Origin of the sequence: Streptomyces sp. NPDC099050 (assembly GCF_044759865.1) — a bacterium.
Taxonomy (GTDB): domain Bacteria; phylum Actinomycetota; class Actinomycetes; order Streptomycetales; family Streptomycetaceae; genus Streptomyces.
Genome location: NZ_JBIWAE010000001.1, coordinates 224197 through 278182, shown reverse-complemented (window position 1 = coordinate 278182; position 53986 = coordinate 224197). Strand labels below are relative to the sequence as shown.

At 74.2% G+C, this 53986-nt stretch carries 55 protein-coding genes (2 of these 55 running past the window's edge); 31 read left to right on the top strand and 24 right to left on the bottom strand.

Going from position 1 to position 53986, the window contains the following annotated elements:
• From ACIQV3_RS01275 to ACIQV3_RS01260, 4 genes are all read left to right on the top strand, one after another.
• On the top strand, window positions 1-473 hold the 3' portion of the coding sequence (locus ACIQV3_RS01275) for an FtsX-like permease family protein (protein ID WP_403708513.1). Its footprint begins 2878 nt before the window's first position; 473 of the gene's 3351 nt are visible here — the last part of the coding sequence; its start codon lies beyond the left edge, outside the window; its stop codon occupies window positions 471-473.
• Entirely contained in the window at window positions 470-3271 is a 2802-nt protein-coding gene (locus ACIQV3_RS01270; protein WP_403708511.1) for a hypothetical protein, read from the top strand. The genes ACIQV3_RS01275 and ACIQV3_RS01270 overlap by 4 nt, the downstream gene beginning before the upstream one ends.
• Complete coding sequence (locus ACIQV3_RS01265; RefSeq protein ID WP_403708509.1) at window positions 3268-4278, top strand: ABC transporter ATP-binding protein; 1011 nt, start codon at window positions 3268-3270, stop codon at window positions 4276-4278. Before ACIQV3_RS01270 ends, ACIQV3_RS01265 begins: the two co-directional genes overlap by 4 nt.
• An 85-nt stretch (window positions 4279-4363) precedes the next feature.
• Window positions 4364-5857 carry a condensation domain-containing protein gene (locus ACIQV3_RS01260; protein WP_403708507.1) on the top strand — a complete coding sequence of 498 codons (1494 nt, stop codon included), beginning with the start codon at window positions 4364-4366 and terminating at the stop codon, window positions 5855-5857.
• Between the two features lie 81 nt (window positions 5858-5938).
• Here the strand turns inward: ACIQV3_RS01260 and ACIQV3_RS01255 are convergent, their stop codons facing one another.
• Together ACIQV3_RS01255 and ACIQV3_RS01250 are read right to left on the bottom strand one after the other, a co-directional pair.
• Window positions 5939-7168: an RNA polymerase sigma factor gene (locus tag ACIQV3_RS01255; protein ID WP_403708505.1), complete on the bottom strand. Its 1230-nt coding sequence runs from the start codon at window positions 7166-7168 to the stop codon at window positions 5939-5941.
• 104 nt (window positions 7169-7272) lie between these two features.
• On the bottom strand, window positions 7273-7632 hold the full coding sequence (locus ACIQV3_RS01250; protein WP_403708503.1) for a YciI family protein: 360 nt from the start codon (window positions 7630-7632) through the stop codon (window positions 7273-7275).
• 204 nt (window positions 7633-7836) lie between these two features.
• On the opposite strand from ACIQV3_RS01250, the gene ACIQV3_RS01245 reads away from it, so the two are divergent.
• Window positions 7837-8211: a hypothetical protein gene (locus tag ACIQV3_RS01245; protein ID WP_403708501.1), complete on the top strand. Its 375-nt coding sequence runs from the start codon at window positions 7837-7839 to the stop codon at window positions 8209-8211.
• A gap of 38 nt (window positions 8212-8249) precedes the next feature.
• Here ACIQV3_RS01245 and ACIQV3_RS01240 read toward each other — a convergent pair whose 3' ends face one another.
• On the bottom strand, window positions 8250-8519 hold the full coding sequence (locus ACIQV3_RS01240; RefSeq protein ID WP_266875700.1) for a hypothetical protein: 270 nt from the start codon (window positions 8517-8519) through the stop codon (window positions 8250-8252).
• Window positions 8520-8613: 94 nt separating this feature from the next.
• Between ACIQV3_RS01240 and ACIQV3_RS01235 the strand changes: the two genes are divergently transcribed.
• Window positions 8614-8952, top strand: coding sequence for a thioredoxin family protein (locus tag ACIQV3_RS01235; protein ID WP_403708499.1), 339 nt, complete (start codon window positions 8614-8616; stop codon window positions 8950-8952).
• Between the two features lie 92 nt (window positions 8953-9044).
• Here ACIQV3_RS01235 and ACIQV3_RS01230 read toward each other — a convergent pair whose 3' ends face one another.
• Together ACIQV3_RS01230 and ACIQV3_RS01225 are read right to left on the bottom strand one after the other, a co-directional pair.
• Window positions 9045-10091, bottom strand: coding sequence for a cation:proton antiporter (locus ACIQV3_RS01230; protein ID WP_403708497.1), 1047 nt, complete (start codon window positions 10089-10091; stop codon window positions 9045-9047).
• Between the two features lie 112 nt (window positions 10092-10203).
• Window positions 10204-11238 carry a BtrH N-terminal domain-containing protein gene (locus ACIQV3_RS01225; RefSeq protein ID WP_403708495.1) on the bottom strand — a complete coding sequence of 345 codons (1035 nt, stop codon included), beginning with the start codon at window positions 11236-11238 and terminating at the stop codon, window positions 10204-10206.
• A 113-nt stretch (window positions 11239-11351) separates the two neighbouring features.
• Here ACIQV3_RS01225 and ACIQV3_RS01220 point away from each other — a divergent pair, with 113 nt between their 5' ends.
• A complete protein-coding gene (locus ACIQV3_RS01220; protein WP_403708493.1) occupies window positions 11352-11705 on the top strand; it encodes a DUF1304 domain-containing protein in 354 nt (117 codons plus the stop codon).
• Window positions 11702-12343, top strand: coding sequence for a TetR/AcrR family transcriptional regulator (locus ACIQV3_RS01215; protein WP_403708491.1), 642 nt, complete (start codon window positions 11702-11704; stop codon window positions 12341-12343). Before ACIQV3_RS01220 ends, ACIQV3_RS01215 begins: the two co-directional genes overlap by 4 nt.
• A 13-nt stretch (window positions 12344-12356) precedes the next feature.
• Here ACIQV3_RS01215 and ACIQV3_RS01210 read toward each other — a convergent pair whose 3' ends face one another.
• Window positions 12357-12881, bottom strand: coding sequence for an AAA family ATPase (locus tag ACIQV3_RS01210; RefSeq protein ID WP_403709126.1), 525 nt, complete (start codon window positions 12879-12881; stop codon window positions 12357-12359).
• Window positions 12882-12977: 96 nt separating this feature from the next.
• Window positions 12978-13184 carry a cold-shock protein gene (locus ACIQV3_RS01205; protein ID WP_388495703.1) on the bottom strand — a complete coding sequence of 69 codons (207 nt, stop codon included), beginning with the start codon at window positions 13182-13184 and terminating at the stop codon, window positions 12978-12980.
• Window positions 13185-13407: 223 nt separating this feature from the next.
• Between ACIQV3_RS01205 and ACIQV3_RS01200 the strand changes: the two genes are divergently transcribed.
• Window positions 13408-14457, top strand: a complete 1050-nt coding sequence (locus tag ACIQV3_RS01200; RefSeq protein ID WP_403708488.1) for a 2-oxoglutarate and iron-dependent oxygenase domain-containing protein — start codon at window positions 13408-13410, stop codon at window positions 14455-14457.
• On the opposite strand, the gene ACIQV3_RS01195 is transcribed toward ACIQV3_RS01200, so the two are convergent.
• A complete protein-coding gene (locus ACIQV3_RS01195; RefSeq protein ID WP_403708486.1) occupies window positions 14375-14743 on the bottom strand; it encodes an HGxxPAAW family protein in 369 nt (122 codons plus the stop codon). The two genes, ACIQV3_RS01200 and ACIQV3_RS01195, sit on opposite strands and share 83 nt — an antisense overlap.
• A 120-nt stretch (window positions 14744-14863) precedes the next feature.
• Between ACIQV3_RS01195 and ACIQV3_RS01190 the strand changes: the two genes are divergently transcribed.
• Together ACIQV3_RS01190 and ACIQV3_RS01185 are read left to right on the top strand one after the other, a co-directional pair.
• The gene (locus tag ACIQV3_RS01190; protein ID WP_403708484.1) at window positions 14864-15358 is read left to right on the top strand and encodes a MarR family transcriptional regulator; all 495 of its coding nucleotides are present in this window, start codon (window positions 14864-14866) and stop codon (window positions 15356-15358) included.
• Window positions 15359-15452: 94 nt separating this feature from the next.
• A complete protein-coding gene (locus ACIQV3_RS01185) occupies window positions 15453-16955 on the top strand; it encodes a DEAD/DEAH box helicase (RefSeq protein WP_403708482.1) in 1503 nt (500 codons plus the stop codon).
• 102 nt (window positions 16956-17057) lie between these two features.
• Here ACIQV3_RS01185 and ACIQV3_RS01180 read toward each other — a convergent pair whose 3' ends face one another.
• The gene (locus tag ACIQV3_RS01180) at window positions 17058-17615 is read right to left on the bottom strand and encodes a hypothetical protein (RefSeq protein ID WP_403708480.1); all 558 of its coding nucleotides are present in this window, start codon (window positions 17613-17615) and stop codon (window positions 17058-17060) included.
• Between the two features lie 209 nt (window positions 17616-17824).
• Between ACIQV3_RS01180 and ACIQV3_RS01175 the strand changes: the two genes are divergently transcribed.
• On the top strand, window positions 17825-18814 hold the full coding sequence (locus ACIQV3_RS01175; protein WP_403708478.1) for a hypothetical protein: 990 nt from the start codon (window positions 17825-17827) through the stop codon (window positions 18812-18814).
• A gap of 67 nt (window positions 18815-18881) precedes the next feature.
• On the opposite strand, the gene ACIQV3_RS01170 is transcribed toward ACIQV3_RS01175, so the two are convergent.
• Entirely contained in the window at window positions 18882-19418 is a 537-nt protein-coding gene (locus ACIQV3_RS01170) for an SRPBCC family protein (protein WP_403708476.1), read from the bottom strand.
• A 54-nt stretch (window positions 19419-19472) separates the two neighbouring features.
• Window positions 19473-20510 (bottom strand): NUDIX domain-containing protein, encoded by a 1038-nt coding sequence (locus ACIQV3_RS01165; protein WP_403708474.1) that lies wholly within the window; start codon window positions 20508-20510, stop codon window positions 19473-19475.
• Between the two features lie 308 nt (window positions 20511-20818).
• On the opposite strand from ACIQV3_RS01165, the gene ACIQV3_RS01160 reads away from it, so the two are divergent.
• The 7 genes from ACIQV3_RS01160 (at window position 20819) to ACIQV3_RS01130 (ending at window position 32652) form a co-directional block, all read left to right on the top strand.
• Window positions 20819-22564 carry a VanW family protein gene (locus ACIQV3_RS01160; protein WP_403708472.1) on the top strand — a complete coding sequence of 582 codons (1746 nt, stop codon included), beginning with the start codon at window positions 20819-20821 and terminating at the stop codon, window positions 22562-22564.
• Between the two features lie 105 nt (window positions 22565-22669).
• Complete coding sequence (locus ACIQV3_RS01155; RefSeq protein WP_403708470.1) at window positions 22670-23179, top strand: hypothetical protein; 510 nt, start codon at window positions 22670-22672, stop codon at window positions 23177-23179.
• Between the two features lie 97 nt (window positions 23180-23276).
• Window positions 23277-23942, top strand: a complete 666-nt coding sequence (locus ACIQV3_RS01150) for an NAD(P)-dependent oxidoreductase (RefSeq protein ID WP_403708468.1) — start codon at window positions 23277-23279, stop codon at window positions 23940-23942.
• A 161-nt stretch (window positions 23943-24103) separates the two neighbouring features.
• Window positions 24104-26041 (top strand): RNA ligase family protein, encoded by a 1938-nt coding sequence (locus tag ACIQV3_RS01145; RefSeq protein WP_403708466.1) that lies wholly within the window; start codon window positions 24104-24106, stop codon window positions 26039-26041.
• Window positions 26041-28908, top strand: a complete 2868-nt coding sequence (locus ACIQV3_RS01140) for a poly(A) polymerase (protein ID WP_403708464.1) — start codon at window positions 26041-26043, stop codon at window positions 28906-28908. Before ACIQV3_RS01145 ends, ACIQV3_RS01140 begins: the two co-directional genes overlap by 1 nt.
• Before the next feature lie 345 nt (window positions 28909-29253).
• The gene (locus ACIQV3_RS01135) at window positions 29254-31455 is read left to right on the top strand and encodes a discoidin domain-containing protein (protein WP_403708462.1); all 2202 of its coding nucleotides are present in this window, start codon (window positions 29254-29256) and stop codon (window positions 31453-31455) included.
• A 123-nt stretch (window positions 31456-31578) separates the two neighbouring features.
• Window positions 31579-32652 (top strand): DUF1996 domain-containing protein, encoded by a 1074-nt coding sequence (locus ACIQV3_RS01130; protein WP_403708460.1) that lies wholly within the window; start codon window positions 31579-31581, stop codon window positions 32650-32652.
• A 180-nt stretch (window positions 32653-32832) separates the two neighbouring features.
• On the opposite strand, the gene ACIQV3_RS01125 is transcribed toward ACIQV3_RS01130, so the two are convergent.
• Complete coding sequence (locus ACIQV3_RS01125) at window positions 32833-33774, bottom strand: NADP-dependent oxidoreductase (protein WP_403708458.1); 942 nt, start codon at window positions 33772-33774, stop codon at window positions 32833-32835.
• Window positions 33775-34004: 230 nt separating this feature from the next.
• Here ACIQV3_RS01125 and ACIQV3_RS01120 point away from each other — a divergent pair, with 230 nt between their 5' ends.
• Window positions 34005-35357, top strand: coding sequence for an ROK family protein (locus ACIQV3_RS01120; RefSeq protein WP_403708456.1), 1353 nt, complete (start codon window positions 34005-34007; stop codon window positions 35355-35357).
• Between the two features lie 66 nt (window positions 35358-35423).
• Complete coding sequence (locus ACIQV3_RS01115; RefSeq protein ID WP_403708454.1) at window positions 35424-35939, top strand: putative immunity protein; 516 nt, start codon at window positions 35424-35426, stop codon at window positions 35937-35939.
• Between the two features lie 57 nt (window positions 35940-35996).
• Here ACIQV3_RS01115 and ACIQV3_RS01110 read toward each other — a convergent pair whose 3' ends face one another.
• From ACIQV3_RS01110 to ACIQV3_RS01095, 4 genes are all read right to left on the bottom strand, one after another.
• The gene (locus ACIQV3_RS01110) at window positions 35997-36164 is read right to left on the bottom strand and encodes a hypothetical protein (protein ID WP_403708452.1); all 168 of its coding nucleotides are present in this window, start codon (window positions 36162-36164) and stop codon (window positions 35997-35999) included.
• A gap of 162 nt (window positions 36165-36326) precedes the next feature.
• Entirely contained in the window at window positions 36327-37385 is a 1059-nt protein-coding gene (locus ACIQV3_RS01105; protein WP_403708450.1) for a LacI family DNA-binding transcriptional regulator, read from the bottom strand.
• Window positions 37386-37495: 110 nt separating this feature from the next.
• Complete coding sequence (locus ACIQV3_RS01100) at window positions 37496-38746, bottom strand: MFS transporter (protein ID WP_403708448.1); 1251 nt, start codon at window positions 38744-38746, stop codon at window positions 37496-37498.
• Between the two features lie 107 nt (window positions 38747-38853).
• Entirely contained in the window at window positions 38854-39507 is a 654-nt protein-coding gene (locus tag ACIQV3_RS01095) for an ArsR/SmtB family transcription factor (protein ID WP_403708446.1), read from the bottom strand.
• 230 nt (window positions 39508-39737) lie between these two features.
• Here ACIQV3_RS01095 and ACIQV3_RS01090 point away from each other — a divergent pair, with 230 nt between their 5' ends.
• A complete protein-coding gene (locus ACIQV3_RS01090) occupies window positions 39738-40481 on the top strand; it encodes an SDR family NAD(P)-dependent oxidoreductase (protein ID WP_403708444.1) in 744 nt (247 codons plus the stop codon).
• Between the two features lie 94 nt (window positions 40482-40575).
• Here ACIQV3_RS01090 and ACIQV3_RS01085 read toward each other — a convergent pair whose 3' ends face one another.
• The 3 genes from ACIQV3_RS01085 to ACIQV3_RS01075 form a co-directional block, all read right to left on the bottom strand.
• Entirely contained in the window at window positions 40576-41367 is a 792-nt protein-coding gene (locus ACIQV3_RS01085) for a peptidoglycan-binding protein (protein WP_403708442.1), read from the bottom strand.
• Window positions 41368-41525: 158 nt separating this feature from the next.
• Window positions 41526-41759, bottom strand: a complete 234-nt coding sequence (locus ACIQV3_RS01080; RefSeq protein WP_403708440.1) for a hypothetical protein — start codon at window positions 41757-41759, stop codon at window positions 41526-41528.
• Window positions 41760-42134: 375 nt separating this feature from the next.
• The gene (locus ACIQV3_RS01075) at window positions 42135-43493 is read right to left on the bottom strand and encodes an MFS transporter (protein WP_403708438.1); all 1359 of its coding nucleotides are present in this window, start codon (window positions 43491-43493) and stop codon (window positions 42135-42137) included.
• A 390-nt stretch (window positions 43494-43883) separates the two neighbouring features.
• On the opposite strand from ACIQV3_RS01075, the gene ACIQV3_RS01070 reads away from it, so the two are divergent.
• The 3 genes from ACIQV3_RS01070 (at window position 43884) to ACIQV3_RS01060 (ending at window position 46006) form a co-directional block, all read left to right on the top strand.
• Window positions 43884-44366, top strand: a complete 483-nt coding sequence (locus ACIQV3_RS01070) for a hypothetical protein (RefSeq protein WP_403708436.1) — start codon at window positions 43884-43886, stop codon at window positions 44364-44366.
• Between the two features lie 228 nt (window positions 44367-44594).
• On the top strand, window positions 44595-45431 hold the full coding sequence (locus tag ACIQV3_RS01065) for a MerR family transcriptional regulator (protein ID WP_403708435.1): 837 nt from the start codon (window positions 44595-44597) through the stop codon (window positions 45429-45431).
• Between the two features lie 29 nt (window positions 45432-45460).
• Window positions 45461-46006 (top strand): adenylate kinase, encoded by a 546-nt coding sequence (locus ACIQV3_RS01060; RefSeq protein WP_403708433.1) that lies wholly within the window; start codon window positions 45461-45463, stop codon window positions 46004-46006.
• Here the strand turns inward: ACIQV3_RS01060 and ACIQV3_RS01055 are convergent.
• Window positions 45973-46356 carry a hypothetical protein gene (locus ACIQV3_RS01055; protein ID WP_403708431.1) on the bottom strand — a complete coding sequence of 128 codons (384 nt, stop codon included), beginning with the start codon at window positions 46354-46356 and terminating at the stop codon, window positions 45973-45975. The two genes, ACIQV3_RS01060 and ACIQV3_RS01055, sit on opposite strands and share 34 nt — an antisense overlap.
• 153 nt (window positions 46357-46509) lie before the next feature.
• On the opposite strand from ACIQV3_RS01055, the gene ACIQV3_RS01050 reads away from it, so the two are divergent.
• Both ACIQV3_RS01050 and ACIQV3_RS01045 read left to right on the top strand, forming a co-directional pair.
• Window positions 46510-46980, top strand: coding sequence for a hypothetical protein (locus ACIQV3_RS01050; protein ID WP_403708429.1), 471 nt, complete (start codon window positions 46510-46512; stop codon window positions 46978-46980).
• Window positions 46981-47035: 55 nt separating this feature from the next.
• Window positions 47036-47419 (top strand): S26 family signal peptidase, encoded by a 384-nt coding sequence (locus ACIQV3_RS01045; RefSeq protein ID WP_403708427.1) that lies wholly within the window; start codon window positions 47036-47038, stop codon window positions 47417-47419.
• Between the two features lie 47 nt (window positions 47420-47466).
• On the opposite strand, the gene ACIQV3_RS01040 is transcribed toward ACIQV3_RS01045, so the two are convergent.
• Window positions 47467-48522, bottom strand: a complete 1056-nt coding sequence (locus ACIQV3_RS01040; RefSeq protein ID WP_403708425.1) for a helix-turn-helix transcriptional regulator — start codon at window positions 48520-48522, stop codon at window positions 47467-47469.
• Window positions 48523-48652: 130 nt separating this feature from the next.
• On the opposite strand from ACIQV3_RS01040, the gene ACIQV3_RS01035 reads away from it, so the two are divergent.
• A complete protein-coding gene (locus ACIQV3_RS01035) occupies window positions 48653-49147 on the top strand; it encodes a DUF3224 domain-containing protein (RefSeq protein WP_403708423.1) in 495 nt (164 codons plus the stop codon).
• On the opposite strand, the gene ACIQV3_RS01030 is transcribed toward ACIQV3_RS01035, so the two are convergent.
• Together ACIQV3_RS01030 and ACIQV3_RS01025 are read right to left on the bottom strand one after the other, a co-directional pair.
• Complete coding sequence (locus tag ACIQV3_RS01030) at window positions 49135-49389, bottom strand: hypothetical protein (RefSeq protein ID WP_403709174.1); 255 nt, start codon at window positions 49387-49389, stop codon at window positions 49135-49137. The genes ACIQV3_RS01035 and ACIQV3_RS01030 overlap by 13 nt on opposite strands.
• A 16-nt stretch (window positions 49390-49405) precedes the next feature.
• Window positions 49406-52135, bottom strand: coding sequence for a DNRLRE domain-containing protein (locus ACIQV3_RS01025; protein WP_403708421.1), 2730 nt, complete (start codon window positions 52133-52135; stop codon window positions 49406-49408).
• Window positions 52136-52434: 299 nt separating this feature from the next.
• Between ACIQV3_RS01025 and ACIQV3_RS01020 the strand changes: the two genes are divergently transcribed.
• From ACIQV3_RS01020 to ACIQV3_RS01010, 3 genes are all read left to right on the top strand, one after another.
• A complete protein-coding gene (locus ACIQV3_RS01020; protein WP_403708419.1) occupies window positions 52435-52617 on the top strand; it encodes a hypothetical protein in 183 nt (60 codons plus the stop codon).
• A gap of 130 nt (window positions 52618-52747) precedes the next feature.
• Window positions 52748-53206: a Crp/Fnr family transcriptional regulator gene (locus ACIQV3_RS01015; protein ID WP_403708417.1), complete on the top strand. Its 459-nt coding sequence runs from the start codon at window positions 52748-52750 to the stop codon at window positions 53204-53206.
• Between the two features lie 185 nt (window positions 53207-53391).
• Window positions 53392-53835: a subtilase-type protease inhibitor gene (locus ACIQV3_RS01010; protein ID WP_403708415.1), complete on the top strand. Its 444-nt coding sequence runs from the start codon at window positions 53392-53394 to the stop codon at window positions 53833-53835.
• 128 nt (window positions 53836-53963) lie between these two features.
• On the opposite strand, the gene ACIQV3_RS01005 is transcribed toward ACIQV3_RS01010, so the two are convergent.
• On the bottom strand, window positions 53964-53986 hold the end of the coding sequence (locus ACIQV3_RS01005; protein WP_403708413.1) for a GNAT family N-acetyltransferase. Its footprint extends 856 nt past the window's final position; only the last 23 of its 879 coding nucleotides appear in the window; its start codon lies off the right edge, out of view; it ends in the stop codon at window positions 53964-53966.

Genomic DNA, 53986 nt, shown 5'->3' with positions numbered 1-53986 from the left:
AGGAGGTGGCCGCGACCCTGCTGGACGATCCGCTCAGCGCGGGTCCGCAGGGGGCGCTGGCCGCGCTCGCGGCGGCCTGCGCGGTGCTCGCGGCGATCGGCTTCGCCGCCTCCGCCGCGGCCGCCGCCCGGGAGCGCTCCCGCGAGTTCTCGGTGCTGATGGCCCTGGGTGCCCGGCGGCGGGACCTGTCCCGGACGGCCACCGCCGAAAGCTGCCTGCTGGTCGGGCTCGGCACCGCGGTCGGGGTGGGTCTGGGCGTGGTCATCGTCCACCTCGTCGTGCCGCTGACCGTGCTGACCCCGGCGGCCGGCCGGCCGGAGCCCGCGGTGCTGGTGGACCTGCCCGCGGTGCGGATCCTGCTGCTCGCCGCCGCCATCGCCGCCGTACCGCTGCTGTCGGCGGTCTTCGGCGGGCGGCGCAATCAGAACCGCTCGAAGCCGGCCGACCGGCTGCGGCACGTGGAGGACATATGACCGGGCCGGCCGCGACCGACGCCGACCGGCGCGCCCCGGGCGGCGCCGACCCGCAGACACCTCAGCAGTCCGCCCCCCGCCCCGTGCCCCCGCCCGCGCCCTGGGTGCGGACGCGGCTGCGCGCGACCCCGCTGAGCGCCCTGCTCGGTGCGGCCCTGGCCTTCGTCGCCGTCCTGCTCGCCGCGGCCCTGCCGCGTGCCATGGACCGGGGCACCGACCAGGCGCTGCGCTCCTTCCTGGAGTCCCGCGGGCCGGCCCAGACCAGCCTGTACGTCAGCGCGCGCCCCCGCTACGGGGAGGAGAGCGCGCAGAACCTGGACGAGGTACTGGCCACGCTGCTCGCCCGTACCGCCCCGGGGTTCGGGGTCGCCCCCGAGGGCCCGGTCCACGGTTCCACCGCGGGTGCCCGTCCGCTGGCCAACCGCGGCCTGGCCGCCCCCGACGGGGTCCCGCCCCAGTTGGGCCTCCACCACCTGCGCACGGCCTCCGAGCACGTCCGCCTGGTGGAAGGACACTGGCCGGGCGCCCCCGCCCCCGCCCCCGGCAGTCCCGTACCCATCGCCCTGTCGCAGAGCGCCGCGAAAACCATAGGCATCCGGCTCGGCATGGTGCTGGAGACCACCACCGGCCAGGGCTTGACCACGATGAAGGCGGAGGTCGTCGGTCTCTACGCCGCCAACGACGACGCCGAGGGCTACTGGACCGACTTCACCTGCCTCCTCAAGGCCTGCCGCAACATGACCACGACCCAGCCTCCGCAGGCGTTCTGGCGCACCGAGGCACTCGTCGGCGCGGAGGCACTCGGCCGGCTCCCCGACTGGGGCGAGAGGCAAAGCGCAGACTTCTGGCGGATCCCCGTGGACACCAGGACGCTGCGGTCCGACCGGCTCCCGGCCACCGCCAAGGCGGTCGCCTCGTACCTCAGCGGCCCGACCGCGACGCGCCTCACCCGGGAGACCGGGCGGAGCGACCTGAGCTTCACGTCCCGTCTCCCCGAGCAGTTCGCGCTGGCCGAGGCCCGGCGCCAGGCGGCCGCGCCGCTCGGCGCGATGGGCCCGGCCGGGGTGGCCGGAGTGGCGTTCGTGGTGTTCTGCCTGGCGGCCGGGCTCACCGGGGACCGGCGGGAGGCGGAGCTGCGGCTGCTGCTGGCCCGCGGCGGTTCCCGCGCGGGCATCGTGCGCCGGCTGCTCGCGGAGAACGCGGTCACCGTCCTGCCGGCCGCCGCCCTCGCGGCCGTGCTCGCGTTGGTCCTGCTGCCGACCCCCCGCTCGGCGGGGACCGTGCTGGCCGCTTCGGCCGCCACGCTCCTGGCGCTGCTGGCCGTTCCCGTACGGGCCTTCGTGCTGCTGTCGCCGAAGCGCCCGCCGGGTCCTCGGCGGCGGCTGGTCGCCGAGCTGCTCGCCCTGGCTGCCACCGCGGCCGCGGTGTTCGAGGTCCGCTCGCGCGGGGTCGCTCCGGCCGGCGCCGGGGTGGATCCGCTGCTGATCGCCGCTCCGCTGCTGCTCGCCCTCTGTGGCGGCCTGCTGCTGGCCCGGCTCCAGCCCGCCCTGGTCGGGGCGTTGGCCCGGGCGGCCGGGCGGGGCCCGGGGCTGATCGGCTTCCTCGGGCTGGCGCGCGCCGCGCGGGGCACCGGGGGCCGGGCACGTCCGTCCGTACTGCCGCTGATCGCGATGCTGCTGGCCGTCACGACCGGGGGCTTCGGTGCCACGGTACTGACCGCGACGTCCGACGCCCGCTTCGCGGCGGCCCGTGCGGCCGTCGGCGGCGACGCGCAGCTGACGGCGCCGGGCGACACGCTCCCGGACGCCCTGACGTCGGCGGCGGCCGCGCTGCCCGGCGTACGGTCCTCCGTGAAGGTGTGGACGGAGGACAACGTGCACCTCTACGGCACCAAGGCGGGCGGCACTCAGATCTCCGTGGTCGTCGCGGACCCGGTGGAGTACGCGAAACTGTCGGCGGCGGCCGGGAGCGGCCGGTTCGATCCGGCGCTCCTGGCGACCGGCGCCGCCGGCACCTCGGGCGCGACCGTGCCCGCGCTGATCAGCCGGGACCTCTCCGGCGGCGACGCCTCCGGCTACCGGCTGCGGCTGGAGAACGGCGGGGAACTGACGCTCAGGACCGTCGGAGTGATCGACGGCACCCCCGCCCGGCCCGGCGCCAAGCACGCCACCGTGGTCCTGCCCGCGGCCCAAGTGCGGGCCGCCGTACCGCAGATGGGGCTGCCCAACGGCTGGTTCGCGCTCGGCACGGTCGACCGGCACCGGCTGGAGCAGGTGGTCCGCACCGTGGACCCGGCGGCCGGCGAGGAGCGCTACCGCGTCCGCACCAGCTCCGCCCTGGCCGCGGAACTGGGCTCCGATCCGCTCCAGCGCTCCGCCGTGCGGCTGTTCTGGGCCTCGCTGGCCGGAGCCGCGGGCTTCGCGCTGCTGGCGGTCCTGCTGACCCTGGTCCGGGCCGCCCCCGACCGGGCCGCGCTGCTCGCCCGGCTGCGCACGATGGGCCTGCGGCCCCGGCAGGGGGTCCTGCTGATCCTGGTGGAGTCGGTGCCCCTGGCCCTGGCCGCCGCGATCGGCGGCGCACTGCTCGCGGTGGGCGCCGTCGCGCTGCTGGGCCCGGCCGTGGACCTGTCCACGCTGGTCGGCGCCCGGGTGCCGGCCGGTCTGCCGGTCCTCGTCAGGCCCGTACTGACCCAGGCGCTGGGCCTGGCCGTCCTCGTCGCGGGGGCCGTGCTCGCGGAAGCGGCGATCTCCGGCAGGCGACAGATCACGACCGAGTTGAGAGCGGGAGACCAGCGGTGAACAGCGATCAGCCCACCTACGAGGAGCTGCGGCGGCAGGCCCTGGCCGCCGCCGAGCCCCGCCGGCACGCCGCGCACACGGCCATCGCCTGCGACCGCCTGGTCCGGATCTTCAGCACGGACGGGGTCGAGGTACAGGCCCTGCAAGGGCTGGAACTGACCGTGGCGCAGGGCGACCTGATGGCCCTGGTCGGCGCGTCCGGCAGCGGGAAGTCCACGCTCCTGAACATCCTCGCGGGGCTGGACGTGCCCACGGCCGGCACCGCCAGCGTCGGCGGCTACGACCTGCTGGAGATGTCGGCGCGCGACCGGCTGCGCTACCGGCGCGAGGCCGTCGGCTTCGTCTGGCAGCAGACGGCCCGCAACCTGCTGCCCTTCCTGACGACGGCGCAGAACATCGCCCTGCCGATGCAGTTGAAGGGCGGGCGGCGGGCGGCCGCCAAGCGCCACGCGGTCCGGACCGGCGAGCTCCTCGAAGCGCTGGAGATCGGCGAGCTGGCGGACCGCCGCCCCGCCGAGCTCTCCGGCGGCCAGCAGCAGCGCGTGGCGATCGCGGTGGCGATGGCGAACGATCCGGCGGTGCTGCTCGCCGACGAGCCGACGGGCGAACTGGACTCCGAGACGGGCGGGGCGATCTTCGAGGCCTTCCGCACCGTCAACCGGGAACTGGGCGCGACCGTGGTCATCGTGACCCACGACCCGCTCGTCGCGGGCGAGGTGCGGCGTACGGTGGCGATGCGCGACGGCCGCACCAGCAGCGAGGTGCTGCGCCGTACGGTCACCGACGAGCACGGGGCCGAGTCGGTGAGCGAGCGCGAGTACGTGATGCTCGACCGCACGGGGCGCGTACAGCTCCCGCAGAAGTTCCTGGAGGCCCTGGGCATGGAACACCGGGTGGCGGTGGACCTGGCCGCGGACCACATCGAACTCCGCCCGGACGACGCGACCGCCCCGCCGGCGGACGGCATCGGTGCCGGCCCCGGCACACCGGGGGCGGCCGCGGGCTGATCCGAACCTTCCGGCGCGCGTCACTTCCGTGGCCCGGGTGTCGTTAGGCGCTCGGGGTTGACTCGGGGGTCGAAGGGATGACGGAATGCGGCAGTTTCCTCTGGAGATGCACCACATGGCACCCGGCCGGGTCGTCGAGTGGCGGTTGCGGTCCACGGCCGGGGCGCAGTCCCCGGGCTCGGACGGCGCCGACGGCACGGCGGACAGAAGGGCCTCCTTCAACCAGGACAAGCACTTCACCGTCGCCGAGGAGAGCCGCGCGGCCGACGACCCGACCGCGTCCTGGATCGCCGTCACCTTCGAGGTCGCGGGCCCGCTGGACGAAGACGCCCTGACCGGGTCCCTGCTGGCGTTCGTACGCCGCCACGAGGTGCTGCGCTGCGAGTTCCGGCGCCTGGCCGGGGAGTTGGCGTGCGCTCCGATCCCGGCCGCCGAACTGGCTCTGGACACCGTCCGGGTCGCCGAGTTCGACCGCACCGAGGAACTGACCGGCTTCCTCGTGGAGCGGTTCAAGCGGAGCATCGACACGCTGTCCTGGCCACTGTTCACGATGGGCGCCGTCCTGCGCGAGGAATCGGCGACCGTCTACCTGGCCTTCGACCACATCGTCTGCGACGGCATGTCGATGCCGATCGTGGTCCAGGAGGTCGAGAGGGGTTACGAGGCCCTGCGCCGGGGCGAGTTGCCTGATCCGGCGCCCGCACCGAGCTATCTCGACTTCGCCGAGGAGCAGCGCGCGCGCTATCTGTCCATCGACGCGGACGACGAACGGCTGGGCTACTGGAAGAAGTTCATGGCGAGCGGCGGCGGCGAGTTCTTCCCGCGCTTCCCGCTCGAACTGGGCGTGGAGCCCGGCCGGATGTACTCGATCGTGAACGAGGCCTCACCGCTGCTGGACGCCGCGGAGGCGGAGGTCTTCGAGAAGGCCTGTCTGGAGGTGGGCGGCAAGCCGTTCATGGGCGTGCTCGCCGCCGTCGCGGTCTGTCTGCGCGAGGCGGGCGGTCCGGGGGTCTACCGGGGGTTCATGCCGGTGAGCGAGCGCGGCCGGGCCGGGTGGGGCCACTCGGTGGGCTGGTTCGTCAACACCATGCCCATCGAGTTCGACGCCTCGCCGGGCCGGGACTTCGAGCAGGTCATGTCCTCGGTGCGAGCCGGCTTCAACGAGATGATCGGCCACATCGACGTACCCTTCGTGCGCGCCTGGGAACTGCTCGCCCCCCGCGAGTTCGCCGCCCGTTCCTGGCCGTACCCGGTGAACTTCTTCTCGTACATCGACATGCGCAAGGTCCCGGGCGCCGAGCGCCACGAGGACTGGCGGCCCACCTCCCACGTGTGGTCGGCCCAGGCCAACGGCGCCTGCTCCTGGTTCCAGCGGGACGCGGAGGGGCTGCACATGAACTCGATCTACTCGGACACCCCCGCCGCCCGCCGCACCATGGACGGTTTCCTGGAGGCCCTGCGCGAGACGGTGCGGGAGATCGCCCGCCACGGATCGCTGCGCCGGCCCATCGCGCTGACCCCGCCGCGCCGGCCCCAGCGGACCCCGCTCGACGTGGCCGCGTTGGCCCGCCGAGGCTGATCCCGGACCGCGACCACAGACGGCGGGTCTCGACGGCACCTCCCGACAACGGCTCCCGACGGCGCCTCCCGACAGCAGGCCTCAGAGGCGGGCCGCGCGGGCGCGCAGCAGGGCCTGCTCCCGGGCGTTGCGGGTGAGCGAGGCCGCGCGTTCGAACTCCGCGCGGGCCTCCGCCGGGCGGCCGAGCCGCTCCAGCAGGTCTCCCCGTACGCTCGGCAGCAAATGGTAGGAGCGCAGGGCCGGTTCCGCCGTCAGGGCGTCGACCAGGGGGAGTGCCACCGCCGGGCCCTCGGCCATCGAGACGGCGACGGCACGGTTGAGCTCGATCACCGGTGACGGGATCAGCAGGACGAGCCGTCCGTACAGGGCTGCGATCGTGGGCCAGTCGGTGTCCTCGTAGCGGACGGCGTCGGCGTGACAGCCGGCGATGGCGGCCTGGAGGGAGTAGGGGCCGGTGCCCGCCCGGTGCAGGGCCTCGACCCCGCGCCGGATCAGCAGGCGGTTCCACTTGGACCGGTTCTGGTCGGCGAGCAGCACCGGCTCCCCGTCCGGGCCGGTGCGGGTGGCGATGCGCGAGGCCTGGAACTCCAGCAGCGCCGCCAGGCCGTGCACCTCGGGCTCCTTGGGCATCAGCCCGGCCAGGACCCGGGCGAGGCGCAGGGCGTCCTCGCACAGGGCGGGGCGGACGAGGTCGTCTCCGGCGGTCGCGGAATAGCCCTCGTTGAAGACGAGGTAGATGACCTCCAGCACGGAGGCGAGGCGCTCTTCGCGGTCCGCCCCGTACGGGACCTCGAAGGGCACCGCCGCCTTCGCGAGCGCCCGCTTCGCGCGGACGATCCGCTGGGCGACGGTCGGTTCGGGGCAGAGGAAGGCGCGGGCGATCTCCTGGGTCGTCAGGCCGCCCATCAGCCGCAGGGTCAGCGCGATCCGGGCCTCGGTGGCGAGGACCGGGTGGCAGGCGGTGAAGATCAGCCGCAGCAGGTCGTCGTCGATGGATTGGGGATCGGCGAGCGCGGCCTCCTCCTCCGGTGGCGGGACGTCCTCCAGGGTGCGGCCCACTTCGGCGAGCTTGCGCGCGTAGGTCTCCTTGCGGCGTACGAGGTCGATGGCCCGGTACTTGGCGGTGGCCATAAGCCAGGCCCCCGGTTTGTCGGGCACGCCGGAGACCGGCCACTGTTCCAGCGCCGCGACCAGCGCGTCCTGGGTGATCTCCTCGGCGATGCCGACGTCCCGCACGATCCGGGCGACGCCCGCGATGATCCGCGCGGACTCGATCCTGAACACCGCTTCGACCGCTCGGGTCGCACTCACTGCCGTCACGGCCACCCATCAGAGCAGCCGTGACGAGGCAGGGCAAACGGGCGCGGGATGCCGGGCGCGGGATGGCCGGCGCGGCGCCGGGCGGCGCCGCGCCGTCAGCTTCCGTCGAGCTGACGGAGCTCGGCGCCGACCGTCCAGTTCTCCGGGTGGATCTCCAGGAAGCGCTTGGTCCACTCCAGCGCCTCGTCCTTGTCCTTGCACTGCATGAGGGCGTACCCGCCGACGACCTCCTTGGTCTCGGTGAAGGGCCCGTCGGTGTAGCTGAGCTTGCCGCCGGACCAGGTGACCCGGGTCCCTTCGGAGGTGGGGAGCAGACCGGCGGTGTCGAGCATGACCCCGGCCTTGGTGATCTCCTCCATCAGGGCGCCCATGCGGTCGCTGAAGTCGGCCGGGAAGGGGGTGTCGGGGGTGAGGCTCTGCTCGTCGATGCGGATGAGCGAAAGGAAGCGCGGCATGGTGACTCCTCGGTGGTGGAGGACGGGGCCCTTCCCCGCTCTCACCCCTGCGTCGAACGGGAGACGCCGGGATCGACAGCTTCCCGGAAGAATCTTCGGGGACTTTCGGGACGCGCACGGCGGCCCGGATTCCGGTCTCCGCCCCCACCGGAGCTACCGGCGAGTAGGATCGCCGGGCCCAGGCCCCTCCGAGAGGATCCCCCGATGCCGCGCATGCCTTCCTCGCCGCTCCTGCTCGCCGGTCTGCTGGCCGGCGCGGCGGTGGCGCACGCCGTCGCCCCCAAGCAGTTCGACGCGATCGTGCCGCGCTCGCTGCCCGGCAGCCCGCGCCGGTGGACGTACGCGAGCGGCGCGGCCGAACTCGCGCTCGCGGCCGGGGTCGCCCACCCGCGCACGCGCAGGATCGCGGCACTGGCCACGGCGGCGTTCTTCGTCGGCGTGTTCCCCGCGAACGTCAAGATGGCCGTCGACGCCCGCCACCGCTCCCCCGCCCTGCGGGCCGTGGCCCTGGGCCGGCTGCCGCTCCAGGTCCCGCTGGTGCTGTGGGCCCGCAAAGTCGGCCGGAACGCGGCGGGCTGAGGCCACCGACCGCGGACCACCGAGCCACCGCTCCGGCGTCAGCGACTGTCGCCCGTCCAGTCCCAGTGACCGGGATCGGACGCGCGGCGGCGGTAGTGGGCCCGGCCCCCGGGCCCGTAGCGCCCTATCTCCGTCGGGAGCCGGGCCTCCTCGGCGAGCTGCGGACCGCTCCAGCCCGTGATGTCGAGCAGCAGCCCGTCGAGGGGGCCGCCGACGAGCTCTCCGTAGGCGTGCCCCGGGAGCGGGCCCGGGTCGGGGTCGTCGTGGTCGGCGCCGTAGACCCGGCGCCGGAGCATCCTGTCGTCCATACCGGTCAGCTTCACAGACGGCACTGACAACGGCCCCGAGCGGCGATGATGAGAGCCGTTCGGATCGCACGGCACACGAAGCGGAGCACCATCCATGGCACGTCGGGTACACCAGCCACTGGAGGACCAGGAGTTCGAGTTCATCCTCGGCATGACGGACGGGCCGGTGCTCGCCTACTTCTGCGGCAGCTGGCCCAAGGCGCTGGAGCCCTGCCGTGCGATGGACTCGGTCGTCGCCGCACTGGCGCAGGAGTACGGGACCCGGCTGACTGCGGTGCGCGTGGACATCACCCGCTGTCCCGCGCAGACCAAGCGGTACGAGGTGACGGGCGCCCCGACGGCCGTGCTCATCGCGGGCGGCGAGCCGGTGGCGACGCAGGCGGGGCCGGTGACGGCGCAGGAGCTCCGGACGTTCCTCGACGCGCACCTCTGAGGCTTCGGCCGCGGTGCTGCCGGGGCGCACGGACGTGGGCGGCGGCCCCGGCCCCGTCGATGGCCCACCGCGGGTTCGGTGCCGGCGGCGGTTCAGTGGCCGGCGGCGGCGCTGAGCCTCTGGAACATGGCCTCGTCCAGGTCCAGCCCCCGCTGTGCCTGGTTGATGGCCTGCGAGCTGTAGACCCCGGTCGAGCGGGCGGCCAGCACGGCGTCCCGCGAGGCCGCGATCACGCCGAGCCGCAGGTCCACGTACTGCTCACGGGCTCCGTCGATCGCCGGGACGCCGATCGCCTCGTCCTTCCGGTCCAGCCGGGCGTCCTCGCGGACCTTCGCGAGGAGCTCCGGCGCGTACGGACTCCCGTCGCCCCGTACGAGGCCGGGCTCCTCCAGTACGGCCCGGCCGGCCTCGGCGACCTCTTGCAGCAGCCGCCGGTACTCCTCCTGGAAGCGGACCGGGTCGTCGCCGGAGATCTTCACGGACCGGATGACGGCGGGCAGGGTCAGGCCCAGGCTGTCCTTGAGCAGCGCCCGGACCCGGACGTTGACGAGGCCCACGACGAGGCCGACGGCGGTGGCCAGGGCCACGGAGAAGAGGAAGTTCCCGGCGACCCCGGCGAGGGAGACCGTTCCGGCCATGGCCGCGATCGCGGAGCGCAGCAGCACCAGCGCGGAGGCGTCGTTGACGAGGCCTTCGCCCTCCAGCATGGTCAGCAGCCGCGACGGGAGGCCGAGTTGTTTGCCCATGGAGGTCGCGGCGACCGCGTCGGTGGGGCTGATGACGGCGCCGAGGGCGAAGGCGGCGGGCCAGCCGAGGCCGGGCATGAGCCAGTGGAAGAGCCAGCCCGCCCCGAGGGTGGTGACGGCCACGAGCAGCACCGCGAGACCGCTGATCGCCTTGATGTTGCGGCGGAAGTCCGACGCGGGCATGTTCACGGCCGCGGAATAGAGCAGCGGTGGCAGCACGCCCGCGAGCACCCATTCCGGTTCGACGGCGAGCGCCGGCACGCCCGGTACGAAGCTGAGGGCGAGGCCGACGACCACCAGGCTCAGCGGGGCGGCGAGGCCGAGCCGCTTCGAGAAGGCGGCGACGGCGACGATGCTACTGACGCCGACGATCGAGACGAGGGTCATTTCCATGCGCGGTACAGAGCCTCAGGGGTGTTCGGGGACGATTTGTCCACCGCACGCCCCGTGGTTTTACCGCATCAAAAATTGAGCGACTCAACTTTTGACGCGGCCCACGCCGCCGCTACTCGGCGGGCGCCGGCTGCGGCAGCAGAGCGACCGCCCGCCGCTCCAGCGCCAGGGCGCCGTCCACGAGCCCGGCGCAAGCGTCGAAGAGCTCCCGCCGTCCCGCGGAGTCCGCGTCGGGGTCCGCCGTGCGGGCCAGCTCCGCGAGCCGCGACCACTGCCGGCCGGAGTCGCGGAAGAGCGCGGCCGCCTCGCCGTGCCCGGCGAGGTCGAGGAAGTCCGCGTACAGCGGCCGGGTGGCGCCCGGGGCGGTCCACTCCTCCTCCAGGCACGCGTGCAGCCGCCCCGCGCCCACGGCGAAGGCCCCGGGGGTGGCGAAGCGGCGCTCCCAGCCCGTCTTGGTGCTGGTGTCGCGCAGCTGTGCGGCGAACTTCTCCATGCCGGAGAAGCCGAAGTTGACGTCGAAGTGGTTGCCGAGGACCGGTCCGGTGAGGCGGGAGACGGTGGCGGCGATCGCCGCGTCCAGGTCGGGTTCGCCGGCGGGCTTTCCGGTGGTCACCACCATCTGGTGGCGGCCCTTCTTGTGCCCGGACCAGGCCGCGCCGAACTCCTCGCGGCCGATCTCGTACGGGGCTCCGGCGCCGTCCAGACCCGCCGCCGGGTCGTCGACCCGGAAGGTGTCCCCGTCGTAGCCGACCACGGCCACCACGTACGGATCGGCGGCGGTCAGCTCGGCCATCGGAGCGGGGCCGTGCCAGGGCAGGGCGGACCGGTCGACGGTGCAGAACACCGGCGCCCCGGCGTCGAGCGCGGCCTCGACGCGGTGCCAGCGGGGCTTGGCGCTGCGCGTGGCCTCGTACGGGATGCGCAGGCGGCCGAGGGCGACCTGGACCCAGGGGTCGGGGTGGGCCTGGGCGACGATCGTCGGCATCGGCGGCCGGCCCGCGTACTCGAACACGAAGTACATGAAGCCGATACCGCCCGCCAGGCCCGCGACCAGGGCCTCTTCGTGCACGCTGCCGAGCGCGTGCCGGATCAGCGTGGCCTCGCGGTGGTGTCCGGGGGCGAAGTCTTCATATACGAGCGCAGTCATGCGGTCAGCGTAGCCGCGCCGCGGGCCGTCAGCCGCGACCCGACTTCCTGTACAGTTGTCCAGGAAGTCGGCGGGGCCGCCCTCCGCTCACCCCGACCCCCCGGGAGGTGGCCGTGCACACGGTCGCAACGATCCTCATCGGCCTCGTCGCCGCACTGCACGCGTACTTCCTGGTCCTGGAGATGTTCCTGTGGCAGCGGCCGCCCGGCCGCGCCCTCTCGGGCCTCGACGCCGACACGGCCCGCCTCACCGCCCCGCTCGCCGCGAACCAGGGCCTCTACAACGGGTTCCTCGCCGCCGGCCTGGTCTGGTCGCTCGTCACCGACTCGCTCGCCACGCAGATCTTCTTCCTCGTCTGCGTGATCGTCGCCGGGGCGTACGGGGCCGCGACCGCCAACCGCCGCATCCTCATCGCCCAGGCCCTGCCCGGCGCCCTCGCCCTGGGCGCGGCCCTGCTCGCCGGATGACCTCCCGTACGGACCCGCGCACCGCCCGCACCAAGGCCCGGCTGCGCGAGAGCCTCCTCGCGGAGTGCGCGGACGGGCCGCTCGGCGAGGTCAGCGTCTCGGCGGTGGTGCGCCGGGCCGGCGTCGGCCGGGCCACGTTCTACCTGCATTACGAGGACCTGACCGCGCTCGCGGTGGACGCGTGCGCCGACGTCGTGCACGCGGCCGTCGATGCCCTGCACGCCTGGCAGACGGATCCGTCGGCGCTCCCCCCGGCCCGTCCCCCGGCCGCGCTGGCCGCCTTCCTCGGCGGCGCCGCCGAGCGGGCACCGCTCTACCGCGCTCTGCTCCTGCCGGGCGGCGGCGGACCGCTCGGCGAACGCCTGTACCGGGAGCTGCGCGAGCGCAGCCGGGCCGAACGCGCCGCGGTGGGCGCCCCGCGCCCCGAACTGGTGGCTTCGGCCGTGGCCGCCACCTTCACCGCCGTGCTCGCGGACTGGCTGCACGGCGACCTGCGCGGCGACCCGCCCGCCGGCCTGACGGACCCGGCCGGCCCGGCCGACCTGGCGGACCCGGCCGGCCCGGCCGACCTGGCGGACCCGGCCGACCTGGCGGACCGGATCTGGTCGCTCCTCATCGCCCTGCACCGGGCGGGGTGAGCCCCGCCGCGGTTCAGTGCTGCCGCGCCGCCAGTCCGGTCTCGGCCATGACCCGGGTGACGGTGTCCTCCAGCGAGTGCTCCGCCTCGATGACGCTCTCCCAGTCGCCGGGCAGCAGGTCGAGCGGCCGGTACCACTCGCGCATTTCCGCCTCGCCGTAGTCGGCCGCCTGCGGTGTGCCCGCGTGCCGCCGCAGGGTCTCCTCGAACGGCACGTCGAGGTAGTAGAAGTGGGTCGGCCCGCGGTGGGCCCGGCGCAGGGCGTCGAGCATGGGGCCGTAGCGGTCCGCGTAGAGGATCCCCTCGACGATCACGTGGAAGCCGTGGTCCAGCGCGTAGCGCGCCACGCTGCCGATGAGTCCGATGTTCGCCGCGCCGGGCGCGTCCGGCTCGCGCAGGACGACGCGGCGCAGGTTGTCCTGGCCCACGAGCGCGAGGCCCCGGCCGTGGCGGTCTCGGATGCCCTCCGCCACGGAGGACTTGCCCGCGGCGGAGTTGCCGCGCAGCACGATCAGCCGGGTGTCCGGCGTGCCGGTCATCATCCGGCCCACGCTACCCGCCCGCCCGGAACGTGCGTGAGCCCCGCCGGAAGATCAGGCGGGGCTCACGTCACGGGCCGGGCTCGTGAAGTGGTGCTACCCGATGGTGACCACCTGCTCCGCCTGGGGTCCCTTCGGCCCCTGCGTCACGTCGTACTCGACCTTCGCGCCTTCCGCCAGCTCCTTGAAGCCGGTGGTCTGGATTGCGGAGAAGTGCACGAACACGTCGGGGCCACCGTCGTCCTGCTGGATGAAGCCGAACCCCTTCTCCGAGTTGAACCACTTCACGATGCCAGTTGCCATCTGTACTGATCCTTCACAACGTTCCACCGGCCGCACACGCGGCCGGACCCGATCCTGCCCATTGATCGGCCCGAGCACACGCCAAGCGCGGCCGACCGGGGCGCTTCCGGATATTCGAACCTTTCTCCGTCCCGTCCGTGAAACGGGGGAGCAGGCCTTCGCACGGGCCCTTGGGAGGGCTCTCGGCGGGGCGCTCCGAAGGAGTCTTCGAGAGGGGACGGACATGGGCGAGCTCGCGACGTTCCGGGTGCCGGCTCGGATCACGGGAACGACGGCGGACATCATGCTCGGCGGGGCGATGGTCCGCGCCTGGCAGCGCGACGGGATCTTCCAAGTGGCCGCCGACGGACGGCAGGAGGCCCGCACGCGGGCCGCGCTGGCGGCGAGCCGGCGCTTCTTCGCCCGGCCCGCGGCGGAGAAGGCCGCGTACGTCAACGACACCTCGTACAGCGGGTACATCGCCTCGGGCGAGGAGGTGACGGCCGGGCGGCCGGACGCCTCGGAGATCTTCACCATCACCCCCGACATCCCTGCGGCGGCGGCCGCCGGCCTGCCCTGCCACGGTCCGGTCCCCTGGCCCTCCCCCGGCTACCAGGCCGCCATGGAGGCCTACTTGGCGGGCGTCGGCGGGCTCGGCGAGCGGCTGCTGCGGCTCGTGGCCCTCGGGCTCGGACTCGGTCCGGCCGGCATCGACCGGCTCGCGGGCCTGACCCGCGGCGGCTGGCACCACATGCGGGTGCTGCGCTTCCCCGCCGCGCGGCGCACCGCGGAGCGCGGGATCGGCGCCCACACCGACTACGGGCTGCTCGTGATCGCCGCCCAGGACGAGGCGGGCGGTCTCTTCGTACGACCTCCGGTGGCGGGCGAGGACCGCCCGCGCAACTGGCTGCCGGGCGAGAGCACGGCGGGCTTCGCCGAGGACCGGCCCGGCTGGAGCGCCGTACGGCCCGTGGCGCGGGTGCTGACGGTGTTCCCCGGGGACATCCTCCAGTTCATGACCGGCGGCGCGCTGCTGTCGACCCCGCACCGGGTGCGGCCGGCGGACCGGGAGCGGTACGCCCTCGCCTACTTCCACGAGCCGCGCTTCGGCGCCCGGATCCGCCCCCTCGACCCCGTGCGGTCCCAGCTGTCCGGGGAAGGCGGCGCGGAGGCCGCGATGATCCACTACGGGGAGCACTTCACCCGGATGTTCATGCGGTGCTATCCGCAGCGGGCAACAACGCGGCGGATCGAGAGCCAGGGACTGCTGCGGCACCTCGCCGCGACCCGCTGAGCCGGCAGCCCAGGCAGTCGGCGTGGCCGGAGTGCGCGAGGGTGTCGCGGACCCGCCAGTCCCACTGGCTCGCCGGACGGGGACCGCTCGGCTTGCCCCAGCCGGCGAGGTGCAGGAGCCAGGTGGCGAGGCCCGCCGCCACGACGACCCCCAGGCCGATCCAGATGCCGGGGGTCCAAGAGGCGCACAGGGCCGCGCCCGCCGCCGCGCTTCCCACCAGTGCGATCGCGGTGCCGGTCCAGCCCGCCACGGTGTGGCCGAGGTCCACGTGGCCGTGAGCGCTCATGACTCTCCCCTTCGTCCGCTTCGTCTGCTTCGTCGGTTCAGTAGGCTCGAACGGCGTTCTCTCACGGAGAAAGCCATTTATCTCACGAGCTAAGTAACTTAGATGCTAAGGAGTAACTGCGTGCAGGGCAAGCCCCGCCCCGCGGCCACGGTCCAGGAAGCGCTCTCGCGCATGGACCGGTACGTCGCCCTCGGCATCGTCGGCCAGCAGGAGGTGGCGCAGCTCCTGGGGCTGAACGTCACCGACCTGACCTGCCTCGGCCACATCCTGGGCGCCGGGGAGGACCCGCTCGGCGCGGGCGACCTCGCCGAGCTGACCAGCCTCACCACCGGCGCGGTGACCGGGGTGCTCAACCGCCTGGAGCGCGCCGGGTACGCGAGCCGGCAGCCCGATCCCGCCGACCGGCGCCGCGTACGGGTGGTCGCGGAGCCGGCGGCCGCCGCGCGGATCTTCGCCGTCTACGAGCCCTTCTACGCGCGGCTCGGCGCGGTGTTCGCCGAGTACACCCCCGACGAGGTCGCCGTCATCGCCGACTGGTTCGGGCGCGCGACGGCCGAGGTCACCGCCCATCTGGACCGGGTTCGGGCCGGGGAGCTCGGGCCGGTGGCCCCTTAGGCCCGATGGTAAAATTCGCCTTTTGGCGACGTTCGCGTCGTACTCCCGATCATCTTGCCCAAACATTTGAAACACGCCTCACGGAAGGTTCTGCATGAAGAACCCGTCACCTCATGGGCGCTTCGGCATCAAGCCCGGAGCGAAGGCAGGCCCGAAGGGCGGTGCGAAGGGCGGCGGGAAGACCCCGCGGACCCTCGGCCCCCAGGGCGAGTACTCAATGCCCCGGACGACCACGCCGGCGCTGCCGCCGGTGGAGTCCTTCTCGGAGCTCGGCCTGCCCCCTGAGCTGGTGACGACGATGGCCGACCAGGGGGTCGCGGAACCGTTCCCCATCCAGGCGGCGACCCTCCCCAACTCCCTGGCGGGCCGCGACATCCTCGGCCGCGGGCGGACCGGCTCCGGCAAGACGCTGGCCTTCGGCCTGGCCATGCTCGCCCGTACGGCGGGGCAGCAGGCCGATCCCAAGCGGCCGCTCGCGCTGGTCCTCGTACCGACCCGCGAGCTGGCGCAGCAGGTGACCGAGGCCCTGGCCCCGTACGCGCAGGCCCTGAAGCTGCGCGTGGCCACGGTCGTCGGCGGCCTGTCGATCGGCAAGCAGACGGGCGCCCTGCGCACCGGCGCCGAGATCGTGGTGGCCACCCCGGGGCGGCTCAGCGACCTCATCGGCCGGCGCGACGTGCACCTGGAGCGCGTGAAGATCGTGGTCCTCGACGAGGCCGACCAGATGTGCGACATGGGCTTCATGCCGCAGGTCACCGAGATCCTCGACCAGTGTCACCACGCGGGCCAGCGGATGCTGTTCTCGGCGACCCTGGACCGCAACGTCGACCAGCTGGTCCAGCGGTACCTGAAGGACCCGGTCGGGCACTCCGTGGACCCGCAGTCCGCTTCGGTGTCCACGATGGACCACCACGTGCTGCACATCCACGCCGCCGACAAGGTCTCGGCGGCGACCGAGATCGCGGCGCGCGACGGTCGGGTGCTGATGTTCCTGGACACCAAGCACGGGGTCGACCAGTTCGTGAAGCACCTGCGCGCCATGGGCGTACGCGCCGAGGGGCTGCACAGCGGGAAGTCGCAGCCGCAGCGCACCCGGACCCTGGGGCAGTTCAAGGACGGCCTGCTGAACGTCCTGGTCGCGACCAACGTCGCCGCCCGCGGCATCCACATCGAGGACCTCGACCTCGTGGTCAACGTGGACCCGCCGGCCGACAGCAAGGACTACCTGCACCGCGGCGGGCGCACCGCGCGCGCCGGCGAGTCCGGCAAGGTCGTCACCCTGGTCACCCCGAACCAGCGCCGGGACATCGTCCGGCTGATGGCCGACGCCAAGATCCGGCCGACCATCACCCAGGTGCGCTCCGGCGAGGCAGCGCTGAGCCGCATCACCGGCGCGAAGGCCCCCTCCGGCGTGCCCCTGGCCGGCGCCGCGGCCACCGACGCCAAGGGCCGGCCCTCGGGCTCGGACCTCGGCTTCCGCGGCATCGGCACCCGGCCCGGGCGGCCCGGCAAGGGCAAGGAGTCCCGCAAGACCATCGAGGCCCGGCAGGCGGCCGAGGCCCGCGCGGCGGCGCGGGTGCGGCGCGGCACGAAGTAGCGCCGAGCAGCAGCCGACAGCAGCACGGGAGGGCCGGGACCGCGGTGCGGTCGCGGCCCTCCCGTGCGTTCCCGGGACTCACGTCGGATCACCAGCGGCAGGTCACGCGCCGACGGCGGCCCGCCGCAGCAGCCGCTGCGCCGCCGCGTTGCGGACCCGCCGGGTCCGGGCGCCCTCGGCGAGCAGCCGCAGGGCCTCGTCCGCGTGCAGGGACCGGGCCGCCGTGCCCTGACACCAGTCGGAGGCGGCGAGGAGCTCCGCCGCGGACCAGGGCTCGCCCCGCGTGACGGCCTTCAGCAGGGTCCACTCGCGCAGCCGGCGGGCCGGGAAGGTGCGGCCGCCGAGGGCGGCTCCCACGGCCCGCGCCCAGGCCGGGAAGGCCTCGTCGGCCAGCAGCCCGGCCGCCCGCCGGCCGAGGTGCGTGACCACGGCGCTCTCGGCCATCACCAGGTCCGGGTCGCACAGGACGGCGGCCACGGCCTCGGCTTCCGCGGGCAGACCGGAGGCGGCTTCCAGGGACTCCAGGTGCCGGGCGTAACGCCAGTGCTCGGACGGCGTGTTCACCGCCACCGCCACCGCCACCGCGCCCGTCGTCCCGTCGATCCGGGCGGGCCGGCGCTCCGGGCCGCCTTGGCGTATCTGGTACTCGCTTCTCCCCATGCGGCCATTCCACACGACACCGGTGAACGACAGGTTGTCAGGGTGGCATCAAGCCGCCGGACGAGGTGCCGCCGGACGGGCCGCGCACCTGCGAGAGCGACATCCGCGCAGGTCACAGGAGCATTACGTGATCACGGCACGTCTTGTGCCACGTGAGCGGCGGCCTATGGGATGGCCCGAACCAAAAGGACTGAGGGCGGGGGCCGAACATGTCGGATCCGGTGGACTTCATCACGAGGCTGCGAGCGGAGGCGCAGGACCCGAACCGCGAGAAGGCCTTCCTCGCGGACCGGCGCCGGCGGCGCAGGCGGCGCGCGTCCGTCGGTGCCGTCGCCGCCCTCGCGCTGGCCGGCCTCGCCACGTGGCTGGTGACCAGCACCGGGACGCGGCCCGCCGACGAGCCCTACGCCGCCGCCGCGCTCGAAGAGGAGCTGTGGCCCGACGCCTGGCCGGCGACGACCAACCTGCCGCTGCGCGGCTCGCCGGCCCGCGCCTGGGCGACCGGCGCGGAGGACCTCCCGCTGCCCGCTCCCGCGGCGGTCGGTTCCCTGTCCCCGCAGCAGGTCGGGGAAGGACTGAGACGGGCACGGGAGTTCGTGGTCGCGGCCAACCTGGATCCGGCGGTGCTGCGGGGCGGGCAGCCCACCGCGGCCCTGGAGCTGCTCGATCCGCAGGAGCCCGTACGTGCCCGGCTGGCCGAGCACCTGCGCTCGCCCGGCCTCCCGGACGGCGATCCCACCGAGATGTTCACGCGCTTCGACCCCGCCGAGCTCACCGTGGCCGACAAGGGTGTCCGCGTGCGCGGCCGGATGTCCTTCGCGGCGGGCAGCGTCCCCGGACAGCTGCGGATCCGCGCCGACTACACCTTCGTCTACGCCGTGCGTCGCGCGGAACCGCTCTCGGAGCCGGGGCCGGCCCACGACACGGAGGAAGTGGCGCGGGTCGTCGTCCCCAGACAACTGGTCCTGCTCTACGCCCCGGCCGGGTCCGCCGGGGTGACCGCAGGGAAGCTGATCGCGGCCGACTACCGCCGGCAGCTCGGCAACCACGACTGCGGCACGGTCGACGGATTCGTCCACCCCTACTTCTCGAAGGAGGCGAAGACCGCCGACCGGCCGTGGCCGGTGATCGACCCGTACGACGAGAGCACGGAGATCCCCGCCGGCCCGCCGCGCTGCACCGTCCCCTCACGCACCTGACCGGGTCCGGCGGGAGCACCTCCCGCTCGGGCCGGGGAGCGTGCGCTCAGGTCCGGGGAGCGTGCGCTCAGGTCCGGGGAGCGTGGCTCTCGTAGCCGCCGGAACCCTGGTCGTTCGCGTGCCCCTGCTCCGGGAGCGGGGCGCCGGTCTCCAGGAGGGTCTTGAGGCTGGACGCGAGCATCGGCCAGGCGCGGCCGCACATGCCGATGAGGGTGCCGCCCGGTTGGAAGCCCTCGTGGAGGATGGTGAGCCGGGAGAGGGTGTCACCGACCGGCTCGATCTCGTACGTCACCTTCGTGCGCCGCTCGCGGGCCAGTTCGGCGCGCAGCTCCTCGCCGATGCCCGCGGAGTCGGCCCACTGCGGGGTGAAGGTGTGCCAGGTGTAGGAGAGCAGCCGCTCCGGCACGCACTCCAGCACCACCTGCTCCGGATCGCTCGTCCGCGCCCCGCGTTCCACCCAGTCCATCGTCGAGCCCACCCGCCAGTCGGTCTCGAAGTCGAGCCCCCAGTAGCGGCGGGTGAAGGCGGGCTCGGTCAGGGCCTGCCACACGCGCGCGGGGTCGGCCTGGACGTAGACGGTGTAAGTGATCGCAGTCTCGCTCATCCCCTCATGCTGCGGGACCGGGACCCGCGGACCGGGGATTGAGCCGCTCCGCGCTCACCAGTGGCAGCCCTCGGCGGGGAGTTCCGTCGGTGGGGTGCGGGGCGGCACCGGGAGGGAGAGGTGGGCGCGGGCAGCGTGGACGGCGGCGAGTTCCTCGTGACCGGCCAGGCCCCAGTCGCTGAGTTCGCGGACCTGTTCCGGGGTGGCCAGCAGCCGGGCGTACGCCGGGTCCGGGCCCGGGGGCAGCGCCGTGAGCCGGGCTGCGGTGCGCGGGTGGGCGCCCCGGTCGGCGTACCGGTACCCGAGCGGGAGCGCGCCCGTGGTGCGGCCCGGCGCCGGGGGCGGGAGGTGGGCGGCGCCGGTGGCGCGGGCGACGAGCAGCAGCACGCGCCCGTCGGGGGCGAAGAGCCAGCCGGCGGGGTCCCGGGGCGTCAGGTGCGCGGGGGCGGGGCCCGGGTGCCAGGTGCCGTGCAGGGGGACGCGGCGGCTGCGTAGGACGCCGAGCCGGTCCAGGGCGGTGGGGTCGGTGGGGCGGCCGTCCTCCAGCAGGGCGGCGCCGCCTCCGTTGATCCGGGCGCGCAGGGCGGACAGGGTCCGGCGGGCGTCGCCCGCGTCCATCAGGGCGGGCAGTTCGGCCGGTTCGGCGAAGTGGATGCCGGTGATCTCCTGCGCGGGGAGGCGGACGGAATCGATGCGGTCCCGGGTCCAGGTCCCGCCGTCGAAGACGTGCAGGATCTCGCCGGGGAACCGCATCCCGGGCGGCATGCCGGGCGCGTCGGCCGGGATCCAGTCGACGGCGAGGCCGCGCGGGTAGCGGCCTTCGACGCCGAGCTCCTCGTACATCTCGCGGGCGGCCGCCGCGGCCGGTGCCTCGCCGGCGTCCACTGCGCCGCCGGGCAGCAACCGGTCGGGGCGGTAGTCGACGCTCTGGACGAGGACGCGTCCGTCGGCATCGGTGACGAGGACGACGGCGCCGGTCCAGAGGGTGGCGCGGGATGCCCCGTACTCCTCCGGGGTCATCCACGTGCCGGGGCGCGCGGGCGGGGCGGTGCCCGTGTCCTGCGTCACGTCCTCGTCGGTCAGCTGCGGCATCGGACTCCGTTCACCGTAGGGGCAACCATGGGGCGCCGCGGGGGCGTCGCGGGGCGCCGTGCGGCCCGTCACGGGGGCGTCGCGCGGCCATCGCGCGGGCCCCGCCGGGGCGTTGCGGACGGGTGGGGCCCGCGGGCTGTGCAACAGCGCGGACGGCCCCCGGGTTACGGAGATCAACACATTCTCCTTTGCCACCCCTATACCTCCTTATTACCTGGTTACACGGATCTTGCTACGTTCCCGGTGCGGACTGGCGGCATGAAAACCTCCGGTCCGACCACGTCACCGGACCGAGGAGAGACCCGCCCATGCGACGCGCACCCCGTACGGGCACCCGCGCGGCCACCGGAAAGCGGTGGACCGTCCCGGGCGTGGCGGGGGTGGCCGGCGGCGCCGCGGTCCTCGGCTTCGGTGGGCTCTACGCCGCGGGCCTGCTGCTGGCGGGCGACGACGTCGCCGCCGGTACGAAGGTGCGCGGCGTCGACATAGGCGGGATGAGCCGCGCCGAGGCCCGGCAGACCCTGAACCGTGCGCTCGGCCCGTCCGCCTCGGCCCCGCTCGAACTGCGGATCGGGGAGCGGACCGAGCGGGCACAGCCGGCGGCGCTCGGCCTCTCTCTGGACACCGGCGCCACCGTCGACCGGGCGGCCCGCTCCGGTTCCGACCCCGTCAGCGTCATCGGCCGGCTGTTCTCCTCCGGCGATCCCGCGGTGGAGCCCGTGGTCCGCCTCGACGAGAAGGCGGCCCGCTCCGCCCTGGACGGGCTCGCCGCGAAGACGCGGCAGGAAGTCCGGGAGGGCTCCGTCTCCTTCCAGAAGGGCAAGGCCAAGGCGGTGGCCCCGGTCGCCGGCAGCGACCTCGACGTCAACGGCGCCCTCGGCGTGCTCCGCTCCTCCGCCACCCGTCCGGCGGGCGGGGAGCCCGTCGTGCTCCCCGCCAAGAGCACGCAGCCCCGTATCGGGCAGCAGGAGACGGAGCGGGCGCTGAAGGAGTTCGCCGAACCCGCGGTGTCCGCGCCGGTCACCCTGACCGTCCAGGGCAAGCGCATACCCGTCGGCCCGGCCGTCCTCGCCAAGCACCTCACCCTCAAGGACGACGGCCAGGGCCGGCTCGCCCCCGGCCTCGACGCCAAGGCGCTGCTCGCCGACCCGGAGCTGACCGGTCCGCTGCGGCAGGCCACGCCGGGACCCGTCGAGGCGAAGCTGCGTACGGACTCCGCCGGCGCGGTCTCCGTCGCGGAGGAGGGCCGGGCCGGGCGCCGGGTCGCCGAGGAGGGCCTGTCCGCCGCCGTGCTTCCGCTGCTGACGCGGGCGGGCGCGGCGGAGCGTACGGTTGAGGTCGCCACGGAGGAGGTCCAGCCGAAGCTGACCGGGAACACCGTCGGGCAGCTGGGCATCAAGGAGGAGGTGTCCTCCTTCACCGTCGACTTCGAGAAGGCCCCGTACCGCACGACGAACATCGGACGGGCGGCGGAGCTGATCAACGGCTCGCTCGTGCTGCCGGACGAGACGTGGAGCTTCAACCGCCGTGTCGGCGAGCGCACGAAGGAGAACGGCTTCGTCGACGGCCTGATCATCAACAACGGCCAGTACGAGAAGGCCGCGGGCGGCGGCGTCTCGGCGGTGGCCACCACGGTCTTCAACGCGATGTTCTTCTCCGGGGTCAAACCCGTCGAGTACGGCGCGCACTCCTTCTACATCGAGCGCTATCCGGAGGGCCGCGAGGCCACCGTGGCCTGGGGCAGCCTGGACCTGCGCTTCACCAACGACTCGGGCAAGGCCCTCTACATCCAGGCCGAGGCGACCGACACCTCGATCACCATCACCTTCCTGGGCACGAAGAAGTACGACGAGATCCGTGCGGCCAAGGGCACCCGGACGAACGTCAAGCCGCCCGCCACCCGCACGGACACCGGCCCGAAGTGCGAACCGCAGTCCCCGCTGGAGGGCTTCGACGTCGCCGTGGACCGGGTGTTCGTGCAGGGCGGGCAGGAGGTCAAGCGGGAGACGATGAAGACCCGTTACACGCCGAGGGACAGCGTGACCTGCGGCTGATTCATCCCGTCGGGGAATCCGGACCACCCGTGCGAGTGAGCGCGTGCGGGGGTGCGGGCGTTCGTCGGGCAGGGTGGGCGGATGGAGTCGCGCCGGGGACCGTGGGTGCCCCAGATCATCGTCGCGCTGGCCGTGGCGGCCGGGTGTCTGACCGGATGTGTGACCGTGGGTCCGGCCGGGCCGGGGGCCGTTCCCGGGCCGGGACCCGCGGCAGGGCCCGTGCCGACGGAGGTGCGGACCGGACTGCCCGGACTGCCCGGACCGGCGGACGGGGCCCGGCCGCTGGGGGCGCTGCCGGAGGTCCCGCAGGATGCGGCTCCGATGCCGGTTCGGGAACCGGCTGACGCCTCGGCGCCCGCGCCCGGGGCCGTGGTGGCCCGGCAGCCGGACCCGGCCCGGGCGCCCGCCGCCCGGGCGCGGAGCCGGGTGAAGCCCGTTACGCCTCGGCACCGGCCGGAGCGGCCCCGGCGGGCCGCGCCCAAGAAGAAGCCCGCGGCGCCCGCCGCGAAGACGCGGCGCGGCCGGCCCGCGCCGAACCGTACGTACGACATGGCGCCGCTGTGCGCGGCGGCCCGGGGGACGGTGGACCCGGCCATCGCCGCGCTGTGCCATTGACCGCGTGGCGCTGCCGGGTGCGGGAGGCGGGATTCGCTTGGATGGGCCCGGCGGACCCCGACCGGGGCCCCTCCAGCCTCCACCTCCAGGAGTGGCCATGGCGAAGATCGCTCTCTTCGGCGCGACCGGCACCATCGGATCCCGGGTGCTGCACGAAGCACTCGGGCGCGGACACCAGGTCACGGCCGTCGTACGCGATCCCGCGCACTTCGCCGAGTCCGAAGCCAGCTCCGCCGACGTCACCGTCGTACGCGGCGACGTCCTCGACCCCGCGTCCGTGACCCGGGCGACCACCGGCCAGGACGTGGTGGTCAGCGCGTACGGTCCGGGCTCCGGGGATCCCGGCACGCTCGTCGCCGCGGCCAAGGCGCTGATCGGCGGCGTGCAGGCCCTCGGCGAGGACGGGCCCCGGCCGCGCGTGGTCACCGTCGGCGGGGCGGGGTCCCTGCGCACCCCCGGCGGACCGAAGGTCTGGGACCAGGCCGGGATCCCGGAGCCGGTGCTCGCCGTCATGCACGCCCACGGGGACGCCCTCGACTTCCTGCGGACCGTTCCGGTGGACGAGGTCCACTGGACCAACCTCAGTCCGGCCGCCACGATCGAGCCGGGCACCCGAACCGGCACGTACCGGCTGGGGCTCGACGAGCTCGTCGTGGACGACGACGGCAAGAGCCTGATCTCCACGGAGGACTTCGCGGTCGCGCTGCTGGACGAGATCGAGCGCGACGGGCACGCGGGCAAGCGGTTCACCGTCGGGTACTGAGCGCCGTCGGGTACGAGGTCCCGTCGAGGTACGAGGTCCCGTCGAGGTACGAGGTCGCGTCGAGTACGGAGTCCCGCCCCGCCGCCGATATTCGCTGGTCCGGGCGGGTTCCGCCTCCCTAGAGTGGCCGGGCACCAGCCTCGGCCCGCAGGGAGCGGATCATGCGCACGCACTATCCGCGGACCCCGCACCTGCCCTGGTCTCCGGGCGCGACGTCCGACGACGTGCGGACCACCGGGCCCGGCATGCTGGCGGGGTTCGCCGGGCGCGAGGTCGTGGTCACCGAGAAGCTCGACGGCGAGAACACCACCCTCTACGCCGACGGCCTGCACGCGCGGTCGCTCGACTCGGGCCACCATCCCTCGCGGGCCTGGGTGAAGGGCCTGCAGAGCCGTATCGGCCCGGGGATCCCGGCCGGTTGGCGGGTGTGCGGGGAGAACGTCTACGCCCGGCACTCGCTCGCGTACGAGGAACTCGACGCGTATTTCTACGGGTTCTCGGTGTGGGACGGCGACCACTGCCTGGACTGGGACCGGACGGTGCTCTTCCTGCGCGGTCTCGGTGTCCCGGGGCCGCGCGTCCTGTGGCGCGGGGTCTTCGACGAGCGGTCGCTGCGCCGGCTGCGGCTCGACACGGCGCGGCAGGAGGGGTACGTCGTCCGCACGGTGGGCGGCTTCGACCGGGCCGACTTCGGCCGGCGCGTGGCCAAATGGGTGCGGGGCGGGCACGTGCAGACCGACACGCACTGGATGTACGCCCAGGTGGTGCCGAACGGACTCGGTCCGGCCGCCGCCCTGTGGGACGCCCGCTCGGGCGCGGACCCGGACACGGCCGGGCTGCTCCGGGCGGTGGGAGCCGACACGGTGGTCGAGGCGGCGCGATTCGGGACGGCCGGAGTCGAGACGGCCGGAGTCGAGGCGCTGGTCGCCGAAGTGGCCGACCGCATCGACGGGTTGGGCGTGCGCAGGTCCGGTGAGGAGCGGCTGGCCGGGCTCTTGGCGGCGGCCCTGCACGGCGTACCGCGAGCCGCCCTCGCGTCCCGGCTGGCGGCCGGGCCGCTCGGGATGGCCACCGCACGGCGGGTCGCGGACCTGGTCGGGCTCCACCCGGCGCTGCGCAGGCCCTTCCCTTACCCGGACACGGAACGGCGCGCGGGGCTCGTGCGGATGGCGGAGGCGGCCGACCTCGGGGTGCTGCACGCGCTGGCGGGGGCGCTCCGCGAGTGGGGCGACGGGTCCGCCGAGTACGTCGAGTGGTCCGCCCTGCACGCCGAGGAGGCGGGGCTGCTCGGACCCGCGCCCCTGGAGCCGCTGCGGGCCGGGCTCCGGGAAGCCCTGGCAGGGGCCGGCCCCGGCAACGGGGACGCGGGCGGAGACGGGGATGGGGACGCGGACGGACACGGAAACACGGACGGACACCGTGGCGCGGGCGGACACGGCGGCGGCCGTATCGGCGCTGACGCCGCCGACCGCTGCTGGGCCGAGGCGCGCAGGGCCTACGCGCAGGGCAAGCTGACCGGCCCCGAGGAGGCGGTCGCGGCGACCTGGCGGTGGCGGGACGGCGCCTCCTTTCCCCGGCTGGTGCAGCTCTGCGGTCCCTCGGGCAGCGGGAAGAGCACGTACGCCCGCAAGCTGCCCGGGGTGGAGGCCTACATCAGCCTCGACGATCTGCGCGGCGCGCGGGGTTCACGCTCCGACCAGCGGGACAACGCGGACGTGCTCCGTGAGGGCCTCGACCGGCTGGACTCCGCACTCGCCTCGGCCGCGCGGCGCGGGGGCACGGTGGTGTGGGACGCGACCTCCCTCACCGCCCAGCAGCGCGCCCTGGCGGGCAGCGTGGCGCGGCGCCGTGACGCGCTGGTCACCCAGGCCGTGCTGCTGGTCGGGGAGGCGGAGCTGATGCGCCGCAATTCCACGCGCGCGCACCCGGTGCCGGAGCCGGTGCTGATCTCGCAGCTGCGCCGGTTCGCTCCGCCGTATCCCGGTGAGGCGCACCGTACTTGGTACATCGGGGCGGACGGAACCGTCGAGGACACGGCGGGCACGATCGCGGCGCCGGCCCACGCGCCGGCCCGCGCGGCGACCCGCGAGGAGGGCTGATGCGTACCAGCGAGGAGCTCTACCACCAGGTCCGCTGGGACCCCCGCTTCGATCCCGCCCGGTTCACACTGGGCCTGCTGCAGCGCGGAGCCGCGCCGAAGCGGGTGCCCCTTCCTTCCTTCGTGCCCGGGGGCGACATCCCCTGGCACCGGGTGCTCTTCGTGGAGGCCGACGGCGAGCTGGTGTGGGACCGGGCGACGGGCGTCGACGTCATCGACAGCACCGCGGCCGGGCGGGTCCGCGCCCCGAGGCTGCTGCGGGCGCCGTTCTTCACCGCACGGACCCCGTACGCGTGGGACGAGTCCGGCGGCGGCGCCTGGCGGGCGGCTCCGGAGGATGCACCTCGCACCCCACATCCTTTCTCCGTACGGCTTTTGACGTGGAACACGCTCTGGGACCGCTACGACGCCCCGCGCATCGCCACCGAGCGGCGCAGGCCGCTGCTCCTGGCGGATCTGGCGGCGGCCGACGCCGATGTGATCGCGCTCCAGGAGGTGGAGCGCGATCTGCTCCGCATGCTGCTCGCCGAGCCCTGGGTCCGGGCCGGGTACACGGTCGCAGCCGACCCGGGCGGTCGGGACGTCGCGGAGAGCGGACTGCTGGTGCTGAGCCGGCTGCCGGTCCGGGAGGCGGGCGTTCACGCTCTGGGCCCGCACAAGGCGGTCGTCGCCGTGACCATGGACACGGCGGGCGGGCTCTTGGTGGTCGCCGTCACGCACCTGACGAGCGATCACACGGAGCGGGGCGAGGACCGGCGCGCCACGGAACTGATCAGGCTCCGCGCGGGGTTGTCCGGAATCGAGGCGGCCGACGTGGCCCTGCTCGGCGACTTCAACGACGGCCGGTCGGGCGCCGAGGGTCCGGCGGCGGTGCTGGGTCTGCGGGACGCGTGGACCGAGGTGCACGGGTCGCGGGACGAGACCCCGACCTTCGATCCTGTCGCCAATCCCCTGGCGGCGGTGGGGTCGTTGTCGGGCCGGGCCTCTCGCCTGGACCGGATCCTGCTGCGGTCGCGGGGAGTTCGCGTGGTGAGGGCCGCACTGCGCGGCGACTCCCCCGCGCCGGAAGGCCTGTTCATCTCCGACCACTACGGGGTCGAGGCCACACTGGACTTCGACGCGTCGCCCGCCGAAGGCGCGGGCTCCGGACCCGCGGTCCTGGATGTCCCGGCCACCTCACGCACGGCGGTGGCCTGGCTGCCGCCGCCGGACGAGGCGGTGGAGGCCGTGCGCCGCGCACACGATCCGCAGGCGGAGCGCTGGCCCGCGCACGTGAACCTGCTCTTCGGCTTCGTACCGGAGTCCTCCTTCGAGGCGGCCCTGCCCCTACTGGCCGAAGCCGCCGCGGAATCAGCCGTGTTCACGGCGCGACTGGAGGGCGTACACGGCTTCGGTCCGACCCTGTGGCTGGATCCGGCAGCGGCCGGTGACACACCGTGGCAGGAACTGCGCCGGTCCCTGGCGGCGCGCTTCCCGGGCTGCCGGGGCCGCGCCGAGGGGTTCACCCCCCACCTGACACTGGGCCGCAGCGCCGATCCCGTACGCGCGGAACGCGAGTTCACGGCCCGCCTCGGCGGTGCCCGGTCGGCCCGAGTGGACTCCCTCGCCGTGCTCTCCCGACGCGGCGACGGCCCGATGGAGATCCGGGCGACGGTGGAACTCGGCACCGGAACCACCCACTGGATCCCGGAACCGGCACGCCCCGCGACACCCCGCCCGAGCGGCACGGAGTGGTCGGGGGCCGGGGCCGATTCCGAGGCCCGCGCCGCGGACCTCACGGGGCGGATCGCCGCGGCGTTCCCGGAAGGCGTCGTGCATCCGGCCGGCTCGCGCCGGATGGGCTGCGCGCTGCCGGACGCCGACGTGGACCTGGTTGCGGCTCTGCCCGGAGCCTTCGAGGCGGCGGAGGTGCGGGCGCGGATCGCCTCGGCCCTGCCCGAGGCGGAGCGGCTCCGCGAGGTGACCGGCGCGCGGGTGCCGGGCCTGCGGCTCGGCGTCGCCGGGCTGGACGTGGACCTGGTGGCGGTCGCCACCGGACCGGTGCCGCCGGACCGGGCCGTCGCCCGGCGGGTCGAGCTCGGTGAGGCCGCGGCGGTGGCGCTGAGTGCGGTGAGCGATGCCGAGGCGGTACGGGCCTTCGCGGGCCCGGAGCACGCGGCCTTCGCCCGGCTGGCCCGGGAGGTCAAGGCCTGGGCCCGGTCCCGGGGTCTGGACTCGGCACCCTTCGGCGGTCTGCCCGGACTCGCCTGGTCGGTGCTGGCCGCGCACACGGTCCGCTCCGCCCGCGACCTCTCCCCCGGCCCCCTGCTCCGCGAGTTCTTCGCCACCTGGGCCGCCTGGGACTGGCGCACCCCCGTGACCCTCACGGCGCCGCCGGAAAGGATCCCCGCCGGCGTGGACCCGGTGACCGTACTGACGCCCTCCGCCCCGGTCCGCAGCTGCACCGCCCAAGTGACGTCGGGCGTCGCCGACTTGCTGGCGCGGGAGCTGTTCGCCACGTGGGAGGCGCTGGAGCTGAGCCCGGCGGCGCGGCCCGCCCCCGCCGCACCCCCACACCGCTGGCACGCCGCCTGGGCCGTGGTCACCGTGACGGGCTCCCGGCCCCCGGACTTCGAGGACAACCTGGGCCGCGCCCGCGGCCGGCTGCGCGCCCTGCTCGGCGCCCTGGCGGAGACGGGGTGCGTGGAGACCCACGCCTGGCCGAGGCCCTTCGAGCGGACCCCGGCCCTGGCCCGCTACGCGATCGGTCTCGGGCACACGCCGCCGGACGCGAGCACCCTGGCGGCCCTCGCCGCCCCCTGGTCGGCGACGCTCCCCGGCACCGAGGTGACGTGGGCGGACTGCGGCACGGTCCCCGACCTTCCCTGAGCCTGCCGCCCTTCCCTGACGACAAGTAACGAACGCACGACAGCACCGGACCGGCCACGGAAGCCCACTGCCCGAACGCGGTGAAGGCCGCTGGGCCAAGGCTCCGCCCCGCCGTAGCGGGCACGGCGGGACGGAGCGGTCAGAGCATCAGTAGAGTCGTGCAAAGTTTTTTCGTCAATACTTTTCACAAGGATTGAAGAAACTCCAAGTTCACAGGCCTGATGCGTGCTTGACACGTCATTGGATCTTCAGTTCATGAACGCTCAAACCCTTGACGGCCCAGGCGCCGGGCAGTTCACTCACGCTTCGATCCCCCCGGATCCACAACGTCAGGAGTAGCCCCGCATGCCCCTCCTCTCCGCTCACCCGCCCCACCCATCGCGCCATCCGTCGCGCCGCCCCTCGCGTCCGTCCCGCCTGACCGTGGCCTCCCTGGCCGGCGCCCTGGTCGCCGCTCTCCTCGTACTCCTGCCGAGCACCGCAGCGACCGCCGCGCCCACGCTCCTCTCCCAGGGCAAGCCCGTCACCGCCTCCTCCTCGGAGGGCGCCGGCACCCCCGCCTCCGCGGCCGTCGACGGCAACAACGGGACCCGCTGGTCCAGCCAGTTCTCCGATCCGCAGTGGATACAGGTCGACCTCGGCGCGGCCGCCCAGCTGAGCCAGGTGGTCCTGCGCTGGGAGACCGCCGCCGCGAAGGCGTACCGCGTCGAGCTCTCCACGGACGGCGCCAACTGGTCCACGGCGTACTCCACCGCCAACGGAACCGGCGGCGTGCAGACCCACGACATCACCGGCACGGCCCGCTACGTCCGTGTGTACGGCACCCAGCGCACCACCGGATACGGCTACTCCCTCTGGGAGTTCCAGGTCTACGGCACCACCGGGGGCACCGGTCCGACGCTCCCCGGCGGCGGTGACCTCGGCCCCAACGTGATCGTCTTCGATCCCTCGACACCCAACATCCAGGCCAAGCTGGACGAGGTCTTCGCCCAGCAGGAGTCGGCCCAGTTCGGCTCCGGGCGCTATCAGTTCCTCTTCAAGCCGGGTACCTACAACGGTCTCAACGCGCAGATCGGCTTCTACACCTCGATCTCGGGTCTCGGACTGAGCCCCGACGACACCACCATCAACGGTGACGTCACCGTGGACGCGGGCTGGTTCGGCGGCAACGCGACCCAGAACTTCTGGCGTTCGGCCGAGAACCTCGCGCTCAACCCGGTCAACGGCACCAACCGCTGGGCCGTGTCGCAGGCCGCGCCGTTCCGCCGGATGCACGTCAAGGGCGGCCTCAACCTGGCTCCCTCCGGCTACGGTTGGTCCTCGGGCGGCTTCATCGCCGACTCGAAGATCGACGGCCAGGTCGGCAACTACTCCCAGCAGCAGTGGTACACCCGCGACAGCTCCATCGGCAGCTGGTCCAACGGCGTGTGGAACCAGGTCTTCTCCGGCACCCAGGGCGCGCCCGCGCAGAGCTTCCCGGAGCCCCGCTACACCACGCTCGACACCACCCCGATCTCCCGCGAGAAGCCGTTCCTGTACCTGGACGGCTCCGAGTACAAGGTGTTCGTCCCGGCCAAGCGCACCAACGCACGCGGCACTTCCTGGGGCAACGGAGCCCCGCAGGGCTCCTCGATCCCGCTGAGCCAGTTCTACGTGGTCAAGCCCGGCACCACCGCCGCGACGATGAACCAGGCGCTGGCCCAGGGCCTGCACCTGCTCTTCACCCCGGGCGTCTACCACGTCAACCAGACCATCCAGGTCAACCGCGCGGACACGGTCGTCCTGGGCCTCGGCCTCGCCACCATCATCCCGGACAACGGGGTGACGGCGATGAAGGTCGGCGACGTCGACGGCGTGAAGCTGGCCGGTTTCCTGGTCGACGCGGGCCAGGTCAACTCCCCCAGCCTGCTGGAGGTCGGCCCGGCCGGCACCACCACGGACCACGCGGCGAACCCGACCACCGTCCAGGACGTCTTCATCCGCGTCGGCGGCGCGGGCGCGGGCAAGGCCACGGTCGGCATGGTGGTCAACAACCACGACACGATCGTCGACCACACCTGGATCTGGCGCGCCGACCACGGCGAAGGGGTGGGCTGGGAGACCAACCGCTCCGACTACGGGTTCCGCGTCAACGGTGACGACGTCCTGGCCACCGGCCTGTTCGTCGAGCACTTCAACAAGTACGACGTGGAATGGAACGGCGAGCGCGGCCGCACGATCTTCTTCCAGAACGAGAAGGCGTACGACGCGCCCAACCAGGCCGCGATCCAGAACGGTTCGATCAAGGGGTACGCCGCCTACAAGGTCGCCGACTCGGTCAACACCCACGAGGGCTGGGGTCTGGGCAGCTACTGCTACTACAACGTCGACCCGACGATCCGTCAGGACCACGGTTTCCAGGTCCCGGTGAAGCCGGGCGTGAAGTTCCACGACATCCTCGTGGTCTCGCTCGGCGGCAACGGCCAGTACGAGCACGTCATCAACAACACGGGCGCGCCGACCTCCGGCACCTCGACCATCCCCTCCACCGTCGTCTCGTTCCCCTGATCAACCCCTGACGCCCGGCTCGCGGGGCGGCCACCGGCCGCCCCGCGTTTTCCGGGGCAAGTGAGAGAGCGCTCTCCCAACCCGCGCCCTCTCCCCCTCCCTCCAGAAGGAGCTGAACGAACGATGCATCTCCGACCGCGGACCCTGTCCGCGCTCCTGGTCTCGGCGGCCATCGCCGTGACCGCGGCCGCCGGTCTCGGCGCCACCACGCTCACCGCACAGGCCTCGCCCGACTCCGGCGCCGTCCACATGAACATGGACCACTCCGCCGTGGCGGCTGTCGCCGGGGGCGACGACCCCGACGGCGACGGCTACATCCCGGCCGTTCCGCAGGTCACCGGCGTGACCCCGTCCTGGCACAACCCGCCGGACCGCTACTTCCACGAGTTCCAGGCCAACTGCTCGGTCACCAAGACCGCGCCCGACGACCCGATCGTGTACGCGGGCCGGCCCGGCGCCTCGCACGACCACACCTTCATGGGCAACACCGGCACGAACGGCAACAGCACCACCGCCTCCCTGAGCGCCGGCAGCACGGCCTGCACCGCACTCGGCGACCTGTCCGGCTACTGGATGCCGACGCTCCTCAACGGCAGCCAGAAGATCCTGCCCACCGGTCCCCAGGTCATCTACTACAAGACCGGGGTCACCGACTACACGAGCGTGCGCCCCTTCCCCAAGGGGCTGCGCTTCCTCGTCGGCAGCCCGACCCAGACCGCGGCCGAGTTCCGCGCGCACAAGGGCTGGGTCGAGGGCTGGGAGTGCGGTGACAGCTTCAGGAACACCGAGTTCCCGGCCAACTGCCCGGCCGGTTCCCAGCTCAACATCCGCATGCAGTCACCCAGTTGCTGGGACGGCAAGAACCTCGACGTCCCGGACCACAAGGCGCACATGGCCTACCCGGTCACCAAGCCCGGCAACAACGACAACGTCTGCCCCACCTCGCACCCGGTCGCGGTCCCGATGGTCGAGTTCAAGATGGCCTTCCCGGTCAGCGGCGAAATGTCGCAGGTGAGGCTGTCCAGCGGGACCGGCCACTCCTTCCACTACGACTTCTTCAACGCGTGGGACGAGCGCACCCTGAACGCCATGGTCGAGCACTGCATCAAGGGCGGGCTGCAGTGCAACAACCGCGGCTACGACCAGTTCCACCCGGAGGCCGGCACCGTGCTGGGCCCCGACGGCCGCCTCCCGTAGGCGCCCGCACCCCCACACCCTCCCCAGGAGGTTCCCGTCGGCCCGGCCCCGGGCCCGACGCTCCCGTACACCCGCGCGCCGCCCGGATCAGTCCGGGCGGCGCGCGGTCCCCTGCGCGGTCGTCTGCACGGTTGTACGCGCGGTTGCGTGCGCGGTCGTGCACGCGAGCCTCCGGCGGGCTCAGACCTCCAGGACGATCTTCCCGGCGGCGTGGCCCTCCTGGCTGAGCTCGAACGCGGCCGCCAGTTCCGCGAGCGGGAAGGTCTCGGCGACGGTGACCGTGAGCTGCCCGGCGTCGGCCAGCCGGCCCAGCTCGGCGAGGTCGGCGCCGACGGGCCGTACCCACATCCACTGGCCGCCGGAGCCGAGCACGGTGTGGTCGGCGATGGAGGCGTGCCGGCCGCCCTCGGCCAGTACCGCCAGGGTGGTGTCGAGGACTCCCCCGACGAAGTCGGCGACGACGGTGACCCCGTCGGGCGCCAGTTCCCGGACCCGTTCGGCGAGGCCGTCCCCGTACTCGACGGGTTCGCAGCCCAGCTCGCGCAGCCGGTCGTGGTTGCGGGCCGAGGCGGTTCCGATGACACGGGCCCCGAGCGCGCGGGCGATCTGCACGCCCATGGAGCCGACGCCGCCCGCGGCTCCGTGCACGAGGACGGTGTCCTGCTTGCCGGTGTCCAGGCGCGTGAGCAGCTGGTACGCGGTGAGCCCGGCCAGCGGCAGCCCCGCGGCCTGCTGCCAGGTCAGGGAGACGGGCTTGCGCGCGAGGGCCCGTACGGGGACGGTGACGAACTCGGCGAAGGTGCCGCCGTGCACGTAGTCCTTGCGGGCGTAGGCGATGACCTCGTCGCTCGCGGTGAACTCGGGGGTGTCGATGCCCGCGTACTCGACGGTCCCGGCGACGTCCCAGCCGGGGACGACGGGGTAGACGACGTCCATCAGGCCGTCGAGCCCGCCCGCCATGATCTTCCAGTCGACGGGGTTGACGGAGGCGCACCGGACCCGGACGAGGACCTCGCCGGGTCCGACCTTGGGCACCGGAATCCGGGTCTCGGAGAGCACCTCCACTCCGCCGTACGTGTCGTACGTCATGGCCCGCATGGTGCCCTCTTGATCTTCGGACATGCCTTCTCGCCTCTCCTTGAGCCGTGCGCCTGCCCCCGCCCCCCATCCCACCACGAAGAACCGCGCCCACCCCGGGAGGAGGGGTGGTCGCGGCGCGGCGGAGGACCGACGGGGACGGCCGCGCTCCCCCGGGGAATTAATTCACGATGTGAGGTAAGCCTCGGCAAAGGGTCGCCCCCAGGGGCCGCGCAAGGGTATGTTGCGATCGGTGTCAGGGCGGAAGGAGCCACATGACGACAGGGCGCAGTGGACGTACGGTGCGGGACCTGCGAAGGGGCAACCGCAGTGCCGTACTGCAGCAGTTGTACTTCGGCGCGCCCATGAGCCGGCAGGAGCTGGGCCCGGCGACCGGGCTGAGCTCGGGATCCGTCAGCAACGTGGTCGGTGAACTCGTCGCGGACGGCCTGCTGGAGGAGGCGGGCGTCGTCGACTCGGACGGCGGCCGCCCGCGTACGCTGCTGCGGGTGGCGCCCGGCAGCGCGCACCTGATCGGCGTCGACGTCGGCGAAACCCGGGTCAGGGTCGAGCTGTTCGACCTGACCCTGACGGAACTGGCGCGCACCGAGCTTCCGTTGAAGCCACGGGGCTGCTACGACGTCGGTCCGATCGTCGACCACGTCCGGAGCGGGATCGCCACCGTCCTGGAGCGGGCCGGGGTCGGGACGGACCGGCTCCTGGGGGTCGGCATCGGCGTCCCCGGCATCGTCGACCGTGACGCGCCGGGCGGAACCGTCGTCCACGGGCAGACCATCGGCTGGGACGCGGTCCCGCTGGAGGCGCTGCTGCGGGCGACGGGGGCCGTACCGCCCGAGGTCCCGTACCTCATCGACAACGGGGCCCGCACGCTCGGGCAGGCGGAGATGTGGTTCGGCGCGGGTCGCGGGGCCCGGGACGCGGTGGTCGTGCTCTTCGGTTCGGGCATCGGAGCGAGCCTGATCACCGACGGTTCCCCGGACGGCGCGGGCACGGAGGGCGCGCCCCTGGAGTGGGGCCACCTCACGGTGCAGGTCCGCGGGCGGCGCTGCCGCTGCGGGGCGCTGGGCTGCCTCGAGGCGTACACGGGGGCGGAGTCGCTCCTGGCGCGGTGGGCCGAACGGGGCGGCGCCGGGGACGCGGTCGCCCGGGACGCGGTCGCCGGGGACGAGGAGGACGCCCTGACCGCGCTGCTGGCGGCGGCCGGCAGCGGGGACGCGGCGGCGCTGGACGTGCTCGACGAGACCGCGGAGTACCTGGGCGCGGGCCTGTCGGACCTGATCAACCTCTTCCGGCCCGAGCGGATCCTGATCGGCGGCTGGGCGGGCCTGATGCTGGGACCGCACATCCTCCCGGCGGTACGGGAACACGCGACGCGCTACTCGCTGCGCCATCCCGCCGCCCGGGTCACCATCGACATGGGCTCACTGGGCCCGGACGCGGTCACCGTGGGCGCGGCCACCCTCCCCCTGGCGGCCTTCTTCGCCACGGGCGGCCGGCGCACACCGCCGGAGCCCACGACGGAGGCTCCGGGCTGGCAGACGTCCCTGCGGACCCGCGGCGGCGCGGCGGCGGCGGCGGCGGCCGGAGCGCACGGAGAGACGGCCTAGGGTGCCGGGGCCGATGCCAGTACCAGTGCCAGGGCCCGCGCCCGCGCCACCGAGGGAGAGCCGGCGATGATCCTGCCGAAGGACCGCGACCTTCGCTTCGTGACGATCCGCCGCGGCGGAACCCTCACCGACGCGGATCACCACCTCCTGGCCCTGTGGGCGGCGTCCTGCGCCGAGCACGTCCTCGAGCTGTTCGAGTCGGCCCGGCCCGAGGACTCCCGGCCGCGCCGGGCGATCGGGCAGGCCCGTGCGTGGGTGCGCGGCGAGATCACCATGACCGCCTCCCGCACGGCGGGCGGCCACGCGATGGGCGCGGCCCGGGACCTGCGCGGGGCGGCCCGCCATGCCGCGTACGCCGCGGGGCAGGCCGGGGCCGTCGCCCACGTCGCCGCCCACGAACTCGGCGCGGCGGCCTACGCGATCAAGGCCGCGCGCGCGGCGGCGCCGGAGGGCGAGGGCGAGGCGGCGGGGCGACGGGAGTGCCGGTGGCAGCGCGCCCAGCTCCCGGAGGCGATCCGCGCACTCGTGCTGGACGACCAGCGGTTGCGCAACGACATCTGCTGGTCGGCCTTCGACTGCTGAGCACGGCCTTCGGCACCGGCACCGGTGTCGGAGATACCGGGAGGCACCCCGCTGCTCTCATGTCCCGGACGGGACTTGTCCGTTCGGCCGCAGCAGCACGCGGTCGCGGCCGACGTCGAAGCCGTTGAGCGGGCGGGCGCGGTCCTCGGCGCCCTCGGAAACCAGCACCACCGGCCTGCCCAGCCTGCGGCCGACCGCGCCGAGGAGCCCGCACAGCACGTCCACCCTTCGGGTCCGGCCCCCTCGACCCGTCCCTCGAGGATGTGGCTCCCCTCCTTGCCGAAGAGGCCGTTCACTTCGTCCCACAGCAGCTCACCACCCATCCGGGCGAGATCGCCGGGTGCCGGCCGTGCCGCACCCGGATTCACCGACGGCGGCGGCCGTCGCTCACGCCGAGTCGCGGACCACCAGCTCCGGGTCGAAGAGCACCGCCGCCGGTTCCGGCGCGGCCGTGCCGGCCACCCGGTCCAGGAGGAGGCGCACCATCTCCGCCGCCATCTCCTCCACCGGCTGGCGGACCGTCGTCAGCCGGGGCCTCGCCGCGACCGCCGCGCCGGAGTCGTCGAAGCCGACCACCGCCACGTCCTCGGGGATCCGGCGGCCGTGTTCGCGCAGCACCAGGCAGGCGCCCTGGGCCATCAGGTCGTTCGCCGCGAACACACCGTCCAGATCCGGGTGTTCGGCCAGGAGCGCGCGCATCGCCTGCTCGCCGCCGTCCAGGGTGAAGTCCGCTTCGGCCACCCGTACCGCCGTTCCCTCCAGCGCCTCCCGGAAGCCCGCCACCCGGTCCCGGCTCGCCGGCACGTCCGCCGGACCGCCGATCGCGGCGAGCCGCCGGCAGCCCCGGGCGAGGAGGTGCCGCGCGGCGAGCGCTCCGCCCTCGCGGTGGCGCAGGTCCACCCAGTCCAGCGGGATCTCGGGGGCCGGCCGGGCGAAGAGCACCGCGGGCAGACCGGCGCGCGCGAGCAGGCCGGGCAGCGGGTCACGGCCGTCGGTGGTGACGAGCAGTGCTCCGTCCCCACCGCCCTGAGTGAGGTACGAGACCACCTGCGCGCGGTCCGCCTCCCCGTCGGCGAACAGCAGCACCGGATGCACCCCGCGCGGGCGCAGGGCCCGTACGACCCCGCTCACCACCCGCCCGAAGAATGGGTCCTGGAACACCCGGCCGGTGTCCGCGCCCGCGCCGGAGACAACCAGTGCCACCGCACCCGAGCGGCGGGTCACCAGGGAGCGGGCCGCGCGGTTCGGCACGTATCCGGTGGCGGCGACCGCCCGCTGGACCGCCTGCTGGATGGCGGGGTCCACATTGCGGACCCCGTTCACCACGCGGGACACCGTGGCCCGGGACACCCCGGCGGCGCGGGCCACGTCTTCCAGGGTCGGGGCCGTTCCGGTGCCGGTGGCCGTTCCGGTGCCCGTACCGGTGGCCGTGCTCGCTGCGTCCATGTCGGCACTGTATCCGCCCGCGCTCAGCCCCCTCCCGGACCCCGGCCGGACCTCCGTCGCCCCTCGGAGGGGACGCCGGATCAACCGGCGACGGCGGCGGGCGACAGGCCCTAGGGTCTGTGGAGTTCGGCCCGTCGGAGCACGGGGACGGCGAGGCCGAGCCCCGCGGCGAGCAGGCAGATCCCGCCGCAGCCGACGAAGAACGCGCCCGCTCCCCAGAGCGCCACCGTGACGCCGACGGCGGGGAAGAGCACGGGGGCGAGGCCCAGCGTGCACAGGGTCGTCACCGCGGTGACCCGTCCGAGGTAGCGGGGGTCCGTCTCCGTCTGGAGCAGCGCACCGGTCACGGTGGTGGTGAACCCACTGGTCAGTCCGATCAGGCCACCGAGTACGACGGCGAGCGGCAGCGAGGGCACGCGGCCCAGGGCGACCGCTCCCCCGGCGGTGACGAGCAGCGCCGCACACATGACCAGCCCGGCTCTGGGTATCCGGGCGGAGACGGTGAGCAGCAGGGCCGAGGCCGCGGCTCCGGCGCTGAACGCGCTCGCGATCCATCCCATGCCCGCGGCGCCCCAGCCGCGTTCCTCGGCCAGGAGCACCAAGCCGGTGGCCACGGGACCGCTGAAGCACATCTCACCCAGCCCGATGACCGCGACCAGCGGGGCGAGCATCCGGTGGCGGCGGACGTAGCGCAGACCGTCGGCCAGCTCGCGCAGGGCGGAGGCACGCGCGGACACGCGCAGGGGCGGCCGCGCCGAAGAGGCCGCAGAGACCGCAGAGACCGAAGAGGCGGCCCGTACGGTGAGCAGGGTCGCGAGCGAGAGGGCGAAGAGGATGCCCGCGGCGGCGAACGCACCGGCCGGACCGGCCGTCACCAGTACGGCCGCGGCCAGCAGCGGCCCCACCGCGTTGCTCAGCCGGATCGACAGCCCTCGCATCCCCTGGACCCCGGCGAACTGTGCGGGTGCCGCGATGAGCGGCGGGAGCGCGCCCACGGCCGGCATGAACACCGCGTCGACCGCACCGAAGACCAGTGCGACGGTGACCAGCAGCCACACGCCCGGGGAGGCGAGCGTGACCGTCGCGGCGGCCCCGAGGATCACCGCGCAGCGCACCGCGTCGCTGACGAGGGCGACCCGTCGCGGGCCGAACCGGTCGGCCACCACGCCGCCCCCGAGCATGAGCACCGCGCGGGGCAGGGCTCCGGCCGCGACCACGAGGCCCACTTGCGACGGCCCGCCGACGCGTGCGGCGGCCCAGGTCAGGGCGAGGAAGTAGACGACGTCGCCGGTGATCGAAGCCGTGTACGCGACGAGCCAGCGCAGGACGTTGGCGTCCCGGTAGGCGGGCCGCGCGGACACCGGCGTGGGCTTGGACGTCGGCGTGGACCCGGACACCGGCGTGGACCCGGACGTCGGCGTGGACCCGGACGTGGACACCGGCGTGGACGCGGCTTTGCCGTGCGCCTTCACCCGCCACCACCGGCCGGCGGCAGGGCCGTGCCCGGAACCGGAAACGCCTGCACCTGCAGCGCCACCGGGGCTGCCCCCGCGGGGGCTTCGCCCTCGCCGTGCTGATAGCGCGCGATCACCTGGAAGATCTCGGAGCGCATCCGGGCCGCGTCCCCCGGGGTCAGGTACAGGAGGAAGTCGCCGTACGTGGCCGCGTCGAGCCATTCCTCGGGCAGGAGCGGTACCTCGTGGGCGGCCCTGCGCAGGCGGTCCGCCGCGGCCAGGGCGACCGCGCGCGTGTAGGCGCGGCCGGCCTCCCGCTGTTCGGCGGACGCGGAAGCGGGATCGTGCACCGACTGGCGGTGGGCGGACTTCCACCACCGCTCGCGGCCGGTGCCGCGCCCGGGTTCCTCGGCGATGAGCCCACCCGCCCCGAGGCGCCGCAGGTGGTAGCTCGCCGCCCCGGGGTTGATGCCGAGCTCGTCGGCGATCCGGGTGGCGGTGGACGGGCCGCGCTCCCTCAAGAGGGTGAGGACGTTCAGGCGCAACGGGTGGGCGAGTACGCGCAGGGCGGCCGTGTCGAGCTCGACGTCCTGTCCCGACGGCTCGGCGGATGCGGCGGATGCGGCGGAGGGAACGGAGGGAGCGGAGGGAGCGGAGGGAGCGGCCATGTGCCGAGAGTAGACCCACAAGAGTTGTTTCAAAAGAGTTGTTGTGACATCAAGATGCTTTGTTTCAGGCCTGGTTGGCCAACGGGCGGACGGCACAGTGCAGTTCTCCGGCGCCCCGGCAGCGCGCCGTGGAGAGCCTTTTCCCTGGTCCGCCGGGATGTCGCCCTGTTAGCCTGCGGCGATCCCAGGTGTGGGCACGACACGGGTAATGCGTCACACAGGAGGCTCACATGTCACATCGACCGGTCACCATCGTCACCGGAGGCAGTCGCGGTATCGGCGCCGCCACGTGCGTCCGGCTCGCCGCCGACGGGCACGACCTCGTCCTCGGCTACCTCCACGACGACGAGGCCGCCAAGGCCACCGCCGAGCGGGTCCGGGAGGCGGGCGCCCGGTGTGTGACCGTAAGCGGTGACACCTCCGAGGAGTGCGGCGTGGAGCGGCTCTTCGACATCGCCGGCGCCGAGTTCGGTGCGGTGACCGGCCTGGTCAACAACGCCGGAGTCACCGGCACCCCGGGCCGCCTCGCCGACATCCGGGTCGAGGACCTGCGCCGCGTGCTCGACGTGAACCTCCTCGGGTACCTGCTCTGCTGCCGCCGGGCCGCCCGGGACATGGCCGAGTCGGGCGGCGGGGCCATCGTCAACGTCTCCTCCGCGGCCGCCACCCTCGGCAGTCCCGGCCGGTACGTGCACTACGCCGCCACCAAGGCCGCCACCGACACGCTGACCCTGGGCCTCGCCAAGGAGCTGGGCCCGGACGGGATCCGGGTCAACGCGGTGGCCCCCGGCATCATCGACACCGACATGCATGCCGCCATGGGCGACCCCGACCGCCCGGCGCTCGCGGCCGCGGAGATCCCGCTCGGACGGGCCGGGCAGCCGGCGGAGGTCGCCGCGGCCATCGCCTGGCTGCTGTCCGAGGACGCCGCGTACACGACCGGTACGGTCCTGCGCGTCGCCGGCGGGCGCTGAGAGGGCCCCGGACCCGGCCGGATCCCTTACTGGCCGGCCGGGGCGGGGCTGGGCGAGGCGGGGTGGTTCAGTGCGGCACGGGGGGCCTGCCGTGTCAGCCCCCGCTTCCGAAGGCCGCGCGGGTGGCCGGACCGTAGACGCCCGGCGGGTCGCCCTCGATGCTCCTGTTCTGCTGGAGCTGGAAGACACCGCGCCAGGTCTGCTCGTCGTACACGCCGGTGACGGAGACGTACGTGAACCCCTGCCCGTGGAGCCGTTCCTGCAGGGCGCGCACCTCGGCCCCGCGGTCCCCCGGGCTCAGGGTCCCGTCCCCGCCCGGCGCGGGGCGCGTGCCCGTCGGGCCCACGGGCTTGGGGTCCCGGGGCGCACGCGCCGACGGGCCGGTAGAGGGCTGCCCCGTGGCCGGTGGAGCCGTCGCGGACGGGGTCGCGGGCGCGGACGGGGTCGCGGGCGCGGACGGGCCCGCGGTCGGCCCGGTCGGCGGGGGCTCCTCGCCCGCCCCCGGGCTGCGCGCGGGAAGGACCGGCACCGACAGGTCCGGCGGGACCACGGCGCGCGGCGGCTCGCGGTCGGGGCCGCGCAGGAGGAACGCGAGGGCCCCCGCCGCCCCGAGCGCGAGCAGGGCGAGCCCCACGAGCGGGAGCCGGCTGCCCCGCCGCTCGACGGCGGAAGCGGCCGGGGCCTCCGGGGGTTCGGTGCGCTGCGCGGGCGCGTGGTCCGCCGGCCCGGGCACGGGTGAAGGCCCGGGCTCCACGACGGACGGACCGAAGTGCGTCGGTACGAAGATCCGCCCGGACTCGTCGGGCCAGGCGGGCGCGGGCGGGCCGGGCAACGGGCCCGAGGGGGCCACGTAGGGGCGTACGAGCAAGCGATCGTCGTCGGGCACGATCCCACTCTCATCGGGGTCGGGGGACACGGGGCAGGGGACAAGGGTCAGGGGTCAGGGGTCACGGGTCACGGGGCAGGAGCCACGGGGCGCGGTCGTCTCCCGGCGGGTACGGGGGCTGGCGCGGCGGTGCGGTGTCGGCCCCCGTACCCGGCCGGTCAGGTCCTGCGCCGCCGGGCGACCAGAACCGTCTCGTCGCCGGGGGCCGCAGGACGGCCACCGGCGATCACCGGGGGCGCGGCCGCACCCGCGCCGGGCGGGGCGATGCCGGCACACGCGTCGACGCCGCGGACACCGTTCCCGACCGGCTGCGTGGCGCCGGGCAGCGCGGTCGCCGCGACGAAGCCGCCGACCGCTGCCGAAGCGCGGGGAGGGCGGGCGGATGCGGGCATGTGAGGTATCTCCGGGGTGCGGTCGCGCGGTGGCGCTGGACGTCCGGACGTTTCGGGCAGGATCGGTCCGGGTGACGGTGTTCGACCGGCGCACTCTTTCTCCAGGAGATGCCCCAGGTCAAGCCGGATGTCCGATCCGCCTGATCCGCCCCGTCCGGGCATGACCTCTTCCCCGGAAACGGCCCCGTCGGGAGCGGCCGTCCAGCCGGACCGGATGGCCGACCGTCCGGATTGCGGACGGTCAACTCCCGGTCCAGGAGCCGGTGCTGGCCGACCACCCGGCCGACCACCCGGCCGACCACCCGGCCAACCACCCGGGCGGTCTCCGGGCGGTTGGCCGGGCTATCGCCGCGCGGTCTCCGCGCGGTCTCCCGGCTATCGCCGGTCGGCGGGTGAAGCGTCTCGGTCCTCGGTGCGGCCGCCGGTCCCGGTGGCACCGGCACCGGCGGCGGACGCCGCGCCCGCGCCCATGACGGCCCGCGTGGCCGTGCGGGACGTGGAGGTGACCCGCACGGTGACGGCGGCCAGCGCCATCAGGGCGGCTCCGGCCCATGCGGCGGCGGGCACCGAGATCCCGTCCACCGCGAGACCGCCGGACAGGGCGCCGGCGGCGATGGCCAGGTTGAACATCGCCACCATCAGCGAGGAGGCGGCCTCCGCGTCGTCCGGCGCGGCCTTGATCATCCAGCTCTGGAGACTGACGGAGACCCCGCCGTACACGAGCCCCCAGGCCAGCAGCAGCACCGTCCCGGCAACCGCACCCGGCACCGTGGCGATCAGGGCCAGGATCACGGCGAGGGAAGCCCCGACGGTGAACAGCGCGCGGTACGGGTCACGCCCGCCCGCCAGGAAGTTTCCGGCCACGCCCGCGACTCCGTACCCGAGGAGGAGGGTGCTCACGTAGGCGGTGTCCACACCGGACACGTCCTGCAGGATGGGCCGTACGAACGTGTACGCGGCGAACTGCCCCGTCACCAGCAGGAAGGTGACGGCGACCCCGGCCCGGACCGCGCGGTTGCGCCGGAGCAGGTCGGGGAGTTGGGCGAAGGTGATGGTCCGGGTCGGCGGCAGCGGCGGGAGCAGCAGGAGCAGTGCGGCCAGGGTGAGCACTCCGAGCCCGCCCACGGCCGCGAAGGCGAAGCGCCAGCCGCCCAGTTCGCCGAGCAGGGTCCCGGCGGGGACGCCGAGCACCGAGGCCGTGGGAACCCCGCCGAAGACGAGCGCGGTGGCCCGGCCGACGTGGTGCGCGGGGACGAGGCGGACGGCGAGGCCGCCGGCTATGGCCCAGAACCCGCCGACGCTGACCCCGACGAGCAGCCGGGCGGCCAGCAGCACGCCGAATCCGGGAGCGAGCGCCGCGACCAGGTTCGCGAGGGCCATCAGGGCGATCAGCACGACCAGTACCCAGCGCCGGTCGAGCCGGCCGGCGCCCACGGTGACGAGGGGCGCGCAGAAGCCCGCGACGAGCCCCGGCACGGTGACCATCAGCCCGGCGGTGCCGTCGGACACACCGAGATCGGCTCCTACGGAGGTGAGCAGGCCGACCGGCAGCAACTCGGAGGTGATGAGACAGAAGATCCCGAGCGCCACCGCCCCTACGGCCCCCCACCCCCGCCACCCGGCGACGGCCCGGTCCTCGGTCGTGGTGGCGGGGTCGGAGGCGGGCGCGGGGCCCGGCGGGTGCTTCGGCTCCGGGGCATCGGGTTCGTTGCCGGGCGCGGGGGCTGCGGTCATGGGGTGGGACTCCGTACAGGGCAGGCGGGCGGGCAGACGGGCGGCCCACCGGAGTGCTCCCGCCGCTCGGGCGGGCGCCGGTCCGGGGAGCCGGCACGGCAACACGGAGCACCGGAGGTCGCGCCTCCCCCGGCATCCGTACTGTCGTTCCCCTCCGAACCTTGTCTGGGTTTCTCCGTCAGGTCCAGCCCCGTCCAGGTGTGCGTTCTCCCGGACCGGTGAACCTCCCCGTCACGGCAGAAACGGGCACGGTGAGCTCGCCGAACCGTTTCAGCAGCCCCTGGGGCGCTCTTCCCCGCCCGCTCCGCCCTCCCCGCCCCGCCCTCGCCGTCCCTCCCACGCGCGTGAGGGCGGGAACCGGCCCGCCCGCCCGTGCGGCATGGTGGTCCGATGCAGTTGCGCCGGGCCCTGCCCCTCTCCCTCGTCGCCCTCCTCGCGAGCGCCGGCTGCGTGTCGGTCGGCGGCCCGCGGGATGCCGCCGTGCCCGCGCGTGATTCCGTGCCCCCCGCCGACGCGCCGGATCTGGGTCGGCCGGCCGACGCCTCCCCCACGGCCGGTCCGGTCGGACTCCCCGCCGAGCCGCCGCCCCTCGGGGAACTCCCGGCGAGGGCCGCCGCCGCCGACCGGGCCGACGCCGACCCGGACGGCGGCCGCGAACCCTCCCGGCGGCCCGTGAAGGCCCCCCGCCCGGCGGCCGAACGGCGCGCGAAGCCGCCCGCGCCACGCCGCGCGCACCCGCCCAAGACGACCGCCGCCCGGCCCGGCCGCGACCCCGTACCGCCGCTCCCCCGCACGGACGAGCTGTGCGCGGCAGCGGAAGGTTCACTGCCGCCGTCCATCGTGGACCTCTGCATCCGCCAGGCCGGCCGCTGACCTGAACGACCGGCCCGAGGCCCTGACCCGACCAGCGGCTCGACCGGCCGGCTCGACCGTGCGGCTCGACCGGGCGGCTCGACCCGCCGCCCCAAGCCGCTGGCCCACGCGGTCGCCCCACGCCGCCGCCCCGCGTCGTCGCCCAGCGCCGCTGACCTGGCCCGATGCCCGCATATTCTGGCCTCGCTTGACTCTCACACCGTGTCAGGGCCTGCACTGGAAGGCGTCATGTTCACCATCGGAGACTTCGCCAAGCACGGCCGGGTATCGGTCCGCATGCTGCGTCACTACGACGCACTCGGACTGCTGCACCCGGCCCGTGTCGACCCCGCCAGCGGCTACCGCTACTACGAGGCTGGGCAACTCGCCCGCCTCAACCGTGTCATCGCGCTCAAGGAGCTCGGCTTCAGCCTGGAACAGGTGGGGTCGATACTCGACGAGCTGGTCGGCGCGGAGGAGCTGCGCGGCATGCTGCGGCTGCGGCAGGCGGAACTGGAATCGGCCATGGCCGCCGCGGCGGCCCGGCTGACCCAGGTCGAGACGAGGCTCCGGATCATCGAGAACGAGGGAACCATGTCTTCCATCGACATCGTCGTGAAGAGCCTTCCGCCCGTCCGCCTGGCCGAGTTGAGCGGGATCGCGGCCAGCTACGAGGGGCAGGACATCGGCCCGGTCATCGGCCCGCTCTACGACGAGCTGCTCAGCCGTGTCGAGGCCGCCGGAGTCACGCTGACGGAACCGGGCGTGGCGTACTACGAGGACGCCGGTGACCCCTCGCGGCCCGGTGCCGTCCTGGTCCACGCCGGGGTGGCGGTCGCCGCGGGCGTCCGGGCCGAGGACCTCGGGGGCGACGTGCGCATCGTCGTGCTGCCCGCCGTCGAGCGGGCGGCGACGGTCGTGCACCGGGGTTCGATGGACTCCGTCCTGCCGACCGCGCAGGCCCTGGCCCAGTGGATCGACGCGAACGGGGAGCGCTCCTCCGGCTACGCCCGCGAGGTGTCCCTGTCCTGCCCGGCGGACCGGGACCAGTGGGTCACCGAACTCCAGGAGCCCCTCGGCGCCTGACGGCCCGAGCCCCCGGTTAGGCTCCGCTGATGCAACGCGTACTCGTCGTCGGCATCAGCGGAGCCGGCAAGTCCACCCTGGCCCGGGAGTTGGGCCGGCTCCTCGGCCTGCCGTACCACGAGATGGACGAGCTGCACTTCTCCGGGCCGGGGTGGGCCGTCAGCCCCTCCTACGTCGCGGACCTCGCGCGGATCGCGGAGGGCGACCGGTGGAGCCTCGACTCCCACGGGCCCGAGGCCGCGCGCGAGCTGCTGTGGTGGCGGGCCGACACCGTGGTGTGGCTGGACCAGCCGCGCCGTACCGTCATGCGCCGGGTGCTGGTGCGCTCGCTGCGCCGGAGCCTGTTGCGGAAGCGGCTGTTCGGGGGCAACCGCGAGCGGTGGCGGGAGTGGCTGCGCGCCGACCACCCCGCGTGGTGGGCCTGGTCCCAGTACGGGGCCCGGCGGGCGGAGATCGGCGCTCTGGCCGGTGAGGCTCGGTTCGCCCCGCTGCGGGTGGTCCGGCTGCGCTCCCCGGAGGCCGCCGGGGCCTGGCTCCGGGCTCAGTGCCCGGCGGGGCGGCCGGGCGTCACGTAGGCACGTCCCCGGACGGCGCCCCGCACCGTTCCGCGCACCGTTCCGCGCACGGCTCCGCGCCGGGCGGTGCGCAGCCGGCGCATGGTGGCGTGCCCACGGCGGCGCCACTCCGCCCCCGGCAGACCGGCGCGCTGACCGCCGCCGGTGATCAGGGCGTTGACCGGTGCGTGCGGGTCCGCGGCGAGCCCCTTGGCCACCAGGACCCCGACCACGAGCGGGACCAGGGCCACGGCCAGGGCCGAGCCGGCGGTGGTCACGTGCTGCTGCATCCGCGGGCGGCTCGCGGCGGGCGCGGGCGCGGTGGCGGTGGCGATGGCGATGGCGGTGGCGATGCCGGCTTCCGAGGTCATGCCCCCATTCCATCAGCGGGGGCCGTCCCGGGAATCGGGCCGGATACTCAGACCGTTGGGTGTGAGGTACTCAGAAACGGACCGGCCGAGACTTGATCGGGTCGGGTCGGGTCGGGTCGGGTCGGATCGGATCGGACGAGGGGACGGCCGTACGTGAACACACCCGGGCAGGGCTTCGAACCGGCGAGCGGTGACGGCCCCGTGCCCTCCGGAACGGGGCGCGCGGCAGAACTCCGTACCGCCTACGAGGGGCTGCTCCAGATCCGCCAGCTCGTCAACGGCCCCTCGGGCTCCGCGGTTCCCGCCCCCTGGGAACTCCGGCTGATGCCGCGCGCGGTGGCCCTCGTACTGGAGGCGGCGGGCATCCCGCCCTCGGCACGGGATCCGCGGGACCCGGACGGGCCACGCATCCGGACCGGGTACCGGGTGGGCCCCGCGGCCTCCGGGGACGGCCGCGTCGAGGTGACCTGGCTCGGCCCGCCGGGCGGCGGCGCGGCCGAGGAGGAGCAGGAACGCCTCACGGCCTGCGCGGCCGCGCTCGAACGGCTCGGCTGGGTCTGCCTGCTGTACCGCGGCCCCCGCCGCCGCCGCTTCCTGGAGGTCGAGCCACCGCCCACCCCCTGAGGCCCCCGGCGAAAACCCGTGTCCGCCGGTCACGGCGCCGGGGCACACTCGCCCGATGGGAATGCTCGAAGTCCAGGCGGACCGTGTCCGCGCGGGCGCCACGGTGGAGTTCCGGCCCACCGGCACGTCCATGGTCCCGCTCGTCCACAGCCGGCAGCGCGTTCGCGTCGCCCCGGCCGACCCCGCTCTGGTGGAACCCGGCGACATCGTGCTGGCCCGGGTGTCCGGCACGGTGTACCTGCACCTCGTCACGGCCGTGGACGCCCCGCGCCGGCGGATCCAGATCTCCAACAACCGGGGCCGCGTCAACGGCTGGACCGGCCACGACCGGGTCTTCGGGATCTGTCTCGCGGTGGACGACGTCCCCCGCCCCGGGGCGGCGGCCAAGGTCCGCGGGGCGCCGGACACCGCGGGCCCGGACACCGCGGGCCCGACCTGATCCGAGAGTCCCGCCCGAGGCCGTCTCCCGGCCGGAGCCACCCGTTCTCACCGGTAGCGCCCGGCCAGTTCGGCCACCGCGTCCGCGAGGGCCCGGCGCAGCTCCGGCGGGCCGAGCACCTCGGCCTCCGCGCCGAGGCGGAGCAGGTCGCCGACGGCCACGGAACCCGACTCGACGGCGAGTTCCACGTCCACCCGGCCTTCCGCGTCCGGCGGCCCGGCGGTGGCGAGGGCGCGGACGCCGGCCGCCCCGAACCACATCGGCAGCAGGCGCACGGCGTGCGGGGAGAGCCGTACGAGGGCGGTCTGCCGGCGCGTGGCCGCCTCCAGGCGGCGGGCGGACTCCTCCCAGTACGCCGCGAGTTCGAACCCTTCGGGGCGTTCGAAGCGCCCGCCCGGGGTGTCCACGGCGAGGAACCGCCCCACCCGGTAGGTCCGCACGGCTCCCTCGGCCTTCCCCGGGGTGGCCCGGGCCCTCACGGCCTCTCCCGCCACCTCTGCGCCTGGCCTTGGCCCTGCCCCTGCAGCCTCCACTGCCTCCGCGGCCCGGGCGACCAGGTACCAGATGCCCCCCTTGAGGACGAGTCCGAGCGGCCACAGGTCCCGGTGGACGGCGCCGCGCCAGCGACGGTAATGGGTCTTCAGGATCCGCTGCTCCCACACCGCCTCGGCGATCCGAGCGAGATGCGGTACGGGGTCGGCGTCGCGGAACCAGGCGGGAGCGTCGAGGTGGAAGCGCTGCTGGATCCGGCGGGCCCGGTCCGCGAGTTCGGCGGGCAGGGCGGCCTGGAGCTTCAGCTGGGCGGCGGTGAGGTCCGCGCCGAGGCCGAGGTCCCGGGCGGGGCCGGGGGCTCCGGCGAGGAACAGGGAGCCCGCCTGGACGTCGGTGAGACCGGTGAGCCGGGTCCGGTAGCCGTCGACGAGACGGAACCCGCCCGCCGGCCCGCGGTCCGCGTGGACGGGGATCCCGGAGGCGCCGAGCGCCTCGACGTCCCGGTACACGGTGCGGACGGAGACCTCCAACTCGGCGGCGAGCTCGGGGGCGGTCATCCGGCCGCGGTTCTGGAGCAGCAGGAGGAGGGAGAGGAGCCGGTCGGCGCGCATGCGGTCATTGTCCGGCATACCTGACAGGAGATGTCAGGTACGCCGTCCAGGCTGTGCACGGACGGGCCCGCAGCCCGCCCGCAGGACCCGCACCACGCCCACCCCACAGGACCCAGCTCAGGAGACCCCCGTGCCCACGACGACCCCGACCACCCCGCCCCCCACCTCCACCACATCCACCACCAACAGCTTCACCTTCAAGGACTGGGAGGAGAGCCCGGTCGGCCCGGAAGGCGTTTTCCCCCGCCTGGCCCGCGCCACGGTCACCAACGCCTTCGCCGGCGCCGTCACCGCCCCCGAAACGACCTGCGCCTACACCGTCGCCTACACGGGGGACAGCACCGGCACCTTCACCGGCATGGAGCTGGTCACCGGTACCGTCGGCGGCCGCGAAGGCGCCTTCGTCCTGGAGGAACGCGGCACCTTCGACGCCACCGGCACCCACTGCGGCTTCACCGTGGTCCCCGGCTCGGGCACCGGCGGCCTGACCGGTCTCGGCGGCTCCGGCTCCTTCGTCCACCGCTACGGCGACACCTCGGTCGAGTACGCCTTCGACTACGCGTTCACGGCGACGGCCGCGGCCGCGACCACTGCCACGGCCACGGCCACGGATCAGTCGGCGTAACGCAGCAGGCGCAGCGCGTTGGCGACGACCACGAGGGTGGAGCCCTCGTCGCCCAAGAACGCCGGGCCGATGCCGAGGCCGAGTGCGGTGGCCGGGACGAGCACGTCGCCGCCCTGCTCCGGCAGATCCTGGCGCACGTCCACCACGGCGGCCGGGCGGAGCAGGAACGGAGCAGGAACGGGGCAGGAGCGGAGCAGGAACGGCAGCGGCGGCCGGGCGTAGGAACCACCCGGCCGCCGCACGCGGGACCCGCTCCGGCTACGGCGCGCCGAAGGTGAGCGTCAGCTTCGGCGAGCCCTCGTTGGCCGCGGCCTCCGAGGACCACAGCCACAGCGCGTCCGTACCGGCGCTGCTCAGCGCCAGGCCGTACGCGCCGCCGAGCGCCCCGGCAAGGGTGGCCTTGTCCAGGCCGGTCGTCTGGACGGCCGACCCCTCCGGGACGCCCGCGAAGCTGCCGAGCGCCGGGCCGCCGAGCGCCGGGCGGTTTGCGTAGGTGGTCCCGGCCTCCGTCCAGGAGCCGGTGACCGGGACCACGGACACCGTGTCCGCCGTACCGGCGCCGCCCATGGTGCTGGTCTTCACGCTCAGCGTGGCCGCCTTGAGCACCGTGCCGGCCGGCGCTGCGGGCAGGTTGAACCGCAGGTAGCTCGCGTAGAACGAGGTTCCGCGCACCGCGAGCGAGCCCGACGTCCCGTAATTGGTGCCCGGGGCGCCCGCGTTGGCGTACGTGTCCTCAGCGGCCTGGACCTCGACGACCGAGTCGGCCGGGGCGGTGGCCAGGGCGTGGTGGTTCTGCACCTGGGCCGCGCTCAGGACCGTCGGATAGACGGCGGTCTCGTCCAGCTTGCCCGCCCAGTACTCGCTGACCGGACGGTCCGGCCAGCCGCCGAGGCTGTCGCCGCCGGCGTGCCAGTAGCCGGCGAAGTTCTCGTGCGCGGTGAAGCCCAGCGTGCCCTTCTGCGCTCCGTCCACGTACAGGGTCATGCCGCCCGGGCCCTGGGTCGCGACGACGTGGTGCCACTGGTTGTCGTTGTACGCGGCGGCGGTCGTGACGGTGTGGGTGCCGCCGCTGTAGACGCCGTAGACGAGCCGGCCGTCATTGGTCATGTAGATGTGCTTGTCGTACTGACTGCTGCCGCGGGACTGGTTGTTGCCGAACCCGACGAGCTTGCCGCCGGTGGTGGTGTTCGTCTTGAACCAGGTCTCGACGCTGTAGGTGGAGCCGACGTTCTGGCGCCGGTCCCCGTACACCTGGGTGTCCGTGCCGTTGAAGCCGATGGCCGTGCTCGCGCCCGAGACCGCACCGGGCGTCTGGCGTAGGGCGGGGGCGTTGAGGTGCACACCGCTCTGGTTGCCGTCCGAGGAGTCCGCCACGAAGGGCAGGGCCGACTCGTCGTAGCGCCAGAACAGCTGGGCGCCGTCCGCGCGGACCGCGCTGGGGTACGCGTCGGCCGAGTTCGGGACCGTCACGCTCGCCGTCGCCGACAGGGCGCTGGCGTTGCCGGCCGCGTCGGTGGCGGTCACCCGGTAGGTGTAGGACTGCCCCGCCGTGACGGTGGTGTCGGTCCAGGAGGTCTGCGGGCGGCGGAAGAACAGCGAGTCCGCCGCGACCGTGGCGATCGGCGTGGCCGCACCGCCCCGGTAGACCTTGTACGTGAGCGCGCTGTCGTCCAGGTCGAGGCTGGTGCGCCAGCGCACCTGGACCTCACCGGGCTTGAAACTGACGGCGCTGGCCACCGGGACGCTGGGCGCACCCGTGTCCCCGGTGGAGGCGAAGCGCGTCAGGCTCTGCTGCGCCGCACCGTTGACGGTGGTGAACTCGCCGCCGATCCAGAGGTACTGGACGCCGCCCTTGGCGCCGACCGCCATCACGCGCGGGCCGATGCCCTCGCCGATGCCGTCGTTGGTGTCGGGGGCCCAGCCCAGCTTGCCGGTCGAGGCGGTCGGCTGGGCCAGCAGGTGGTGGCGCTGGCCGTCCGGGAACTCACCGACGCTGGAGCAGTCGTGCGCGTGCGAGGCGCTGTAGAGCACGTCCTGGTACGGGAGCACGGCCTGGGTCGCCCCGAGGCAGGTGTCGCGCCAGCGCTGGCCGAAGTCACTCAGGTTCAGGGCGATCCGGCCGTCGAAGACGCCACCGCCCGTTCCCTCGTTGGCGGTGTAGAAGCCGGTCGCGTCGGTGGCGATGTCCTTGACCACCGAGTTGGTCTCGACGAACCCCGGGTAGGCCTTGGTGACGGCGCCGGTCGTCGCGTCGACGACGGCGAGGGCGTGGCTGTTCGTACCGCCCACGGTGAAGAAGTCACCGCCCAGGAGCACGTGTTCGCCGTCCGGGGTGAGCTCGACGGCCCGGCCCGGCTCGTCGGCGTTCGCGGTGAAGGGCTTCAGCGTGCCGTCGGCCGCGTCGACGGCGGCGAACCGCTCGCGGGGCTGGCCCGCGACGGTGAGGAAGTCCCCACCCGCGTACACGGTGTCACCGGTGACGGCGAGGGCCCGGACGGTGGCCGCGAAGGCGGGCCGGAAGCCGGTCTTCACGGTGCAGGTCGCCACGTCGATGGCGGCGATGCTGGAGACCGCGGTGCCGTTGACGGCGCCGAAGTAGCCGCCGGCGTACAGGGTCGTCTTGTCCGGCGAGAGGACGAGCCCGCGGACGGTGGCGGTGCCGGAGCCCACGGTGAAGGACAGCTTGCAGGAGGTGGGGGCGCCCGTCGCGGCGTCGAGCGTCGCGAAGTTCACCGCCTCCTGCTCGGTTCCGGCGGCGCCTTCCGGTGGACGCACCGCGGAGAAGGTGCCGCCGACGAAGACCCGGTCGCCGGCCTCGGCGAGGGCCCAGACGACACCGTTGGCCTGCCAGGTGGGCAGCTCGTCGGCGGTGAAGGCCACCGGCGGGGTGACGGCCGCGGCCTCTTCGGTGAGGCCGAGGCCCATGGCCGTGCAGGTGCCTGCCAGGGCCAGGGCGAGAGCGGTTGCCAGCCCTCTGGATCTATGCATGAACCCCCCAGTTCGGTGAATGTATGACGCATTACGAGAGGCCGAATGGCCGGAAACCATCGTACGGACGTCCACGGCCGTGGCCACGGGCACCCTAGGGGGAATCCCGCTTCCGTTCACCGCACTTGACCCATCGGATGCCGAATCGCGCCGATCACGCACCCGCGGCCCGCATCCGCCCGTCCGGAACCTGGGACTCCGGGGCCCGTTCTCCCGATTGCCGCCCCCACCGGGCCCGTGCCCCTCTACGGTGCCGTGGGGGGACGGGCACGGGCTCGGAACTGGTACCCGAGAGGGCGATGGACACCGCCGACGAGATCCTCGCCGAACACGGTACCGACGGGCTCCGCGTGCTGGTCATGACCCTGGCGGCCTGGGCGACGGCGCAGATCGGACACGTATCCGAGCTGAGCGGGCGCACCCACGAGGCCGTCCTCGACGCCATGGAGCTGGCCTGCCTGGAGGCCGGCGCCGAAGAGTAGCCGGGGCCGCCGTTACGACCCCCGGGGTTTACCTCGCCGAAAATCGGACAATTCACCGGAGACGGACACCCCGGTCCCGTCCGCCGTCGGCGACACTGGGGTGAGCGGGGGGTCCCGATCGGAGGCCGTCGTGAGCACACCTTCCCCCATCCGGATCGCTGCCGTCCTGTCGACCGAGCATCGCGGGCGGCTGATGTCCCACGCCCGTGATGTCAATTTCCGCGAGGGCGCGCGGATCTTCGACGAGGGCAGGCGGGCGGATTCCTTCTGGATCGTGCGCTCCGGCACGGTGACCCTGGAGATCCCGGTACCGGGCCGCCGCCCCACCCCGATCGAGAGCCTGGGACCCGGAGAACTGGTCGGGTGGTCGTGGCTGTTCCCGCCGTACGTGTGGCAGCTGGGCGCCGAGGCCATGACGCCGGTGCGCGCGTACGAGTTCGACGCCACGACCGTACGGATGCTCATGGACGCCGACCCGGCCTTCGGGTCCGCCCTCGGCCACTGGGTCGGACGGGTCCTCGCACTGCGGCTGCACCAGACCCGGACCCGCCTCATGGACCTGTACGCCCCCCGCCTCGCCGCCAGCTGATCCGGTCGGGTTCGGGCCGATTCCGCCGGGCGCTCCCCCACAGGTCAGCCACCCGGGGCCGCTGCGGTCTGCGGTCATGCGTGAGCGGTGCGTGACGAGAAGTAGAGGTGCGAACGGGCGTTCCGGTTCCGCATGGGCAAGACTCGCGTCCGTTATCCGACGCAACGACGCGAGGAGTGTTCGACATGCGATCCGTCACCAGGACCCTGGGACTGTCGTCCGCCGCCATGGGGCTCACCGCCCTCACCGCCCTGACGGGCTCCGGCATCGCCGGAGCCGCGCCCGCCGGCGGCGAAAGCCTGTACGCCCCGTCCGCGCTCGTCCTGAGCGTCACCGACGGCGAGGACGCGGTGAGCGGTACGGTGCTGCGCGCGGTCACCCTGGTCTGCGCACCCCGGCCCGGCGGAACCCACCCGGATCCGGACGCGGCGTGCGCCGAGTTACAGGCCCACGCACCCGAGCTGGACGCGCTCGCCGAGCCGCGCCCCGACGCGGCGTGTACCCGGGAGTGGAGCCCGGTGACCGTCACCGCCGAAGGCGTGTGGCAGGGCCGCCGGATGAACTACTCCTACACCTACGCGAACCCGTGCGGCCTGTGGAGCAGCACCGGCACGCTCTTCACCATCTGAGACCGGCCCGGACTCCGATACCGGCCCGGACTCCGATTCCGGCCCGGACTCCGATTCCGGCCCGGGCTCCGATACCGGCCCGGACTCCGATTCCGGCCCGGGCTCCGATACCGGCCCGGCCTCCGGGATCAGCCCAGTTCCAGGCTCGTGA

What these genes read in the sequence shown, in the direction of transcription:
- ACIQV3_RS01130 (WP_403708460.1), top strand. Translation starts at nt 31,579, where the DNA reads ATGCATCTCCGACCGCGGACCCTGTCCGCGCTCCTGGTCTCGGCGGCC.
- ACIQV3_RS01025 (WP_403708421.1), bottom strand. Translation starts at nt 52,135, where the DNA reads ATGCATAGATCCAGAGGGCTGGCAACCGCTCTCGCCCTGGCCCTGGCA.
- ACIQV3_RS01185 (WP_403708482.1), top strand. Translation starts at nt 15,453, where the DNA reads ATGAAGAACCCGTCACCTCATGGGCGCTTCGGCATCAAGCCCGGAGCG.
- ACIQV3_RS01070 (WP_403708436.1), top strand. Translation starts at nt 43,884, where the DNA reads ATGCAGTTGCGCCGGGCCCTGCCCCTCTCCCTCGTCGCCCTCCTCGCG.
- ACIQV3_RS01075 (WP_403708438.1), bottom strand. Translation starts at nt 43,493, where the DNA reads ATGACCGCAGCCCCCGCGCCCGGCAACGAACCCGATGCCCCGGAGCCG.
- ACIQV3_RS01175 (WP_403708478.1), top strand. Translation starts at nt 17,825, where the DNA reads ATGTCGGATCCGGTGGACTTCATCACGAGGCTGCGAGCGGAGGCGCAG.
- ACIQV3_RS01055 (WP_403708431.1), bottom strand. Translation starts at nt 46,356, where the DNA reads ATGACCTCGGAAGCCGGCATCGCCACCGCCATCGCCATCGCCACCGCC.
- ACIQV3_RS01125 (WP_403708458.1), bottom strand. Translation starts at nt 33,774, where the DNA reads ATGTCCGAAGATCAAGAGGGCACCATGCGGGCCATGACGTACGACACG.
- ACIQV3_RS01270 (WP_403708511.1), top strand. Translation starts at nt 470, where the DNA reads ATGACCGGGCCGGCCGCGACCGACGCCGACCGGCGCGCCCCGGGCGGC.
- ACIQV3_RS01135 (WP_403708462.1), top strand. Translation starts at nt 29,254, where the DNA reads ATGCCCCTCCTCTCCGCTCACCCGCCCCACCCATCGCGCCATCCGTCG.
- ACIQV3_RS01200 (WP_403708488.1), top strand. Translation starts at nt 13,408, where the DNA reads ATGGGCGAGCTCGCGACGTTCCGGGTGCCGGCTCGGATCACGGGAACG.
- ACIQV3_RS01195 (WP_403708486.1), bottom strand. Translation starts at nt 14,743, where the DNA reads ATGAGCGCTCACGGCCACGTGGACCTCGGCCACACCGTGGCGGGCTGG.
- ACIQV3_RS01145 (WP_403708466.1), top strand. Translation starts at nt 24,104, where the DNA reads ATGCGCACGCACTATCCGCGGACCCCGCACCTGCCCTGGTCTCCGGGC.
- ACIQV3_RS01250 (WP_403708503.1), bottom strand. Translation starts at nt 7,632, where the DNA reads ATGCCGCGCTTCCTTTCGCTCATCCGCATCGACGAGCAGAGCCTCACC.
- ACIQV3_RS01215 (WP_403708491.1), top strand. Translation starts at nt 11,702, where the DNA reads ATGACCTCCCGTACGGACCCGCGCACCGCCCGCACCAAGGCCCGGCTG.
- ACIQV3_RS01095 (WP_403708446.1), bottom strand. Translation starts at nt 39,507, where the DNA reads ATGGCCGCTCCCTCCGCTCCCTCCGCTCCCTCCGTTCCCTCCGCCGCA.
- ACIQV3_RS01180 (WP_403708480.1), bottom strand. Translation starts at nt 17,615, where the DNA reads ATGGGGAGAAGCGAGTACCAGATACGCCAAGGCGGCCCGGAGCGCCGG.
- ACIQV3_RS01120 (WP_403708456.1), top strand. Translation starts at nt 34,005, where the DNA reads ATGACGACAGGGCGCAGTGGACGTACGGTGCGGGACCTGCGAAGGGGC.
- ACIQV3_RS01065 (WP_403708435.1), top strand. Translation starts at nt 44,595, where the DNA reads ATGTTCACCATCGGAGACTTCGCCAAGCACGGCCGGGTATCGGTCCGC.
- ACIQV3_RS01230 (WP_403708497.1), bottom strand. Translation starts at nt 10,091, where the DNA reads ATGGAAATGACCCTCGTCTCGATCGTCGGCGTCAGTAGCATCGTCGCC.
- ACIQV3_RS01105 (WP_403708450.1), bottom strand. Translation starts at nt 37,385, where the DNA reads ATGGACGCAGCGAGCACGGCCACCGGTACGGGCACCGGAACGGCCACC.
- ACIQV3_RS01210 (WP_403709126.1), bottom strand. Translation starts at nt 12,881, where the DNA reads ATGACCGGCACGCCGGACACCCGGCTGATCGTGCTGCGCGGCAACTCC.
- ACIQV3_RS01140 (WP_403708464.1), top strand. Translation starts at nt 26,041, where the DNA reads ATGCGTACCAGCGAGGAGCTCTACCACCAGGTCCGCTGGGACCCCCGC.
- ACIQV3_RS01040 (WP_403708425.1), bottom strand. Translation starts at nt 48,522, where the DNA reads ATGCGCGCCGACCGGCTCCTCTCCCTCCTCCTGCTGCTCCAGAACCGC.
- ACIQV3_RS01060 (WP_403708433.1), top strand. Translation starts at nt 45,461, where the DNA reads ATGCAACGCGTACTCGTCGTCGGCATCAGCGGAGCCGGCAAGTCCACC.
- ACIQV3_RS01020 (WP_403708419.1), top strand. Translation starts at nt 52,435, where the DNA reads ATGGACACCGCCGACGAGATCCTCGCCGAACACGGTACCGACGGGCTC.
- ACIQV3_RS01150 (WP_403708468.1), top strand. Translation starts at nt 23,277, where the DNA reads ATGGCGAAGATCGCTCTCTTCGGCGCGACCGGCACCATCGGATCCCGG.
- ACIQV3_RS01080 (WP_403708440.1), bottom strand. Translation starts at nt 41,759, where the DNA reads ATGCCCGCATCCGCCCGCCCTCCCCGCGCTTCGGCAGCGGTCGGCGGC.
- ACIQV3_RS01160 (WP_403708472.1), top strand. Translation starts at nt 20,819, where the DNA reads ATGCGACGCGCACCCCGTACGGGCACCCGCGCGGCCACCGGAAAGCGG.
- ACIQV3_RS01235 (WP_403708499.1), top strand. Translation starts at nt 8,614, where the DNA reads ATGGCACGTCGGGTACACCAGCCACTGGAGGACCAGGAGTTCGAGTTC.
- ACIQV3_RS01225 (WP_403708495.1), bottom strand. Translation starts at nt 11,238, where the DNA reads ATGACTGCGCTCGTATATGAAGACTTCGCCCCCGGACACCACCGCGAG.
- ACIQV3_RS01170 (WP_403708476.1), bottom strand. Translation starts at nt 19,418, where the DNA reads ATGAGCGAGACTGCGATCACTTACACCGTCTACGTCCAGGCCGACCCC.
- ACIQV3_RS01240 (WP_266875700.1), bottom strand. Translation starts at nt 8,519, where the DNA reads ATGGACGACAGGATGCTCCGGCGCCGGGTCTACGGCGCCGACCACGAC.
- ACIQV3_RS01245 (WP_403708501.1), top strand. Translation starts at nt 7,837, where the DNA reads ATGCCGCGCATGCCTTCCTCGCCGCTCCTGCTCGCCGGTCTGCTGGCC.
- ACIQV3_RS01115 (WP_403708454.1), top strand. Translation starts at nt 35,424, where the DNA reads ATGATCCTGCCGAAGGACCGCGACCTTCGCTTCGTGACGATCCGCCGC.
- ACIQV3_RS01045 (WP_403708427.1), top strand. Translation starts at nt 47,036, where the DNA reads ATGGGAATGCTCGAAGTCCAGGCGGACCGTGTCCGCGCGGGCGCCACG.
- ACIQV3_RS01205 (WP_388495703.1), bottom strand. Translation starts at nt 13,184, where the DNA reads ATGGCAACTGGCATCGTGAAGTGGTTCAACTCGGAGAAGGGGTTCGGC.
- ACIQV3_RS01260 (WP_403708507.1), top strand. Translation starts at nt 4,364, where the DNA reads ATGCGGCAGTTTCCTCTGGAGATGCACCACATGGCACCCGGCCGGGTC.
- ACIQV3_RS01165 (WP_403708474.1), bottom strand. Translation starts at nt 20,510, where the DNA reads ATGCCGCAGCTGACCGACGAGGACGTGACGCAGGACACGGGCACCGCC.
- ACIQV3_RS01010 (WP_403708415.1), top strand. Translation starts at nt 53,392, where the DNA reads ATGCGATCCGTCACCAGGACCCTGGGACTGTCGTCCGCCGCCATGGGG.
- ACIQV3_RS01090 (WP_403708444.1), top strand. Translation starts at nt 39,738, where the DNA reads ATGTCACATCGACCGGTCACCATCGTCACCGGAGGCAGTCGCGGTATC.